Annotated in this window: 55 protein-coding genes and 2 tRNA genes (1 of these 57 running past the window's edge); 19 read left to right on the top strand and 38 right to left on the bottom strand. The window is 46.1% G+C overall.

Going from position 1 to position 57,671, the window contains the following annotated elements:
- Positions 1-1,813: the 3' portion of a HAMP domain-containing methyl-accepting chemotaxis protein gene (locus HCZ42_RS07150; protein ID WP_167420045.1), read on the top strand. It extends 128 nt beyond the left edge of the window; the window shows 1,813 of its 1,941 coding nt (coding positions 129-1,941); its start codon lies beyond the left edge, outside the window; it ends in the stop codon at positions 1,811-1,813.
- 124 nt (positions 1,814-1,937) lie between these two features.
- On the opposite strand, the gene HCZ42_RS07145 is transcribed toward HCZ42_RS07150, so the two are convergent.
- Positions 1,938-2,939 carry a LacI family DNA-binding transcriptional regulator gene (locus HCZ42_RS07145; protein WP_167420044.1) on the bottom strand — a complete coding sequence of 334 codons (1,002 nt, stop codon included), beginning with the start codon at positions 2,937-2,939 and terminating at the stop codon, positions 1,938-1,940.
- Positions 2,940-3,133: 194 nt separating this feature from the next.
- On the opposite strand from HCZ42_RS07145, the gene HCZ42_RS07140 reads away from it, so the two are divergent.
- The 3 genes from HCZ42_RS07140 (at position 3,134) to HCZ42_RS07130 (ending at position 6,992) form a co-directional block, all read left to right on the top strand.
- A complete protein-coding gene (locus tag HCZ42_RS07140) occupies positions 3,134-4,588 on the top strand; it encodes a glycoside hydrolase family 32 protein (RefSeq protein ID WP_167420043.1) in 1,455 nt (484 codons plus the stop codon).
- A gap of 15 nt (positions 4,589-4,603) precedes the next feature.
- The gene (locus HCZ42_RS07135; RefSeq protein ID WP_167420042.1) at positions 4,604-5,974 is read left to right on the top strand and encodes a PTS transporter subunit EIIC; all 1,371 of its coding nucleotides are present in this window, start codon (positions 4,604-4,606) and stop codon (positions 5,972-5,974) included.
- A gap of 100 nt (positions 5,975-6,074) precedes the next feature.
- Positions 6,075-6,992, top strand: a complete 918-nt coding sequence (locus tag HCZ42_RS07130) for an aminoimidazole riboside kinase (protein WP_167420162.1) — start codon at positions 6,075-6,077, stop codon at positions 6,990-6,992.
- A gap of 188 nt (positions 6,993-7,180) precedes the next feature.
- Here HCZ42_RS07130 and aceA read toward each other — a convergent pair whose 3' ends face one another.
- The 3 genes from aceA to HCZ42_RS07115 form a co-directional block, all read right to left on the bottom strand.
- Positions 7,181-8,494, bottom strand: a complete 1,314-nt coding sequence (aceA, locus tag HCZ42_RS07125) for an isocitrate lyase (protein WP_167420041.1) — start codon at positions 8,492-8,494, stop codon at positions 7,181-7,183.
- A 133-nt stretch (positions 8,495-8,627) separates the two neighbouring features.
- Positions 8,628-10,256: a malate synthase A gene (gene aceB / locus HCZ42_RS07120; RefSeq protein ID WP_167420040.1), complete on the bottom strand. Its 1,629-nt coding sequence runs from the start codon at positions 10,254-10,256 to the stop codon at positions 8,628-8,630.
- Positions 10,257-10,855: 599 nt separating this feature from the next.
- Positions 10,856-11,761 carry a hydrogen peroxide-inducible genes activator gene (locus HCZ42_RS07115; RefSeq protein WP_053409676.1) on the bottom strand — a complete coding sequence of 302 codons (906 nt, stop codon included), beginning with the start codon at positions 11,759-11,761 and terminating at the stop codon, positions 10,856-10,858.
- 198 nt (positions 11,762-11,959) lie between these two features.
- On the opposite strand from HCZ42_RS07115, the gene HCZ42_RS07110 reads away from it, so the two are divergent.
- On the top strand, positions 11,960-12,571 hold the full coding sequence (locus tag HCZ42_RS07110; RefSeq protein WP_053409677.1) for a peroxiredoxin C: 612 nt from the start codon (positions 11,960-11,962) through the stop codon (positions 12,569-12,571).
- A gap of 392 nt (positions 12,572-12,963) precedes the next feature.
- Entirely contained in the window at positions 12,964-13,995 is a 1,032-nt protein-coding gene (dapD, locus tag HCZ42_RS07105) for a 2,3,4,5-tetrahydropyridine-2,6-dicarboxylate N-succinyltransferase (protein WP_167420039.1), read from the top strand.
- 61 nt (positions 13,996-14,056) lie between these two features.
- On the opposite strand, the gene HCZ42_RS07100 is transcribed toward dapD, so the two are convergent.
- Positions 14,057-14,557: a DUF2867 domain-containing protein gene (locus HCZ42_RS07100; RefSeq protein ID WP_167420038.1), complete on the bottom strand. Its 501-nt coding sequence runs from the start codon at positions 14,555-14,557 to the stop codon at positions 14,057-14,059.
- Entirely contained in the window at positions 14,518-14,736 is a 219-nt protein-coding gene (locus tag HCZ42_RS07095) for a hypothetical protein (protein ID WP_167420037.1), read from the bottom strand. Before HCZ42_RS07095 ends, HCZ42_RS07100 begins: the two co-directional genes overlap by 40 nt.
- Before the next feature lie 120 nt (positions 14,737-14,856).
- Here HCZ42_RS07095 and HCZ42_RS07090 point away from each other — a divergent pair, with 120 nt between their 5' ends.
- From HCZ42_RS07090 to glpD, 5 genes are all read left to right on the top strand, one after another.
- Positions 14,857-15,378: a TetR/AcrR family transcriptional regulator gene (locus HCZ42_RS07090; RefSeq protein WP_167420036.1), complete on the top strand. Its 522-nt coding sequence runs from the start codon at positions 14,857-14,859 to the stop codon at positions 15,376-15,378.
- A gap of 446 nt (positions 15,379-15,824) precedes the next feature.
- Positions 15,825-16,676 (top strand): MIP/aquaporin family protein, encoded by an 852-nt coding sequence (locus tag HCZ42_RS07085; protein ID WP_167420035.1) that lies wholly within the window; start codon positions 15,825-15,827, stop codon positions 16,674-16,676.
- Between the two features lie 40 nt (positions 16,677-16,716).
- Complete coding sequence (gene glpK, locus HCZ42_RS07080) at positions 16,717-18,234, top strand: glycerol kinase GlpK (RefSeq protein WP_167420034.1); 1,518 nt, start codon at positions 16,717-16,719, stop codon at positions 18,232-18,234.
- Between the two features lie 191 nt (positions 18,235-18,425).
- A complete protein-coding gene (locus HCZ42_RS07075; RefSeq protein ID WP_167420033.1) occupies positions 18,426-19,196 on the top strand; it encodes a DeoR/GlpR family transcriptional regulator in 771 nt (256 codons plus the stop codon).
- A 179-nt stretch (positions 19,197-19,375) separates the two neighbouring features.
- Positions 19,376-20,920 (top strand): glycerol-3-phosphate dehydrogenase, encoded by a 1,545-nt coding sequence (gene glpD, locus HCZ42_RS07070; protein ID WP_167420032.1) that lies wholly within the window; start codon positions 19,376-19,378, stop codon positions 20,918-20,920.
- A gap of 57 nt (positions 20,921-20,977) precedes the next feature.
- On the opposite strand, the gene HCZ42_RS07065 is transcribed toward glpD, so the two are convergent.
- The gene (locus tag HCZ42_RS07065; protein ID WP_167420031.1) at positions 20,978-22,162 is read right to left on the bottom strand and encodes an NnrS family protein; all 1,185 of its coding nucleotides are present in this window, start codon (positions 22,160-22,162) and stop codon (positions 20,978-20,980) included.
- A 224-nt stretch (positions 22,163-22,386) separates the two neighbouring features.
- Here HCZ42_RS07065 and HCZ42_RS07060 point away from each other — a divergent pair, with 224 nt between their 5' ends.
- Positions 22,387-22,947: a gamma-glutamylcyclotransferase family protein gene (locus tag HCZ42_RS07060; protein ID WP_167420030.1), complete on the top strand. Its 561-nt coding sequence runs from the start codon at positions 22,387-22,389 to the stop codon at positions 22,945-22,947.
- 66 nt (positions 22,948-23,013) lie between these two features.
- Here the strand turns inward: HCZ42_RS07060 and HCZ42_RS07055 are convergent, their stop codons facing one another.
- On the bottom strand, positions 23,014-23,922 hold the full coding sequence (locus tag HCZ42_RS07055) for a LysR family transcriptional regulator (protein WP_167420029.1): 909 nt from the start codon (positions 23,920-23,922) through the stop codon (positions 23,014-23,016).
- Positions 23,923-24,032: 110 nt separating this feature from the next.
- On the opposite strand from HCZ42_RS07055, the gene chrA reads away from it, so the two are divergent.
- Together chrA and HCZ42_RS07045 are read left to right on the top strand one after the other, a co-directional pair.
- A complete protein-coding gene (gene chrA, locus HCZ42_RS07050; protein ID WP_167420028.1) occupies positions 24,033-25,172 on the top strand; it encodes a chromate efflux transporter in 1,140 nt (379 codons plus the stop codon).
- Positions 25,173-25,282: 110 nt separating this feature from the next.
- Complete coding sequence (locus HCZ42_RS07045; RefSeq protein WP_167420027.1) at positions 25,283-26,506, top strand: O-antigen ligase family protein; 1,224 nt, start codon at positions 25,283-25,285, stop codon at positions 26,504-26,506.
- Between the two features lie 50 nt (positions 26,507-26,556).
- Here HCZ42_RS07045 and HCZ42_RS07040 read toward each other — a convergent pair whose 3' ends face one another.
- The 14 genes from HCZ42_RS07040 to HCZ42_RS06975 form a co-directional block, all read right to left on the bottom strand.
- Complete coding sequence (locus HCZ42_RS07040; protein ID WP_167420026.1) at positions 26,557-27,570, bottom strand: tetratricopeptide repeat protein; 1,014 nt, start codon at positions 27,568-27,570, stop codon at positions 26,557-26,559.
- A gap of 19 nt (positions 27,571-27,589) precedes the next feature.
- Positions 27,590-28,534 (bottom strand): type II secretion system F family protein, encoded by a 945-nt coding sequence (locus HCZ42_RS07035; protein ID WP_167420025.1) that lies wholly within the window; start codon positions 28,532-28,534, stop codon positions 27,590-27,592.
- A 2-nt stretch (positions 28,535-28,536) separates the two neighbouring features.
- A complete protein-coding gene (locus tag HCZ42_RS07030) occupies positions 28,537-29,505 on the bottom strand; it encodes a type II secretion system F family protein (protein ID WP_167420024.1) in 969 nt (322 codons plus the stop codon).
- A gap of 8 nt (positions 29,506-29,513) precedes the next feature.
- Positions 29,514-30,875: a CpaF family protein gene (locus HCZ42_RS07025; RefSeq protein ID WP_439848988.1), complete on the bottom strand. Its 1,362-nt coding sequence runs from the start codon at positions 30,873-30,875 to the stop codon at positions 29,514-29,516.
- An 87-nt stretch (positions 30,876-30,962) separates the two neighbouring features.
- Positions 30,963-32,186, bottom strand: coding sequence for an AAA family ATPase (locus HCZ42_RS07020; RefSeq protein WP_167420022.1), 1,224 nt, complete (start codon positions 32,184-32,186; stop codon positions 30,963-30,965).
- 11 nt (positions 32,187-32,197) lie between these two features.
- A complete protein-coding gene (locus HCZ42_RS07015) occupies positions 32,198-32,710 on the bottom strand; it encodes a TadE family protein (RefSeq protein WP_167420021.1) in 513 nt (170 codons plus the stop codon).
- The gene (locus tag HCZ42_RS07010) at positions 32,707-33,171 is read right to left on the bottom strand and encodes a TadE/TadG family type IV pilus assembly protein (protein ID WP_167420020.1); all 465 of its coding nucleotides are present in this window, start codon (positions 33,169-33,171) and stop codon (positions 32,707-32,709) included. The genes HCZ42_RS07015 and HCZ42_RS07010 overlap by 4 nt, the downstream gene beginning before the upstream one ends.
- Before the next feature lies 1 nt (position 33,172).
- Positions 33,173-34,495, bottom strand: coding sequence for a pilus assembly protein TadG-related protein (locus tag HCZ42_RS07005; protein WP_167420019.1), 1,323 nt, complete (start codon positions 34,493-34,495; stop codon positions 33,173-33,175).
- A 26-nt stretch (positions 34,496-34,521) separates the two neighbouring features.
- Entirely contained in the window at positions 34,522-34,746 is a 225-nt protein-coding gene (locus tag HCZ42_RS07000) for a hypothetical protein (protein ID WP_053409697.1), read from the bottom strand.
- 11 nt (positions 34,747-34,757) lie between these two features.
- Entirely contained in the window at positions 34,758-36,230 is a 1,473-nt protein-coding gene (locus tag HCZ42_RS06995) for a type II and III secretion system protein family protein (protein ID WP_167420018.1), read from the bottom strand.
- Between the two features lie 7 nt (positions 36,231-36,237).
- Positions 36,238-36,975, bottom strand: a complete 738-nt coding sequence (cpaB, locus tag HCZ42_RS06990; protein ID WP_167420017.1) for a Flp pilus assembly protein CpaB — start codon at positions 36,973-36,975, stop codon at positions 36,238-36,240.
- Positions 36,976-36,990: 15 nt separating this feature from the next.
- Positions 36,991-38,301: an AAA family ATPase gene (locus tag HCZ42_RS06985; RefSeq protein ID WP_167420016.1), complete on the bottom strand. Its 1,311-nt coding sequence runs from the start codon at positions 38,299-38,301 to the stop codon at positions 36,991-36,993.
- Between the two features lie 58 nt (positions 38,302-38,359).
- Positions 38,360-38,854, bottom strand: a complete 495-nt coding sequence (locus tag HCZ42_RS06980; RefSeq protein WP_368484171.1) for a prepilin peptidase — start codon at positions 38,852-38,854, stop codon at positions 38,360-38,362.
- 58 nt (positions 38,855-38,912) lie between these two features.
- Positions 38,913-39,098 carry a Flp family type IVb pilin gene (locus tag HCZ42_RS06975; RefSeq protein ID WP_167420015.1) on the bottom strand — a complete coding sequence of 62 codons (186 nt, stop codon included), beginning with the start codon at positions 39,096-39,098 and terminating at the stop codon, positions 38,913-38,915.
- A 291-nt stretch (positions 39,099-39,389) separates the two neighbouring features.
- On the opposite strand from HCZ42_RS06975, the gene HCZ42_RS06970 reads away from it, so the two are divergent.
- The 3 genes from HCZ42_RS06970 to HCZ42_RS06960 all read left to right on the top strand — a co-directional run bounded on the left by HCZ42_RS06970 (position 39,390) and on the right by HCZ42_RS06960 (position 42,951).
- Positions 39,390-40,145 carry a helix-turn-helix domain-containing protein gene (locus tag HCZ42_RS06970; protein ID WP_167420014.1) on the top strand — a complete coding sequence of 252 codons (756 nt, stop codon included), beginning with the start codon at positions 39,390-39,392 and terminating at the stop codon, positions 40,143-40,145.
- Positions 40,146-40,263: 118 nt separating this feature from the next.
- Positions 40,264-41,949, top strand: coding sequence for an AMP-binding protein (locus HCZ42_RS06965; protein WP_167420013.1), 1,686 nt, complete (start codon positions 40,264-40,266; stop codon positions 41,947-41,949).
- 87 nt (positions 41,950-42,036) lie between these two features.
- Complete coding sequence (locus tag HCZ42_RS06960; RefSeq protein ID WP_167420012.1) at positions 42,037-42,951, top strand: LysR substrate-binding domain-containing protein; 915 nt, start codon at positions 42,037-42,039, stop codon at positions 42,949-42,951.
- A gap of 43 nt (positions 42,952-42,994) precedes the next feature.
- Here HCZ42_RS06960 and HCZ42_RS06955 read toward each other — a convergent pair whose 3' ends face one another.
- Positions 42,995-43,201: a DUF1127 domain-containing protein gene (locus HCZ42_RS06955; RefSeq protein WP_167420011.1), complete on the bottom strand. Its 207-nt coding sequence runs from the start codon at positions 43,199-43,201 to the stop codon at positions 42,995-42,997.
- A gap of 214 nt (positions 43,202-43,415) precedes the next feature.
- Here HCZ42_RS06955 and HCZ42_RS06950 point away from each other — a divergent pair, with 214 nt between their 5' ends.
- Positions 43,416-44,342 carry a LysR substrate-binding domain-containing protein gene (locus HCZ42_RS06950; RefSeq protein WP_167420010.1) on the top strand — a complete coding sequence of 309 codons (927 nt, stop codon included), beginning with the start codon at positions 43,416-43,418 and terminating at the stop codon, positions 44,340-44,342.
- 63 nt (positions 44,343-44,405) lie between these two features.
- On the opposite strand, the gene fusA is transcribed toward HCZ42_RS06950, so the two are convergent.
- The 12 genes from fusA to trmJ form a co-directional block, all read right to left on the bottom strand.
- Positions 44,406-46,496 carry an elongation factor G gene (gene fusA / locus HCZ42_RS06945; protein ID WP_167420009.1) on the bottom strand — a complete coding sequence of 697 codons (2,091 nt, stop codon included), beginning with the start codon at positions 46,494-46,496 and terminating at the stop codon, positions 44,406-44,408.
- A gap of 183 nt (positions 46,497-46,679) precedes the next feature.
- A complete protein-coding gene (ndk, locus tag HCZ42_RS06940) occupies positions 46,680-47,105 on the bottom strand; it encodes a nucleoside-diphosphate kinase (RefSeq protein WP_167420008.1) in 426 nt (141 codons plus the stop codon).
- Positions 47,106-47,164: 59 nt separating this feature from the next.
- On the bottom strand, positions 47,165-48,463 hold the full coding sequence (gene pepB / locus HCZ42_RS06935; protein WP_167420007.1) for an aminopeptidase PepB: 1,299 nt from the start codon (positions 48,461-48,463) through the stop codon (positions 47,165-47,167).
- Positions 48,464-48,625: 162 nt separating this feature from the next.
- Positions 48,626-48,820, bottom strand: a complete 195-nt coding sequence (gene iscX / locus HCZ42_RS06930; RefSeq protein WP_167420006.1) for a Fe-S cluster assembly protein IscX — start codon at positions 48,818-48,820, stop codon at positions 48,626-48,628.
- Between the two features lie 44 nt (positions 48,821-48,864).
- Positions 48,865-49,203, bottom strand: coding sequence for an ISC system 2Fe-2S type ferredoxin (gene fdx, locus HCZ42_RS06925; RefSeq protein ID WP_053409711.1), 339 nt, complete (start codon positions 49,201-49,203; stop codon positions 48,865-48,867).
- Positions 49,204-49,216: 13 nt separating this feature from the next.
- Positions 49,217-51,070: a Fe-S protein assembly chaperone HscA gene (gene hscA, locus HCZ42_RS06920; protein WP_167420005.1), complete on the bottom strand. Its 1,854-nt coding sequence runs from the start codon at positions 51,068-51,070 to the stop codon at positions 49,217-49,219.
- 19 nt (positions 51,071-51,089) lie between these two features.
- The gene (gene hscB, locus HCZ42_RS06915) at positions 51,090-51,605 is read right to left on the bottom strand and encodes a co-chaperone HscB (protein ID WP_167420004.1); all 516 of its coding nucleotides are present in this window, start codon (positions 51,603-51,605) and stop codon (positions 51,090-51,092) included.
- Positions 51,606-51,664: 59 nt separating this feature from the next.
- A complete protein-coding gene (iscA, locus tag HCZ42_RS06910) occupies positions 51,665-51,988 on the bottom strand; it encodes an iron-sulfur cluster assembly protein IscA (protein ID WP_053409714.1) in 324 nt (107 codons plus the stop codon).
- 69 nt (positions 51,989-52,057) lie between these two features.
- Complete coding sequence (gene iscU, locus HCZ42_RS06905; protein ID WP_053409715.1) at positions 52,058-52,441, bottom strand: Fe-S cluster assembly scaffold IscU; 384 nt, start codon at positions 52,439-52,441, stop codon at positions 52,058-52,060.
- Between the two features lie 51 nt (positions 52,442-52,492).
- Positions 52,493-53,707, bottom strand: coding sequence for an IscS subfamily cysteine desulfurase (locus HCZ42_RS06900; RefSeq protein ID WP_167420003.1), 1,215 nt, complete (start codon positions 53,705-53,707; stop codon positions 52,493-52,495).
- A gap of 29 nt (positions 53,708-53,736) precedes the next feature.
- The gene (gene iscR, locus HCZ42_RS06895; RefSeq protein ID WP_167420002.1) at positions 53,737-54,243 is read right to left on the bottom strand and encodes a Fe-S cluster assembly transcriptional regulator IscR; all 507 of its coding nucleotides are present in this window, start codon (positions 54,241-54,243) and stop codon (positions 53,737-53,739) included.
- A gap of 116 nt (positions 54,244-54,359) precedes the next feature.
- The gene (gene trmJ / locus HCZ42_RS06890; protein ID WP_167420001.1) at positions 54,360-55,088 is read right to left on the bottom strand and encodes a tRNA (cytosine(32)/uridine(32)-2'-O)-methyltransferase TrmJ; all 729 of its coding nucleotides are present in this window, start codon (positions 55,086-55,088) and stop codon (positions 54,360-54,362) included.
- A gap of 178 nt (positions 55,089-55,266) precedes the next feature.
- Between trmJ and suhB the strand changes: the two genes are divergently transcribed.
- Entirely contained in the window at positions 55,267-56,070 is an 804-nt protein-coding gene (suhB, locus tag HCZ42_RS06885; protein WP_167420000.1) for an inositol-1-monophosphatase, read from the top strand.
- Between the two features lie 53 nt (positions 56,071-56,123).
- Here the strand turns inward: suhB and HCZ42_RS06880 are convergent, their stop codons facing one another.
- From HCZ42_RS06880 to HCZ42_RS06870, 3 genes are all read right to left on the bottom strand, one after another.
- The gene (locus tag HCZ42_RS06880) at positions 56,124-57,020 is read right to left on the bottom strand and encodes an AraC family transcriptional regulator (protein WP_167419999.1); all 897 of its coding nucleotides are present in this window, start codon (positions 57,018-57,020) and stop codon (positions 56,124-56,126) included.
- A 389-nt stretch (positions 57,021-57,409) separates the two neighbouring features.
- Positions 57,410-57,486, bottom strand: a tRNA-Trp gene (locus HCZ42_RS06875).
- Between the two features lie 35 nt (positions 57,487-57,521).
- Positions 57,522-57,598, bottom strand: a tRNA-Asp gene (locus HCZ42_RS06870).
- Between the last annotated feature and the right edge of the window lie 73 nt (positions 57,599-57,671).

Here is a 57,671-nt window from a genome sequence, read left to right as displayed (position 1 = left end):
CTTAACTAGCGTTGCGATTGGGCGAGTACAGGCAAACATCCTCGAAGCACGATTGGCCGCACTGAAATACATTCGTACTAACCAGACGAGCGAAATTGAGAGATTTACTCAACGCACTTCTGCCTCTCAACAACTGATCGATGAAGCGAAAGGCAACCAACTGGATGACGCGCAGAAATCCGCACTAACTTCCGTTTCGGAGCAACTTCATCAATACCAGCAAGGTTTCAACAATGTGACCGGATTGGTCGACGAGAGAAATCGATTGGTCGATGAACTGCTCACCCCCTCAAGAGTGACGATGAACCAAGCGCTCACCAACATTGTCAATGACGCGATAGCAAATGATGATTTTGAAGCAGTCGTCGATACCAACCAGCTACAGCTCCACCTCTTATTTAGCCAACGCTACGTTTCGAGCTTTTTAACCACTAATGCTCAAGCTGACGCAGAAAAAGCCGCTAGCAAGTTTGAGTTGGCTCGACAGCAAGAGAAATTGATAAGCTCACAACTCACCGCGTCTAGCTACAGCGCAGACCTTAACGAGCTGTCTGTGGCGTTTGATACCTATCAAACCACTTTTAAACAAATTTTAGATACCATTAATCAACGCAACGAGATTATCTCGGGCACTCTAGACGTGTTGGGCGCTTCGATGGCGGTTTCCATTGAAGAACTAAAACTCGCGATTAAAACCAATCAGGACACGCTGGGTCCAATCATGATCGAGCGCTTTAACACCACGCAGTTTTTGCTGGTCTTTCTCGCCGCTTTCGTTGTGTTATCTGCGTTGGTGATTGCTTATCAGATCTACCGCAGCGTTATCAAAACCGTTGGTGGTGAGCCAAGCTCGATCCAGACGATCGTCGAACAGGTTTCATCCGGTGATCTCTCGAGTCAAATTGCCACCAATGGCAAGGAAACGGGGATTTACGCCAACATCCTCAACATGCGACAAGAGCTACGTCGAATCATAGATGGATTCCACCAAATCTCCGACAATGTTTCATCGGCATCGGTCGAGCTAACCGCCGTGATGAATGATACCGAGAGCAATGCGCGACAAGAGCTTAGTCAGATGGAGCAAATTGCTACTGCGATCAACGAACTATCGAGCACCGCTAGCGAAGTTAGCCAAAACGCCGCCAATGCGGAAAACGCCGCGGGTGACGCGACTTTGCAAGTGAAAGATGGCGCCAACGCGCTTGATTCAACCGACAAAATCACGCAAAAAGTCATCAGTTCAGTTGACGAAACATCGCGTATTGTCAATCAGTTACAAGAGTACTCGGTTGAAATTGGCACAGTGGTGGAAGTGATCAACTCTATCTCAGAGCAAACCAATTTACTGGCACTCAATGCGGCGATAGAAGCGGCGCGCGCTGGTGAGCAAGGACGCGGATTTGCGGTGGTTGCAGACGAAGTACGCTCACTTGCCGCCAAAACTCAGCAGTCTACGATCGATATTCAAGAGATCATTTCCAAACTGCAATCGCAAGCGAATGATGCAAGTGACTTTATGCAGTCGAACCTTGTGTTGACCGAAGAATCGAGCAACTACAGTAAGCAGCTCAGATCCGCGTTCTCTTCGATCACTAACTCAGTTCAGCTTATTTCAGATATGAACACACAAGTGGCGACTGCCTCAGAAGAGCAATCGGGCGTCACTCAAGATATCTCGCAAAATGTCTCGCTGACCTTCGATCTAGTTCATCAGAACGTTGCGGGCATACAACAAAGCCAAAAAGCGAGCGAAGAACTGGCGTCTTTAGCCGAAAGACAAAAAGAGCTGTTAGGTTTCTTTAAGCTATAGAGCCAAAAAACACGCTCTTGAATTGGCTTTCGAGGGTGTGCAAACAGAAAGTACGAAGTGGCGAGTATAAGGTTGAAACCTTAACTCGCCATCTCCGACCTCAAATGTACTGCTCTTTAATGGTCTATTCGCTGCGCAGAATTTCTGGTGCGCGCTCAAGGGCGGTTATCGCCGGAGCATGGCGAACGACTAATGTCGGCTCCAACAAAGTTGGCGATTGTTCCATTTCACCTTCTTGCAATGCGGAAATCATCTTATCAAACCCAAGTAGCGCGATTTGTTTCATCGGTTGACGAACACTGGAAAAGCCCAGCGACTGAGCGATAAAGGTGTCGTCAAACCCGACCACTTCAACCTGCTTTCTCCACTCTATCTCCATCGTTTTCATCGCGTTGTACAAGTGACTGGCACAGATATCATCCGAACAAAAGACGGCTTCCAGCTGAGCGTCTCGATCTGCAATCTCACGCGAAATAAATGCCTGTAAAGACTTAGAGGTATAAGGGGCGAGCACTCGTTGTTCTGGTAGATCCCGCCCTAACCTTTCTAGCTCACGCGTAAAGCCGATAAAGCGGTCAGACAGCTTGTCACTCGCGCCAATAAAACCAATCCGGTGATAACCCTGCTCAACAAAATACTTGGCCACCAGCTCACCGCCATGACGATGATTGGTACCGATACTCGCGGTTTGCTCGCTGGTTGCAGTGAGTAACACCACGGGAAAAGGAAGCGCGTCCAGCTCGGCTAAATGCTGAGGCTTTAAAGAGCGCGGAATCAAAAACACTCCGTCGACTTTGTGGTTAACGCACTCAGACAAGAAGGTCTTCTCCAGTTGCAAATTATTGCGACTGTTAAACAGCAAGATGCTGCGACCATGTTTGTAAGCCTCTTCTTCCAACACATCAACCAACTGGGCGAAAAATGGGTTAGTCATGTTACGCACAATCACAGCAAACAGCTTGGTCGGCTTACGCCGTTTGACGGCGGGCTTCTGATAGTTAAGCACCGTCATAGCCTGCTCAACCGCCTGTTTGGCTTCAGGAGAAACCTTATCACTGCCGTTCAAAACCCTTGAGACGGTGGCGATCGATACGCCCGCTTGCTTGGCTACATCTCTAATTGTCATACCGTTTACCGTCCCAGTTTTGGTTGAGACTAAATGGTATCGCAAATCATGTAACAAGATTTAGTGTTACATCACAGAGCGCTGCATATTTAACCGTTTTTATCGACAAATCGATAAATAAACTTGCCACGCGGTTTTCTCCGTTTTGCAGTCTCACTATGATTTTCACAGGCAACGAACTCAGGTGGCGTAACGTGGAAAATTTAAAATACAAAACGATCGACTTAGCGACAGAACGCGATGTGCGTAATTTTGAAAAGATCAAAACCAACTCAAAATACAGACCTAAATTTCATATTACACCGCCGCATGGGTTGCTCAATGATCCTAACGGTTTCTGCTATTACAACCATCAATACCATCTGTTTTATCAGTGGTTTCCATTCGATACTTTCCATGGCATGAAGCATTGGATGCACTTGACGTCATCCGATTTAATTCACTGGCAAGAGCATGGGGCGAAAATCACCCCAACAGAGAGCTATGAATCACACGGTGCCTACTCAGGAGCGGCAATCGTTGAAGATGACCAAGCGTACCTATTTTACACCGGTAACATAAAGCTCGAATCCGACCGAGATGCGAACCAATGTTTAGCGCTTCTCTCCTCCGACAACAGCGTGGTCAAATATGCAGGCAACCCGGTAATTCAGTCGGTGCCAAAAGGGTACACCGGGCACGTACGAGATCCTAAAGTGCTAAAAAACGGCGGTCGTTATTTCATGCTGCTTGGGGCGCAGCGCGAGGCGGACATGAAAGGCTGCATTATCGTGTACAAGTCGTTCGACCTAACAAAATGGGAGTTCCAAGGTGAGCTCAATATCGAGATTGACGCGCCGTTTTTTTCTGCCTACATGTTTGAGTGTCCAGACTTACTCAAGGTAGACGACCAAGACGTGCTGATCTTCTCACCGCAAGGCGTGGAGCCACAAGAATTCCGCTTCCATAACAAGTTTAACGTCGTCTACTGCTTAGGCACGGTCGACTTCGACAACTTAAGCTTCAAAGTTGAGCATTGGGATGAACTCGACCGCGGCTTTGACTTCTACGCGCCGCAAACTCTGGCGAACTCACCGGACAAGCCGACCTTAATCGCTTGGGCAGGCACAGATGAAGAACTACCAAGTATGGATTACGGCTGGATTCACTGTTTAACCTTACCGAGACGTTTATCGGTCAAACAACAGCGCTTACATCAGTATCCGGAAAAACTGTTCGAGAAAGTGCTCGCAGTACAAGGCGAGTCGCTGCATCTAAACGGTGAACAGTGTATTGACTTAGACAGCCTGTCTTTTGCACTTAACCTAAAGCTTGAACAAGGCAGCCGCAACTTCGAAGTTGCGCTGGTCAATGAAAACAACCGCTCGGTTAACTTGGTTGTGAATGACAATCACATCTCGTTATTCCGAACAAACTACGAGCACCATGCCGAAGACTGGTGCTTTGGTTCAACACGCGAATTAGAAACAGATTACGACATCAACACGGTTTCATTGATCTGCGATGAGAGCATCATCGAAATATACATCAATGACGGTCGAGACGTTTTCACCTGTTTGTTTTTCCCGGAAGACGTCGAACATCGACTCCACCTTTCTTCAACCGACAATACCGAACTCAACATCAACTTACAGTACCTAACAAAATAATAAGTGGTGAACAGAATGAACTATCAAGCAACCGTCAACGAGATACTCGACAGTATCGGAGGTGTAGACAATATCCGCAATGCTGAGCACTGCGCGACCCGTCTACGTTTGATTCTTAAAGACAACGACAAAGTAAACAGTGAAAAAGCCAAAAACATTGAGCAGATCAGTGGTTACTTTTATCAATCAGGCCAGCACCAATTTATCATCGGTACGGGTAAAGTCTCTCACGTGTACGAGATCCTGAAAAAAGCACTAGGCGGCGAGTTTGAGTCAAAAGACTTCAAACAAGATGCGTTTGCCGATATGACCCTTAGCCAGAAACTCGTGCGTACACTGGCGGATATCCTTATTCCGCTTATCCCGGCGCTGGTAACGACTGGTCTGTTGATGGGTCTACGCGGCATGCTGCTCCATTCAGGCGCACAGTTTTCCGCTGAAACCCTTGCACTGTTTAGCATGCTTACCGATACGGCCTTTGCCTTCTTACCCGTTTTAATCGCCTTCTCTGCGGCAAAGAAATTTGGTGGTAATACGATCATCGCAATCGTGGTCGGTTTGATGATGGTAGCACCGCAACTGCCTAACGCTTGGGCGGTCGCCAACGGAGCTGCCGAGCCGATGATGGTGAAACTGTTTGGTTTCGACTTCCCACTCGTCGGCTATCAAGGCACAGTACTGCCTGCAATTTTTGCTGGTTGGTTTGTCGCTTATCTAGAGCGCAATCTACGCCGCTTTATTCCTGCGAGCATGGATTTGGTGTTCACGCCGTTTCTGACCATCACTATCGCGGTGTTTGTCATCCTATTTGGCTTTGGTCCAATTTTGCAGACTATTGAACACGGCTGTACCTCACTGGTTCGCATGGCGTTAGAGCTACCGATGGGCATTGGTTACATTCTGTTTGGTGCGGTGCAGCAGATGATTGTTATTACCGGTCTGCACCACGCACTCGGTGTGATTGAAATCGGTCTATTGAACGAAACTGGCGTGAACCCAATTCAGCCACTGGCGACGGCTTCTATGGCTGGTCAGTTTGGTGCAGCGATTGCGGTTGCGACGCTACTGAAAGATAAGGTGAAAAAAGGTAACGCTTACGGCGCGTCTATGTCGACACTGTTTGGTATTACCGAGCCACTACTGTTCGGTGTAAACTTACAGTACGGCAAAGTGTTTATGTTCGGTATGGTTGGCGGTGCAGTCGGCGGATTCTTGACTTACGTACTTGGCATCAGCGCAACAGGCATGGGCATTACCTTCTTACCGGGCGTGCTACTCTATTCGCATTCTTTGACGGCAGTGTTCGGCTACTTGTGTGTCATTGCCAGTGCTTTCGCAACTTCGTTCTTATTAACTCGCTTTTACAACCCAATTAAGCGAGGTTAGAGAATAGCGCTGCGCGCCAGAGCACACTATCACTCTGGCGCCATTCATCCACCCGTGATGGGCATGTTCCGTCAAACAATACAATATAAGGATGCAGATGATGAGCAAAGTTTGGTTAACCGGAGACGCGGTCGTCGACCTTATCCCAGAGAGCTACAACACCTACTTAAAATGCCCTGGCGGCGCACCAGCCAATGTTGCGGTTGGGATTGCTCGCCTTGGTGGAGAATGTGGATTCTTTGGTCGTGTCGGCAACGACCCATTTGGTCGCTTTATGCAAAAAGTGCTCAACAAAGAAAATGTCGAAACTAGTTATTTGACACTAGATGACGATCACCGAACTTCAACTGTTTTGGTTGATTTGGACATGTTCGGCGAGCGTACTTTTACCTTTATGGTCAAACCCAGTGCCGATCAGTTCACCCAACCACAAGATGTTCCGACTTTTGCTAAGGGTGAGTGGCTACACTTTTGCTCGATTGCTCTGGCCAACGAACCAAGCCGAGGCACGACTCTAGCGGCGGCTGCAGCGATAAAAAATGCAGGTGGTTTTGTCAGCTTCGATCCAAACCTGCGGGAAGAAGTCTGGGCAGAGCCAGAGCAGATTCGAGAAGTGGTGATGCAAGCGGTCGCGCAAGCAGATGTTGTTAAGTTCTCCGAAGAAGAGCTACTTTTCCTTACCGAAACTGACACGTTGGAAACCGGCATTGCGGCGCTACGCTCGTTGGATATTCCCTTGGTGCTAATCACGCTTGGAAAACAAGGCTCGCTCGCGATCTTTAACGGCAAACAACATCAGGTTCGCGTAACAGAAGCAAACGTCGTCGATACGACCGGTGCTGGTGACGCGTTTGTGAGTGGACTATTGGCGAAGCTATCGCAACATCCAGAGTGGCAGCATCAGCCGACGATTCTACAAGCGGTCATTTGGGGGAATCATTGCGGCGCGTTAGCCACCACACAGAAAGGGGCGATGACGGCGTTACCGACTCGAGCGCAATTGATGGCGTCTTTGTAGAGCAGTAATCGAAACGTGTCGTGGATATTGCCAAATTAAAGTTGTTGGGAGAAAACGAAAAAAGAGCGGTCTGCACCGCTCAAAAGCATGTCAAAGCTTATGCCTAAAACAGAATACCAATACCAAAATAGCGGCGAGTTAGAGGCCTGCACTCCTTAACTCGCCTAACGTGGTACTAAGGCTAGGGATTAGAATTGGTCTTCTTCCGTTGAACCAGTCAATGCTGTTACTGAAGAGTTACCACCCTGAATCGTATTCGTCATCTTATCGAAGTAACCAGTACCTACCTCTTGCTGGTGCGCTACGAATGTGTAGCCTTTCTCAGCCGCCTGGAATTCTGGGCGCTGTACTTTCTCAACGTAGTGACGCATACCTTCACCTTTCGCGTAGTCATGCGCTAGCTCGAACATGTTGAACCACATGTTGTGGATGCCCGCTAGAGTGATGAACTGGTACTTGTAGCCCATGTCTGAAAGTTCTTGCTGGAACTTAGCAATCGTTTCAGCGTCTAGGTTTTTCTCCCAGTTGAACGATGGAGAACAGTTGTACGCGAGTAGTTGATCTGGGTATTCCGCGTGGATTGCTTCAGCAAACTTGCGCGCTTCTTCCAGACAAGGGGTTGCTGTTTCACACCAGATAAGGTCTGCGTATGGTGCGTAAGCTAGGCCACGAGCAATCGCTTGATCGATGCCAGCACGTACGCGGTAGAAACCTTCCTGAGTACGCTCACCTTCAATAAAGTCTTTATCGTATGGGTCACAATCTGAAGTCAGTAGGTCAGCTGCATTCGCATCGGTACGAGCAATTACTAGCGTTGTTGTACCAGAAACATCTGCTGCAAGGCGAGCTGCTACCAATTTTTGTACCGCTTCTTGAGTCGGAACCAGTACTTTACCGCCCATGTGTCCACATTTTTTCACTGACGCTAGCTGATCTTCAAAGTGTACACCCGCAGCACCCGCTTCAATCATCGACTTCATCAGTTCGTATGCGTTTAGTACGCCACCAAAACCCGCTTCAGCATCGGCTACGATTGGTAGGAAGTAATCAATACCACCTTCATCTTCTGGTGACTTACCACCAGACCATTGAATTTGGTCTGCACGACGGAACGAGTTGTTGATGCGTTTTACTACCGAAGGAACCGAATCCACTGGGTATAGCGATTGGTCTGGGTACATTGTTGAAGCAGTGTTGTTATCTGCCGCTACCTGCCAACCTGAAAGGTAAATCGCTTCAATGCCCGCTTTCGCTTGCTGTACCGCTTGTCCACCCGTCAGTGCGCCCAGACAGTTAACGTAGCCCTTTTTCGCGCTACCGTTGACCAGTGACCACAGCTTGTCTGCACCACGTTGTGCAATTGTGTTTGCAGGAACAATCGAACCGCGTAGCTCTACTACTTCTTCAGCAGTGTATGGACGCTTAACGTGTTTCCAGCGTGGGTTTGTTGCCCAGTCTTTTTCCAGAGCTTCAATTTGTTGGCGGCGAGTTAATGTAGTCATTGGTCTATCCCTCTTTAGATGAGCGCCTCTTGTTTATTAGAAATGGGCGCTGATTTTTCCTTTTCTTTGGCGGTACTTCCTGCTCCGCCGCGGAATGTTTACGTTATTGGTTGTGAAAATGTGTGTTTGCTTTTTAGTCCAGGTAGTCGTAACCCGGAACGGTTAAGAAATTCGTCAGCTCTTGACTGGTTGTTAGTTTTGCCATCAGGTCAGCGGCTTCTTCGAAGCGACCAGAGTTGTAGCGCTGCTCACCAACTTCGGCTTTCACCACGTTGATCTCTTCAGCGAGGTACTGCTCAAACAACTCGTTGGTCACCACTTGGCCGTTATCGAGCGCTTTACCGTGCTGAATCCATTGCCAGATTGAAGCGCGAGAGATTTCTGCGGTTGCTGCGTCTTCCATCAAACCGTAGATAGGTACACAGCCGTTGCCTGAAATCCAAGCTTCGATGTATTGCAATGCGACACGGATGTTGTGACGCATCCCTTGCTCGGTTCTTTCACCTTCGCAAGGTTCAAGCAGATCTTTTGCCGTGATTGGTGCGTCTTCTTCGCGAGATACATCCAATTGATTGCTGCGCTGACCGAGTACGCTGCCAAATACTTCCATTGCTGTATTTGCCAAGCCCGGGTGCGCAACCCAAGTGCCATCGTGTCCGTTATTAGCTTCAAGCGCTTTATCGTTCTGAATTTTATCCAGTACCTTTTGGTTCTCTTGCGGGTCTTTCGCTGGGATAAAGGCGGCCATACCTCCCATTGCGAACGCGCCACGCTTGTGACAAGTACGAATAAGCAGTCGCGAGTAGGCGTTAAGGAACGGCTTATCCATAGTCACCACTTGGCGATCCGGAAGAACGCGGTCTGGGTGTTTTTTAAGAGTTTTGATGTAACTGAAGATGTAGTCCCAACGGCCGCAGTTAAGGCCGACGATGTGCTCTTTCAGAGAGAACAAAATCTCGTCCATCTCGAATACCGCTGGCAAGGTTTCGATCAACACGGTTGCTTTGATCGTGCCAGTGTCTAAGCCAAAGTAGTCTTCGGTAAAGTGGAACACGTCGCTCCACCACTGCGCCTCTTTGTAGGACTGCAACTTAGGAATATAAAAGTAAGGGCCGCTGCCTTTTTTCAACAACGCTCTGTAGTTGTTGTAGAAGTAAAGCGCGAAATCAAACAGCGCCCCAGGGATAATTTGACCGTTAAACGTTACGTGTTTTTCTTTTAGGTGTAAGCCACGAACGCGACAGATCAGCACGGCTGGATCATTTTCCAACTGGTATTGCTTGCCGTTAACCGGGTTGGTGTAGCTAATGTCACCATTGACTGCATCACGCAGGTTAATTTGACCGTCAAGCACCTTATCCCAAGCTGGGGACATCGAGTCTTCAAAGTCCGCCATGAACACTTTTACGTTTGCGTTCAATGCGTTGATTACCATCTTACGATCCGTAGGACCGGTAATCTCTACACGGCGGTCTTGAAGGTCTTGAGGAATCCCCAGGATCTTCCAGCTACCTTCTCTGATATCTTGCGTATCTTGGAGAAAGTCCGGCAGTTCGCCCGCATCGATAGCGGCTTGCTTTTCTTCACGAGCAGCTAACAAGCTGTCAATGCGTCCAGCGAACTTTGCACACAGAGTAGACAAAAAGTTTTGGGCTTCAACAGGGAAAACGGCTTGATGCTCTGGGGAAAGGGTACCCGTCACTTCAAGCTTGCCTTCTTGGGCTTCTGTTGTTTTTTCTCTATCTGGTGTTTGAGCAAGCATAATCTTTTCCTTACTAGAGTAATTGACGCCGGATTACATTTGTAAGTATCAAACAACAATTAACATCCAACTCAATTGTAATTCGTTTCCGGCTTATCTTCTGTCTGTGGCTTTACTTTCGCTAACCTTGGTTCGCTTTGCAATCTAGACATAAGTCTTAAAAAGCTTGCATTTAAGCTATACCAGACCGGCGTATTTAGAAACCCCAAACGTAAACAAAAAGTTAAATTCGAAGTTTTATTCCGAAAGGTCAAAAGCTCTGTTTTTGAGGGGCAATCTGTAAGTAATTACGTAATTTAATTACAGTTAAATTCAACATGTATAAAGAATTCAAACAAGCGTTTGAGTTAAGAAGAGAGAAAGAGAGACCTTTACTTGTATGGCTTAAGCAGGAATTTCTAAGGATGTATTAAACACGTCGATTTTGCGTCGCTGTAAAATTGACACTGTGAAATTTCACAATTTAATGAAATCTTCATCAAAATATCTTTGTAAAATTTTACAAGTTAAAGTTAACCAACAGCATAAAATGCTAAAAAGCACACTAAAACTAGTGTGCTTTTTAAGTGTATTGGGCAGAATAGGTCTAATACTATTCGCTAAAGCAGTCCTGACACGACATCCGCTAATTGATTAAAAGTACTGACTCGTGACGAACTTGGACGCCAAACCAAGCCAATATGACGATGTGCTTGCTTGCCTGGTGGGTCTACCACGACCAAATTTTGGTTCTCGATCAGACCATGGTCGATGGCCATTTGCGGAATAAAGGTGGTCCCCAAACCATTAGCCACCATTTGTACCAGGGTATGTAGACTGGTCGCAGAGAAAGGATTGATCTTCTCTTTATCGGTGAGTTTGCACGCCGATACTGCGTGCTCGGTCAGGCAATGCTCGCGTTCAAGTAAGAACACGGATTCATCCGGTAGATCAGCATAGCGAATCGGCACTTTGATCGAGTCGGCTTGATTGCGGCTGATGATCATACGAAACGGGTCAGATCCGACAATGCGGCTTTCCATGCCGTCGATATCGACTGGTAACGCTAAGATCAACACATCCAACTCCCCTTGTCGCAGCGCGGCAAGCAAGTTCGTTGTGGTGTCTTCTCTTAATAGCATGTTCAGTTGTGGGAAACGTTGGTTTACTTCTTGGACTAAATCGCACAATAAGAAAGGCGCAATGGTTGGGATACAGCCAACTTTCAACTGACCTTGCATCTCCCCACCTTGACAGAGACGACCAAGCTCGACCAAATCTTGCCCTTTTGCTAGCAGTTCTCGCCCTTGAAGGACGACCATCTCACCGGCATGGGTAAACACCAGCGGGCTTTTTTTGTCTTTCTTCTCATATAGAGGACACCCAATCAGTTCCTCTAGGTTTTGTATGCCTTTACTTAAGGTCGACTGGCTAACAAAGCAGCGTTCGGCGGCTTCACTAAAATGACGGGTTTCATGCAAAGTCACAAGGTAATGTAACTGTTTGAGGCTGGGCCACTTATTCATAGTTTGCTTTCTAAGTCACAACAGATGTTGACCAAGTTAAAAGTTTTACGTTTATCGCTTTTTTCGATTAACTTAATCTATTTAATTCGCTTTTTTCCATACTACAATCTGTACTATAGTTTGTCTCGTACAAACACGGACCAAACCAATGACAATCAATTTGGTTTGGAACTAACCATACTTTTTAGGAGCAAAAAAATGGTACTAGTAGGTCGTCAAGCCCCAGATTTTACTGCTGCAGCTGTTCTAGGTAACGGCGAAATCGTTGATAACTTCAACTTTGCAGAGTTCACTAAAGGTAAGAAAGCAGTTGTTTTCTTCTACCCACTAGACTTCACTTTCGTTTGCCCATCTGAGCTAATCGCATTCGACAACCGTCTAGCTGATTTCCAAGCTAAAGGTGTTGAAGTAATCGGTGTTTCTATCGATTCTCAGTTCTCTCACAACGCATGGCGTAACACTGCTATCGAAGATGGCGGCATCGGTCAAGTTAAGTACCCACTAGTTGCTGACGTTAAGCACGAAATCTGTAAAGCATACGACGTTGAGCACCCAGAAGCAGGTGTTGCTTTCCGTGGTTCTTTCCTAATCGACGAAGACGGTCTAGTTCGTCACCAAGTAGTGAACGATCTACCTCTAGGTCGTAACATCGACGAAATGCTACGCATGGTTGACGCACTAAACTTCCACCAGAAGCACGGTGAAGTTTGCCCAGCACAATGGGAAGAAGGTAAAGCAGGTATGGACGCATCTCCAAAAGGTGTTGCAGCGTTCCTATCTGAGCACGCATCAGACCTAGGCAAGAAGTAATTCTGCTTACACACCCTCGCTCATCGGGTGTGATGGTTGGACAATATAAAGCTAATTAAATAAAAGCACAGCGCCAATCAGTTCTAAGTAAAGTCCTATAAAAGCCCGAAGCACTGCTTCGGGCTTTTTTATTCACCTCTATCCTCGATTAGAACTGCTGATGACATGGATAAAGCCATCACTGACTTTATCTCAGCCCTACAAACAAGGTATCGATTGAAAACGGGATGATATATCCCAAAAGACACAATATCGCCAAAGAGACAATACGTATCGTCTTACGGACTTTATCTTGTTCGGCTCTTTAAAGTCGAAAAAGCACTCTTTATGATGAAAGACAGACGAGAAGCTCAATAGCTCTCTTTACAGATAAAACTACATGGAGACTCAACATGGCTTACTTTTCACTAGCCTTTGGTACGGCAACTAAAAACCGTGATGGAAAAATTATCGAAGCGTTTTTCCCAAACCCAGTTCTTAACCCTACAGATGCTGTTGTAGAAGCAGTAGCAAAAATCGCTGGTTACGAGCAAGGCAACCAAGCTATCGAGATCTCTGCGGCACAAAGCGCTGAGCTAGCGGCGGCATTTGAAGCAAACGGCGATGTGGCAAACGCAGCATTTGCTCAAAAAGCAGCACAATCAGCACAGCCTCTTGTATTGGTTATCCTAGCGACTGACGAGCAGCCTCAATCGGTTGCTGAAGGCTTCCTAAAACTACAATTGATTTCTAACCGTTTAGTTCAGCCACACGGCACAGTACTAGACGGCATCTTCGGTCTGCTGCACAACATTGCGTGGACAAACGAAGGCCCTATCGACCTACCAGAGCTAGCGGATCGTCAAATCGAAGCTCGCCTTGCAGGCCGTACCTTGTCTGTAGACTGTGTCGACAAATTTCCGAAAATGGTCGACTACGTTGTTCCAGCTGGCGTTCGTATCGCTGATACTTCTCGCGTACGTCTAGGCGCGCATGTTGGCGAAGGCACGACTGTGATGCACGAAGGCTTCATCAACTTCAACGCAGGTACGACAGGCGTGAGCATGGTTGAAGGCCGTATCTCTGCTGGCGTTATGGTCGGCAACGGCTCTGACATCGGTGGCGGCGCGTCTATCATGGGTACACTCTCTGGTGGCGGTAAAGTAGTAGTTTCTATCGGTGAAAACTCACTACTGGGTGCTAACGCAGGTCTTGGTTTCCCGCTAGGTGACCGTTGTACGGTTGAGTCTGGTCTATACGTTACTGCGGGCTCTAAAGTACGTATGCTGGATTCTGATGGTAACGAAGTTGAAATCGTTAAAGCTCGTGACCTTGCTGGTGTTTCTGACCTACTATTCCGTCGCAACTCAGTAACGGGTCAAATCGAGTGCCTAGCGAACAAAACAGCCGTTGAACTCAACAGCATGCTACACAGCAACAACTAAATGATCGATTCAGTTTGAATCATCGAGAATAGAAAGAAGCCGAGCATAACGCTCGGCTTTTTTATTGCGTTTCGAGCCGCTTCAGCATTGATCGGATACTCGCGACCGCCACCAACTTATGGAATGGGATAATCGCCATTAGATAACCTTTGCCGATGCTCGAATGTGTTTGTACCATCGTACTTATCGTAAATTGGCAAGCCGTGCGTTTGTACACAGATAACCAAACCCGCATATGCTTCTCGCTCGTGCTGCAGACAATTTCCTGCTCATCCAAGTATTCGACCCGATGCAGCCCTTCTCCCTTGCCGACTTGTAACGCCTCTGCTGACGGGACGACTTGGATATCTTGCACCTGAAAACCCAACGGTTTAACGAGCTTGTTTCGCACCGACATCAACTGTTGCACAAACATTGGCAACTGACCAAAAATGGCGTGATAAACCTGTGCCGGAGTTTGCCCTTGCTTCGCGACTAAAAACGTAAACGCATCATGAAAATCGCTTTGTTTCGCAATTGGGGTTAACTGACTCTGTTGCGGGAGTTTGTCGGGTTGAACCATAGCTGCTCCTTAATCATATGAACCATTTCCGTACGAACTTCTTTCCCCCCTATCAACGCTAATAAAACCAGCCCACCAGGAATGAGAATAACCTTCAGTATCGGCCTGAGCAGATACGAAAAACAAAAAATCGTCGGTAAAAAAATCAGCAGTTGAGCCAATCTCTCAATATATTTCATCTCCATCACCTTTATTATAGAAATTGAGCGCGCTCATTTTTTTTATAATTGAGCATGCTCAATTTGTCAAATAAACGATCGATAGGTATGATCATCGACGAATCATTGACAGGATTAACGATGAGCAAACGACAAATCACCCGAGCGCGAATTCTATCCTCTGCTTGGCATTTATTCGCAGAGCAAGGCTATGACGAAACTACTACTCGTCAGATCGCTCGCCATGCAGAAGTCGCCGATGGCACCGTGTTCAGCCATTTTCCGACAAAATTAGAAATGCTACGTGAAGGCATGTTGGCGCAACTGTCAGAATTGAGCGCCAAAGTACTCTCTTCAATCGGTGCAGTAAGCGATATTGAACTAGGGATGACATTAGTAGAAGAGTACTACCGCTTCTACTTCGCCAATGTGGCACTGAGCAAGGCGCTACTAAAAGAAGTGATCTGGGATCTCGATTACTATCAAAGCTTCAACCAAGAATTGTTTGATTCCGTTTGCCTCACGCCCGAGTTAAAAACCAAAACGCCATTGATCATCGATTGCTATTTCATGACGTTGATTACCCACCTTAGCAAGCCAACCCCTTGCGTTGAGCAAGCTCTGGCTGAACTTAAAGATAAATTTCAGCAACTTATCAACTAGTGACAACGTTCATTTAATGAGCGTTATCACTCATAACCTTCATATTTGCTCAATAAACTTCCATTCGGTATGACCAGTTAATAGACACATTGGTCAACCAATCTCCGCCCGTACAGCATTCCTGTAACCAACATCACAACCAAGCAACAGACTTCATATCTTAAGGTTATAAAAATGTAATATATACATAGGGTTATATTTACACCTCCTAACCTCTCTTTGAACAAAACACTTGCCACCGTACGACCTAAGGCAACTCTCCTCATCATGTGAAAAATGATCAAAAACGATGACTGCATTAACAAAAAAGCCACTTTTCGTTATCAAAACAATGCTCGAACGCTCATTTTTTGCGTTTGTTTGTTTTCGAATTAATTTGAATGTGCAGAATGTGCGATGTGCCATTACTAATAACGCACACAAATGGAACAAAAAGGACTCTCACTATGAACAATAAACAACCCTCTCTTTTCGGAGAGTGCCTGGCCGAGTTCATCGGTACAGGATTACTGATATTTTTTGGCGTTGGCTGTGTCGCTGCACTGGTACTGACTGGAGCTCAGTTCGGGCAATGGGAAATCAGTATTGTATGGGGCTTTGGTGTCACCATCGCGATCTACTGCACCGCAGGTGTGTCCGGTGCTCATATCAACCCAGCGGTTACTATCGCGCTTGCAGCATTCCATGGCTTTGATAAAGCGAAAGTTATTCCTTACATTCTTTCTCAACTTTTAGGTGCTTTCTGCTCTGCTGCATTGGTCTACAGCTTGTATGCAAACCTATTTACGGAATACGAAGTCGCACATGATATGCTCCGCTCAAGCCCTGAAGCGTTAGCAACTGCGGGGATCTTCTCAACTTACCCGAATGCAGCGCTGTCATTCTTCGGTGCGTTTGCGGTGGAGTTTGTGATTACCGCGGTACTAATGTTTGCGATTCTAGCGCTAGGCGATGAGCACAACGGTGCATCACGCGGCGCGATGAACCCACTGCTGATCGGTATTCTTATCGCAGTAATCGGTGGCTCTTTAGGTCCACTGACTGGTTTTGCTATGAACCCTGCTCGTGACTTTGGTCCTAAGTTGTTCGCTTACTTTGCGGGTTGGGATTACGCTCTGACTGGCGCGAAAGATATTCCTTACTTTATCGTACCAATTTTGGCACCGATTGCTGGTGCATGCTTTGGCGGCTGGTTATACCCTAAAGCGATTGCGGCTCACCTACCAACCACAGGTCAAGGCTGCACGATTCCAAACCAATGTGACGACGCGGAAGACACAAAAGAAGTTCGCGCTTAATTAACTAAAATATAAAGAACGAGATTAAAAGGATCTGACCATGACCGACCCTAAATACATTGTTGCTCTTGACCAAGGTACTACAAGCTCACGCGCTGTCGTTTTAGATCATGATGCGAACATCGTCGCCGTGTCACAACGTGAATTTACCCAAATCTACCCTGAAGCTGGCTGGGTTGAACACGACCCAATGGAAATTTGGGCAACGCAAAGCTCTACACTGGTTGAAGTACTGGGTAAATCAGGCATCAGCAGTGATGAGATTGCTGCGATTGGTATCACCAACCAACGTGAAACCACGATTGTTTGGAACAAAGAAACTGGTAAACCGGTTTACAACGCTATCGTTTGGCAGTGTCGTCGTACCGCCGATACCTGTGAAGATTTAAAAGCGCGCGGGCTAGAAGATTACGTCCGTGAGAACACGGGTCTGGTACTCGACCCGTACTTCTCTGGTACCAAAGTAAAATGGATTCTCGACAACGTTGAAGGTGCACGCGAAGACGCAGAAGCAGGCAAACTGTTGTTTGGTACCGTGGATACCTGGCTAGTTTGGAAGATGACCCAAGGCCGCGTGCACGTAACCGACTACACCAACGCATCGCGTACTATGCTGTTTAACATCAACGACCTATGTTGGGATGAGAAACTACTGAAAGAGCTCGATATTCCTGCATCAATGATGCCTGAAGTAAGACGCTCATCGGAAGTGTACGGCAAAACCAACATTGGTGGTAAAGGCGGCACGCGTATTCCAATCGCGGGGATTGCTGGTGACCAACAAGCGGCGCTTTACGGTCAAATGTGTGTCGAAGCGGGCCAAGCGAAAAACACCTACGGCACGGGTTGTTTCTTGCTGATGAACACAGGTCAGGAAAAAGTAACCTCTCGTAACGGCCTACTGACCACACTAGCGTGTGGCCCGGCGGGTGAGCCTGCGTACGCACTGGAAGGTGCGGTATTTATGGGTGGCGCGTCAATCCAGTGGCTACGTGATGAAATGAAACTGCTAGCGGACGCAAAAGACTCTGAGTACTTTGCAACAAAAGTGGACTCATCAAACGGCGTCTACGTCGTTCCAGCTTTCACCGGTCTTGGCGCACCTTACTGGGATGCCTATGCTCGCGGTACTATCGTTGGTTTAACTCGTGGCGTGAGCTCAAACCACATTATCCGCGCGACACTGGAAGGCATTGCTTACCAAACTCGTGACGTATTAGATGCGATGCAAGCGGATTCAGAGATCAAACTGGCGAACCTGCGTGTAGATGGCGGCGCGGTAGCGAACAATTTCCTGATGCAGTTCCAATCTGACGTACTTGATACCGAAGTATTACGACCAAAAGTGACTGAGGTAACCGCACTGGGTGCTGCTTACCTTGCGGGTCTGGCTGTCGACTTCTGGCACAGTATTGATGAACTGAAAGGCAAGGCTGAAATTGACCGTACTTTCATTCCTCATCATGATGAAGAAAAACGCGCTCGCCGCTACAAAGGCTGGAAGCGCGCAGTGAAATGTGCACAGACTTGGGCCGAGCTGCGTGACTCAGACGATTAACAACTAGACGACTGACGCACTATTCGGTTAATTATGAGCAAAAGAGCATTCCTTGAATGCTCTTTTTTGCGTTTGACCCGTGATTCCCGTGGATTGCCGCTTCTCTGTGCCCATGAATTGTCGCACAATATCGCAAGTGAGCATTTTCGAAGATTCCATTTGAATCTTCCGTACACACTAGGGAGTGATGTGTGAAACAAATTCCAAGACACCAGCAGATTATCGAACTGGTGAAAAAGCAAGGCTATGTCAGTACCGAAGAACTCGTAGAACGATTTGATGTAAGCCCGCAGACCATCCGCCGTGACCTAAACGAACTCGCCGACAAAAACCAAATTCGCCGCTACCACGGTGGTGCAACCGTACCGTTAAGCTCCGAAAACACTTCGTACTCAACTCGTAAATCACAGAACTTTAACGAGAAAGATTTAATAGCTGAAGAGTTGGTCAAACATATCCCTGACGGTGCTACCTTGTTTATCGATATCGGTACCACGCCAGAAGCCGTCGCCAGATCGCTCAGTGAAAATCACAAGCAGCTACGCGTTGTGACCAACAACCTCAACGTTGCCAGTATTCTATTACCAAACCCAGAGATATCGGTGATTCTCGCTGGTGGTGAAGTTCGCAATCGCGACGGCGGCATTGTCGGCGAAGCCACGCTCGACTTCATTCAACAGTTCCGACTCGATTTCGGCATTCTCGGGATCAGTGGTATCGATTATGACGGCTCACTGCTCGACTTTGATTACCATGAAGTGCGCGTCAAACAAGCGATTATCGAAAACAGCCGTAGCGTCTTCCTCGCAGTTGACCATTCTAAATTTGGCCGTAACGCGATGGTCAAACTAGGGAATATCACTCAAATCCATACTCTGTTCACCGATCAAGCGCCACCTACTGAGATCCAAGACATCTTAAAAGAACACCAAATACCAGTGGAAGTCGCTTCTCCTATCTAAAACGCGCGTTCGTTTAGTGAATAAAATGCTTGACCTCTCCCTATGGAGAGGTTTTTTTATGCATAAATCACATAAACGCTCATTATCGAAAATAAAAGATGACCATAAACGAAACTTAAGTTACAGTTCCTTTATGTTCTTAAATGTTCGTTCGCTCAAAAATAGCTAGGTCAGTGACTATGGATACAAACAAACAAAACAACGACTCAAAAGTACTGGATGTACTGGTCATCGGTGGTGGGATCAATGGTGCAGGTATTGCTGCTGATGCAGCAGGACGTGGTTTGTCTGTTGCTCTTTTCGAAGCTAATGACTTTGCTTCCGCGACTTCATCAGCCAGCTCGAAACTGATCCATGGCGGCTTGCGTTATCTTGAACATTACGAGTTTCGTTTGGTTTCGGAAGCTCTTGCTGAGCGCGAAGTGATCCTCAAGAAAGCACCACACGTGGCACAGCCGATGCGTTTTCGTCTGCCACACCGCCCTTACCTTCGCCCAGCTTGGATGATTCGTTGCGGTCTGTTCCTCTACGATAACTTAGGTAAACGTACTACTTTACCATCAAGCCATATGGTTAATCTGGCAAAATCTGGTCTGCTTAAAGAAGAGATGAAAGTCGGCTTCGAGTACTCGGATTGCTGGGTGGATGATGCTCGTTTAGTGGTATTGAACATCATGGCTGCGCAAGAAAACGGCGCGGAAGTCGCGAACTACTGCAAAGTTGAATCAGCAGTGCGTGAGCAAGGCATTTGGAAAGTCACCATCAGCAACCAGCTAACGGGTGAACAATTCGAACGTAAAGCGAAAGCGCTGGTCAATGCTGCTGGTCCTTGGGTAAAACAGTTCTTTGATGATAGTCTGAGCACGCCATCGCCACGCAACATTCGTTTGATCAAAGGCTCTCACATCGTGGTGCCTAAAGTACACGACGAAGAACAAGCGTACATCCTGCAGAACAAAGACAATCGCATTGTGTTTGTGATCCCGTATATGGATGACTTTTCGATCATCGGTACCACAGACGTTGAATACAAAGGCGATCCGCGTAAAGTGGCGATCGAAGAAGATGAAATCGAATACTTGGTTGATATCGTCAATCAACACTTTGTGAAACAAATTTCTGCGGATGACGTTGTGTGGACTTACAGTGGCGTGCGTCCATTGTGTGATGATGAATCAGACTCACCACAAGCGATCACGCGTGATTACACGCTCGAGCTCGAACAAGAGTTGGATCAAGCACCGCTACTATCGATCTTTGGTGGCAAACTCACGACCTACCGCAAGCTAGGTGAAGCGGCGATGAAGAAACTTGAACCATTCTTTGCGGCTATGGGGAAACCTTGGACAAAAGACCAAGTGCTGCCGGGTGGTAACTTCAGTTGTAGCCGTGACCAGTTGGCAACATCGCTCACTCAGCAACATCCGTGGTTAACGGATAAGCTTGCGATGCGTTATGTGCGTCAGTTTGGTACTTACACTCATAAATTATTGGCGAATATCGCTGGTGAACAAGACATGGGCGAAAAGTTTGCAGACGGTATTTACCAACGCGAGCTGGATTACTTGATTGGACACGAGTACGTCAAAAACGCCGAAGACTTATTGTGGCGCCGTACCAAGCTTGGCCTCTACTTAGACGCGCAAGCTCAAGCTAAGGTTGCTGAATACATCGAAGCAAAGCACTCCCAGAAAAAGGTGGTGAGCCTATCTAAAGTGAGCTAACCCAAAATGGTAAAAATCCCTCGTCTAGCGAGGGATTTTTTTATCGGTTCAATAGGCTTAACCAGGGTGTCCGTCGGCTCTCGGCGTCAGTAACATAAAACCTAAGCGCCACAAATACATGCCAAAGGCAACAATCCATAGTCCAGCACTAAGGTTGACCCACATCATCATCTGCTCTGGCATAAACGCTACTCCAACCGCACGCACAAGCGCCGCCAGTATAATTGCCGCAAAGGCGACAGCCATATTCGGACCTTGGTATATGGCTCGTCCTGTATGCCCCATGGTCACACGCGTAACCATCGCCAGAATCAACCCGCCTAATGCGCCAATCGCAAACAGGTGAATCATATTGTGACTCGCAAAAGGACTTTGCAGCAATCCGCGCAGCAACAAACTAACCGGAATACACAAATAAGCGGCGTGCAATGACCAAACTAACGGCTCACTCAAGGTGCGCCAAGGTTGCCAGCGTAATTGGCGAACCAAATGAGCAAGACCAGAGATGATCATTAGTGGTTGCCCCAACTGAGCAAACGTCATCGGGAAAAAACTCAATACAAACAATCCCACCAGCGGTAGGTTTGCAAGCCAGTCCAATAGTACCGAGGGCTGAGCTTTATCAAAATTAAAGCGGCGTGCGGTGAAGAATGGGATCACGCGGCTGCCCATTACCGACAACAGCAAGGTAAACCACCAAAGCATCGCTTGCCAAACTGCTGACGCAGGAAACGGCGGCATCCCTTTAATCGTGGCGTAGCTGGCAAAGTTAGCGACAATCGCCAACCCAAATAGCGGCACAAAGAACAGGTTGCGCCAGCCTTTAGCTTTGACGACGCGAAGACCAACTTCAAACGCAGCAAAAGCCATAAACAAGGCTTCGATGCTCGATATCAACCACAAGGGTGTTGGCGTCCAAAATAACACCCGAGGCAGCAGCCACAACAGCGCTAGTATCGCCAAACGCGTTTGTTTAGTACCGTTTATCCCCGTCCAGTTTTGTACCGCAGTTAGCACAAAGCCAACCACAATCGCCATTGCAAAACCAAACAACATTTCGTGCACATGCCACCAGAGTGCTGGAACTTTCAGTATGCTAGGCTGCCCCGTTTGGAACATCCAAACCCACAAGCCAATCGCGATAATGGCGTAAATCGCCCCAAATAAGAAGAATGGACGAAACCCTAAACGTAGTAGAGGTGGAATCGCTTCTTCGGCTTTTTTATCGGTAATATTGAGCACTCTATGCCCCCTAACGAAAGATATACTGCATAGGTAACTGCAAAATTCACTCCAAGTTATTAATCCTTTATTTTTCAGGCTAATATTACTCTTAACCGACAATAAAAAGAGTCATTTAGACTCAACAAAAGAAGTCAAATTGACACAAAAGAGTAAATCAATTACTACTTCTCTTTTGCTGTCGAAATAGGTAGCTTAGAAATGTCAGCGCAAAGGAGAGAATAATGACGACGTATATATTTGGTTATGGCAGTTTAATGAATTCGGCGTCACGACAACTAACCGGACAAACCTCGACCGCAATCCCGACCATAGTGACAGGTTTTAAGCGCTACTGGGGGAAAATAGACAGTAGCTACACGATTTCACCGTTGGTCGTCGATAAAGGTGAAGGCTTAGTCAATGGCGTGCTATTGCAAGTCGATGATGCTGAGCTGGCAGAGTTTGATATTCGCGAACGCGGCTACCATCGAGTATTGATTCCAGCGCTGCAAATCGACTGTGAGCATGAGCTAGAGAAAAACGCTCAAGTCTGGGTGTACATTAAAAATAGCCCAGAACCACCATGTCATTTAAGCCCAATCGTGCAGACCTACGTTGATACGGTTTTGGCGGGTTGCCTAGAGATCTCCGAACAGTTTGCTAAACAGTTCGTTGAACATACTTTCGGCTGGCATTTCCCTCTAGAAAATGATCGCCATGCCCCAAAATATGGCAACCTTGCCGGTGTGACACCTGAGCATCATGAGCAAATTGACGCACTGTTGAGCTCAGCTCGCGCTTAACTGTCCTCATGTACCAAGATGAACTGGGTTCAATTCCTAGTTCATCGAACCTTGCCTTGCTCGTTTCTATTTGACGATTTGAACCACTAGTTTTCTGATCCAGATATTATTTTCTTCATACTGGTTTGCTTTTAGAAACAGTAATCGAATATCAAAATCAGGCACTTCTACCGGCGGTGCAACAGCGGCGAGTGTGTGATTGTACATTTCCATTTCAGCAAAGCGCTTTGGCACAATACACACCAACTCACGGCCAATCAGTAGTCGTCTTACTGTCAGGAAGTGCCGCGACGCAACACCGACCCTGCGCTCTAACCCTCTTTTCGCAAGCAGTTTATCAACCTGAGTTTGCAAACTGCCATCTGGGCTGACCAACGCGTGTTCAATCTGGACAAAGCGTTCGAGCGTCAGCGGTGAATCAAGCGACACACTCTGTGGGTCAAACAGACATAAGTGCTGCTCGGTATATAGATGCTCACAAAGAAAGCGGCGGTTCAGATTTTCGATACTACCGATAATTACATCCAGCTTTTCTTTGTCGGCAATTTCGAGGTAGTTGCTGCGGTTAACGTTATAGAAGCTGACCTGAGACTGGGGAGAACGTTGTTTAATCGCATCATACAAATGGGGAGCGAACAGCTGCTCGGCGTAGTCGGTCAGACCAATTCGCCACACACCCGTGTAGTTGTCTGGAGAAAAGTGCTTTTTACTCAACAAGTCATTTTTGATGCTACCGAGTAATTGATCGATGACAGGGGCTATCTCGTGTGCACGTTGAGTCGGCTCCATTTTGCTACCGACGCGTTCAAACAATGGATCTTCAAACAAAGTACGCATTCGTTGCAGAGTGTGGCTCATTGCTGACTGGCTCACGTAACACTGCTCAGCAGCCAAACTGACGCTCTTGGCGCGATACAATGCTTGAAATGCCACCAGCAGGTTTAAATCGATACCTTTCCAGTTGAACTCTTTCATTACACACTCTCATCCTATTTCATTCATAAATACTATCGAATTTATCAATTTGAGTCATTTAGAGTTTTTACGTACATTGTGCTCATATTGATTGATAAGAGTAGTACGCCGTGTTTTCGATTTTTAAGACATTTTTCTGGCTTGGCTGGATTAGCTTTGGCGGGCCAGCTGCCCATATTGGTTACTTTCGTCAGACGTTTGTTGAGAAACTAAAATGGCTGGATGACAGTGAGTACGCGCAAATAGTCGCGCTTAGCCAATTTTTACCAGGCCCGGGATCGAGTCAGGTCGGCTTCGCTTTGGGCTACAAACGTGGCGGTTTGGCAGGTGCATGTGCCGCGTTTTTGGGCTTCACGCTACCTTCCGTCTTGATTATGTTGGCGTTGGCTGCCGCCAGTAGCCATATTACCGACACCAGCGTATTCCAAAACATTGTTCATGGGCTCAAATTACTTGCGGTCGTGGTTGTCGCTGATGCTACTTGGGGAATGTATAAAAACTTCTGCCGTGATAAGTTGACCGCTGGACTGTGTGTTGCCACCGCTATCGCTTTACTTGTCGCCCCCGGTATCGCTACACAGATGCTCGTCTTGTTAGCCGCAGGACTGATCGGCACGCAAACGCTTAAGAGCTCAACTCAAAGTGACAATACGCCGTTTAAACCAAGTATTGCCCCGTTAGCAGTATTTGCGCTGCTGTTGTTTGCGTTGCCAATGTTTACGCATGTCACGCCAATACTCGGCCTGTTTAGTGACTTTTTCCAAGCAGGTAGCTTAGTCTTTGGTGGTGGTCACGTCGTTCTGCCATTACTGCAAAACATCGTTGGAGACCAGTTAAGCCAAGACGCTTTCTTAACTGGCTATGCCGCAGCTCAGGCAGTTCCGGGACCGATGTTCACCTTTGCTACCTTTATCGGTTATGAGATGTCAGATATGCCAGTGCTCGGTGCATTAGTCGCGACTATCGCCGTTTTTCTACCTGGCTTCCTATTGCTGCTTGGCGTATTGAAAAACTGGCAATCACTTGCGGCTAAACCACGCGTATCGGGTGCAATCAGTGGCGTTAACGCGTCTGTCGTTGGTCTGCTGCTTGCTGCGCTTTATCAACCGGTATTTAGCAGCGCGGTGGCTTCTCCTACCGACATCGCGCTAATCATTGCCGGAGTTTATCTACACAAAAAACTCAACCTATCCATTCTATGGATGATCGGCTTCTTTGTGGTAAGTGGCTTGGTGGTCGGTAGTTTATAACCTCCCTCCAGTGTTATTGAACTCTCACTTTTTTCGCTTAATTGCTAACAAAGCAATCACTTAAACACCGCTAGGCTATCCTTTAAAGATAGCCTAGACGAGTGGTTAGCATGGAAAGAACCTTTAGCGATATTCACACTGTCGATTCGATTGAAAAGCGAATCTATCTCCTTTTGCTCTGCTCCGCCTTTTATCACTTCTACAACCCCATTTTTGGCAGTGTGATCGTTATGCTCTTGGAGCTATCGGTTGTCTGGCTTATCGCTAGTGGCCCTCTTCAACACAGCTATAAATATGATGACAAATTCCGGCTGTTAGTTGTCGTCGGCTTGTTGTTGTCTGTGTCGAGCGCGATGTTTATCTATCGCTACCACACCGAATTCAAAGTTGTGTTTTCCTTACTCAGACAACTCACCAATATCAGCCATCTGTTTTTCTTTTATTTTGTCTTCCGCTATATAACTCGCACTCACTACGTACCAGATTTCTCTCCATTGGCCTATTCCTGTGTGTTTGCCGTTGGATTGGTGTTTATCGACGCTAATCTCAACCTGTCTGGTGTTGACTACGATAACGGTGAGCATCGATTAGTCGTTTCGAGCAACATCCGACACTTTGGCCATATCATCATGTTGGGATGCCTCTATTCATCCGTTAAGTTACTCACTGAAAAGCGCCAACTCAGCTTGATAGTCCTGACAGGCATCACGTTTGCCACCTTGGTTTGGCTAGGTGGACGAGGAGCACTGCTTTCCTACGCTATAACGTTGCTATTGGCGATAGGTATACTTAAACGTACCTATCGCTTAGTACGCCAACGAGTCATATTGTTATTCTCTATCCTTGCATTATCACTGTTTGTGTCAGCTCCTTTGAATATCTATTCATGGAATGGACTTAACCGTTGGGTATACAGTGATGCTCAAGAGATGAGCTTAAATTCTCTATCCTCAGGAAGAATTGAGTTATGGAAGAAAAGTTGGGCGTTGATTCAGGATAGACCAGTTCTGGGCCATGGTACTGAATCGTATTTTTTTGAAGCTAAAGCCAAATATCGTCATCCACATAACTTCATCCTTCAGTTTCTGGTGGAGTACGGCGTTGTTGGACTGGCTATGGCACTGGCTGGGCTGGCGTATCTCTGCTACCTCGGCTTAGCCAATACATTGCGAGAGTGCAATGGCATTAACCTATTCTGCTTAGCCAGTGTAGTATCATTGATTATTCATGGGCTGGTATCTGGTACTTTGTTTTACTCACCACCACTATTGGTGTTGTGTATTGCCGCAGCTTATATTTGTGCAGAACGTTCTAGGCAGTCCCGTATAAAGTAAAATCCCCACCAGCTCCTAGCTAGATGGGGATTTGAGTTTATTACGTTGGCTTACAAGGTCACTTTAGAGGTATCACGCTCTTTTCTGATCATTTCTAATGCCCTTTCTAGGTTTTCATTCGCTTTCGCGTAATAAGCAGGACTCTTGTTGATCGCTTGTTGTAAGTAAGGAATGGCCTCATCCGGCTCTCCTTTTAAGATAAGAAAGTAACCCACGCTATTGAGTGCTTCAGGCTCTGTCATATGGCGATTGAAAATGCTCAGTGCTTGTCGTGGCTCACCGTACGCAATCGCGATCAAAGCCAGATTGTTGATCGCTTTTTCATCATTAGGCTTCTGCTTCAAAGCCAAGTTCGTGTAGTAACGAGCGCGCTCGTAGTCTTCAGACATGTAATACGAGTAACCAATACTGATGAGCGCGTTGACATCGAAGGTTTTGATATCCAACGCTCGATTCAACAAGGTTTGCGCCAGTTGGTGTTGTCCCTCAATGTCCAATAACACCCCTAACCCTATGTAGGCATGGATTGGAGAGTTCTCGTCAAACAGTAGATTCTGCACGTTTTCTGCGTTGATATTGTTGCTCTTCATATTCGGCGTACCGCCAAGACGAATTTGATCTGCATTCATTGCGCGTAAATAGTAGCTTTCGCCAATGTCGCTTCGACCTTGTTTAGTGTTGAGTTTACCGAGCTCTTCTAAAGAACCGGTATGATTGGGATTCTGTTCCAGTGCGGCTCGGAAGGCACGATCCGCAAGCTGATAGTCATTTTTCGCCAAATGAATTCGTCCGACGGTATACAAGGTTTTGTCTTTATGCTTGGCATCCGAAAAAGTCATCGAACGCAGGTACTCGTATAAGGCCAAATCGACATTATTGTTGGTCAGTGCAGCATCACCCCGAGAGATCGCCTCTTCCTCGGTCTTCGGCGGCTCGTCGTTAGTTAACGCTTCAATTGGTTTGCCCGAATAGAGACTTTTATCAAACTCGGCTTGCTGGTTATCACTTGAAGCACATCCTGATACAACGAGAACAGATATCATGAGTAGGTAACTTTTCCACATAATAACCCCTATTATTTTTCTACTTAGAAAATGCTTCGGACAAGGTGATTAACGCAGGTCCTATTGCGACAATAAAAAAGCACGGCCAGATGAACAGCACCATAGGAAACATCATCTTGACGGGTATTTTAGCGGCGATTTCTTCCGCGGCTTGCTGTCTTTTATCTCGGTAATCTTCGGTATACTCTCGTAACGAATCGACTAAGCTGCCACCAACTCGCGACGCATGGCTCAGCATGCTCACTAATCCCATAAACTCTTCGAGTCCAGTTCGGTAGATGAACTCGCGCAACGCTTCGGGCATCGGTTTACCCGCTTGGATCTTCACGCACACCGTATCCAACTCATCGGCAAGATCGGGGTGAGAAATCACCATTTCGTCAGCCACTCTTCGCAGCGCAGCATTAAAGCCTAAGCCTGATTCAGTACACACAACGAGCAAATCCAACATGTCGGCCATCCCGTTGCGAATCGCGTTTTGGCGTTTTTTGACTTTTCTCTTGAGCAAGATATCGGGCAGGATCAGGCCACCGAAAATACAGCCCGCCATGTAGACATAGAGCTTATTGTTATCCGGCAATACGACATACATTGCTAGCGCAATCATCACACCAACAATGGTGGTGAGAGACTTAATTGAATAGAACAATGAGAGCGCGTTGCTCTGGTGGTAACCCGCGTGCATTAATAGCGTTTTAACTGATTCACGCTCTTTGGTGTTTTTCGACGAAGTCAGTGGCGCCAGCGACTCCAAAGTGTTGAGCATTTTGGCGTTCTTAGCGGGCGTCGCGACTTTTTCCCCCGTGGTGATCTGCGCGAGTTTGCGCTTTAGTGGCGAGTTAACGCCGATAACGACGTAGCCAATGGTCATCACCAAAAGAACGGTGGTGATCATCACGAACGCAATAAACAGCATCTCCTGATTTAGCTGAAAGCTGGATAACCAATTAGCAATACTGTCCATAACTACACCTCGAAGTTAACAATCTTGCGTATCCACAACGTGCCGAGCAATAAAGACACCATCCCCCCAATGATCATCTTCACTCCAGTAGGATGGTTATGGAGGATCGAAATGTAATCGGGTTTGATTAACGCAATGATGATGTACATACCAAACGGTGCCAGAACCAAAATCCAAGCCGACATGCGTGATTCCGCAGAGATGGTTTTGATTTTCCGCGCCAGTTTGAAACGAGCACGTAATACTCGAGATAGCTTCTCTACGTTCTCGATCAGGTTGCCCCCGGTTTCTTTTTGCAACATCACGGCACTAGAAAAGGCCAGCATTGAGACTGTCGGTACACGTTCAGACATTTGCATAATCGCCAAACGCATATCGTAACCATAGTTAAGTAAGCTGAAGGTACTCTTAAACTCCGGACCGATAGGCGCAGGCATCTCCTTACCGACTTCGCCAAATGCTTGACTGATAGGTTGCCCCGCTTGGAGTACGCGTTTAATGATATCGAGCGCCTCAGGTAACTGCTCTTCAAAGCGCATTAAACGATCGGCGGTTTTCTTTTGAATGTAAAAGTACTCGCAAACGAAGATGGTCACGACGCTCCCCACACAGATATACCAACGCTGCTCAAGTAGAAGTAGAACTAAGACAGTGATAAGAGCTGCAAAAAAAGACAGCAATAAGAACTTACCAAAGGTCACCTCAATCCCAGCAAGTTCCAATTTCTTTTTCAATGTTTCAAAGAAAGTAAATCGCACCAAAACACGTTCTAATGATGACAGGTTCCTGAGCGAATTTTCACGCAGTAGTGAGACACTCTCTTGGTCGATGTGTTTGTGGCTGTCTTTGATTCGTTGAATTAAGTGTTTATGTTTAACCTTTTTCCCTGCAGACGGCATGATCAGCGCTTGGCTGATAAAGAATACCGAAAGAAAAAGTAACAACAAAAATAGGGGAAGTTGGCCGTCCATAAAGCCTCCTAACGAATTTTTTCGTTAAATATGTCAAACGGAAGGTCTAGTCCACGTTTGATCAACTGGTCATGGCAACTCGGCACGATCCCAGTCGCGACATACTCGCCCAACACGTTGCCGTCATGATCGACCCCTTGACGCTGGAACTTGAAGATCTCAGACATGGTGATCACTTCCCCTTCCATGCCATTGATCTCCTGTATGCTGACCATACGGCGTTTACCATCTTCTTGTCTGTCCATTTGCACGACCAAGTGGATAGCCGAAGCGATCTGCGAGCGCAGGTTTTTAGTCGATACATTCCAACCCGCCATAGAAAACATGTTTTCTACTCGGCTTAATGCGTCGCGTGGCGTATTGGCGTGAATTGTCGCCAATGAGCCATCGTGACCAGTATTCATCGCAGACAACATATCCACCGCTTCACTGCCCCGCACCTCACCCACCACAATACGGTCAGGTCGCATACGTAAAGAGTTTTTCACCAACTCACGCTGGGAGATCTCACCTTTGCCCTCAATGTTGGCGGGTCGAGTTTCCAGTCTTACGACGTGTGGCTGTTGCATTTGCAACTCAGCCGAGTCTTCTATCGTGACGATACGTTGATTGGCCGGAATAAAGCCGGAAAGAATGTTCAGCGTTGTGGTTTTACCCGAGCCCGTACCACCAGAAATAAGGATATTTAACTCACCGATCACCGCGGCATTTAAGAACTTGGCCATCTCTGGTGATAGCGAGTTCAATTCAAGCAGGTTGCCCATGTTGAGGCGTTCAACAGAGAAACGTCGAATGGATACAGACGGACCATCAATCGCTAACGGCGGAATAATCGCGTTGAAACGTGAGCCGTCTTTTAAGCGAGCATCTACCATCGGTGAGGACTCATCAATGCGTCGACCTACTTGGCTCACAATCCGGTCGATAATGTTTCTCAAATGTCGGTCATCCAAAAATGTGTGCGGTGTTTTTTCCAACTTACCAAAACGCTCCACATAGATACTTTTAGGACCATTAACCAGAATATCGGACACGGTTGAGTCGGCGAGCAGTGGTTCAAGCGGACCTAAGCCAAACACCTCGTCCTCAATCTGCCGAATCATTCTATTCCTAGCTTCAGAGCTAAGGGGGTGAGTTTGATCTTCAGTAATAAGCTGGGTTACCGCTTCACGCAGCTCTTCTTTAGCTCGGTCTTCTTCTAGATGCGACAACAAACCTAAGTCGAGCGTATCCAGTAACTTCTTGTGATAGTAATGCTTAATTGCCAGATCATGTTCGAGCTGCTTTCTTTGTTCGTCGATCGCCTGAAGTTTGGACTCGATAGCAGCAGAGCGAGTCACATTCTCTCCGCTCGGCGAGTTGACAGACATCGATTCAGGCATTGTCTGTGTTTCTTGTGAAGAGTTTGGAAAAGCACTCCCTACATTCTTTCTTTTAAAAAACATAGCAACTCCCTGCTAAGAAAATAATCGACCAATCCAGCTCTTTTGTACTCGCTCCTTCGGGGTTTCGAGTAGGTGCGATAAATCGATCAATGCTGACTTGATGGCGGTATTCTTTCTCGCTTTAACAATTGGCGTGCCTAAGTTTGAACACTCCATTGCAACGGCAAAATCATTGGGCACTAAATGGATATCTTTATTTGGAAAAGTACCTTCGATATCTTTCAGAGAAATCGAGACTTTTTTGTCGAATCGGTTAACGATTAATTTGATTTGTTCACTACTTAAACCATAGTCCAGTTGCAACGACTTCACATAGTTTGCCGCGTGTTTAATCGAGGTAACGTTTTGTTGCATAACCAAATATACCAATGCATCTGAAGTTACCGCTTTTTGGAATACGTGCTCAACACCGTGAGACATATCAATGATAATGTGCGAATAGAACTGGCGAAGAATAGGAATGAGGTTTACAACTTCCGTCGCGCGCTTATAGTTGTCCTGAATATTATCCTGGCTGAATCCGAGATAATTGAGCCCAGATTCGTGCTGAAAAACTAAACCATCAAGCGACATTTCATCTAGGTCATTAAGATTATCTACCACGTCATTGATACTGTATTTGGGTTTACTGTTGATGTAATCCGCCGCATCGTTGAACTGCATATCCAAATCCACCAGCAAGACGTTTCCCGCCGTGTAACTAGATAATGAAATCGCCGTGTTCAAAGCGAGTGTGGTTGCACCGGAACCACCTTTGGTATTAATGAATAGCGATAGCTCTCCGAGTGTTTTAGTGGCGATTTTTTCATGCGCCAAATCTTGCAAGAACGGATAAAGCTCACCGATTTCAGCGTTGCGTGATAAGTAATCGGAGGCCCCCAGTTTGAGCGCCATTTTCAACGACGTCGCGTCATGTTCATCACCAAATACCACCAAAGACGTTTGGTTGTGCTGTAAGCTGCCCTCTGATGAGTAGACATGGGCGATTTTCTGTACCCAATTATCTCCTGACTCAATATAAATCAGGTCCGGAGTACGTTTATTGGCAATCGTCTCCATCGTCACCGTACTCAAGTCGAGCCATTCGATACTGATGCTGATGCACTTTGTAAGCTCGGTTTCGATATGGTTTTTGAACATTTGCGTCGCATAAACCACCCAAACGGTTAAGTTTGTTCTTAGGGACTTATGTTCGATCTCTGATTTATCTATATTTAGTTCTACTGGTTTCAACATATTCAGCTCCCCTAACAATCTTCAATATCTTCATTGCCACTCTCTGGCCTTCTTACACCCAAACTTTCCGCGGGCAAAATCGTAATAAACTCTGGAGTTGTCCCAACGGCGTTAATCAACAGAGACAACACAAAAAACCTAAACGTGTAATCCGCTTCCGCGCGGACAAACTTGATTTGACCAAACGTATCATTCAACTCACTATCACTCGCTGGCGGGGTCGATAAAAAACCTGACACATCAACTTCATCACCATTGATGTCGAGATAGCTAATCGTAAGGTCTTCTGGCTCAAAGCCTGGCGGATAGATATTAGTCAAAGAAGGTAAGCTTGGAATATCATCACGGTCTGCGATATAACACACGGTTGCCAACCTCGCAGCTCTGCGCGTCACCTCGTTGGTCATCTGTGCGGAGAAGAAATACAACGCGAACTCGATGATGGCGAAAATCACCAACAGCACAGCCAGCGCAATCATCAAAAACTCAACCTGAGTCACCCCTTTACTCACTGCTCTTTTCATGGCGCAGTCCTCATTTTGGTCGATGCTCCAAAAGTAAATTCCAACGACGTGTCAGTAAAAGGAAGCCGAGTAAACAAAGGCTCATAGGAGAAACTGGCAGAAAGCGTCACTTCTTTGGTCGCGGCGGTAGGTTGAGTTACTACTACATCAATAGGGTCTAAATATTTGATCACTTTACTGTCGGCATCAGTGGGGAAAGCCTTGCCATAGACGACGACATTCTGGATTTCGCTATCTTCGGCAATAGCAGTAAAATCAAGTGTGCCGTAGGTATTGACTACCGCATATCTCGCACCGTTTTGTAGTGCTTTATTAATTTCTGTGTATTGGATTAACGCTCTGCCGACATCAATGAGTAGCACCGCCATAATCAGCAATACGGGTAGGCAAATGATAAATTCAACCGCGGCTAAGCCGGATTGTTGGTGCCTGTATTTAATATTCTGGGTGTAATGGTTCATATTACGATGCTCCATTACCTAAAGGGTCTTTATAAAGCTGAATCCTAAAAAGACCGTTATCACTCGGGTCGATGCCTGTAGAACCGTTATTGATCCCGCAGTCATGGAGAAATTGACCGATCACTTCAGACTCATTGCCTTTTTGCTTTACTTTTTGCGTTAAGAAGAAGCAGCCAAAACCAAGCACAGGCATTGCTTGATTACCCCCAGTTGAGGCCGAGCAGTCAATGATTGGAATTTGCAATAAGCGTCGGCCTTCCAAGCCATCAGCGTCATAGTATTGAGAGTCACAACTGTTACCTTCAATACAACTATTTAGCTTTTGGTAGTAATCGGCGTAGTAAAACGCGCCCGGTTTATTGTTCTGGTAGATATCCTCGTAGTTACTTTCCGTAACGTTTGACTCTTCGATATACTTATCCGACTTAACTGTTTCCCCTTCTTCGGTTGGTCCGGTAAAGTCACCAAAGCGAGTATTGATTCCTTGAGCCACTGGCCCCGTCCCTTTACCCGTTTCCGTATCGACGTTTTGTCCCACAGTAATGCAGTTTTCTGTTGCACCGGCAAAAGCATCTCGCACGCCATCTTTACCATTCAAGCCCAGATCCAATAAATGAAAATTACCCGGACCTAACTCTCCAGTTTTATGGCTGGAAGGCTTAATTGCGTAGATGGTTTCCGGTATTTTGTCTCGAGTAGAATCGTAGTTAGGGTAACTAGAAGGTACGTAACCCCAAGCGGTTTCATCGGTTAATGCCGGATTACCACACATCGCAACAGGCGCTATGTTACACGTGGTCTGAATACTGGCACTACGACCCGCAACGGCGCTGGCAGACACATCTTTATCACCACCAAATATAAAGCTGAGGTACTGAGTCAGCGGTACACTGTCGACCACAACACGGGTGTATATGTCGTATCTTGTACCGGTTGGTGCGACAAACGCATCCGCTGTGACAAAGGTCTGTAAATCAGTAGAAAACGTGATGTTAGCATTGACCGTATCAAAGCTATTACCGGATGCATCAACGCCAAGCAAATCAACTAACTCTGCGTTGCCCGACTCCGATACATAGCTGTTAAGCGTATCTATCGCAGCCGATCTCGATGCATACACATTGCTGGTTTTGTCTGCGACTACTGCCGAAGCCAGTGCTGCTGCATCAACCGCGTTTTGCAGCCGTGTCTTGTTCAACACTTGGTGATTTAAATCAATCACAAAAGCCGCCATGCCGATCAGGATCAGCATCAATAGGCTGACCAAAACCAGTGTGATCCCTTGCTGGGATTTCATGGTCAATGTTTGCTTTGCGTGCATCATCATCGTTCCTTAAGTGACTAAATCACTTACTTCTTCTTAGATGACCCATTGTTGTTATATATGGTCAAACTAGTTTCAGAACGCTCACCACTACCTTCAGGCAGATAGCCGAGATTTTCTCTCCAGGCATTTGGGTTTTGCGTCTGCTCTGCTCGCAACTGACTAAGGGATACACCAAGCTCGGGATCATTTGCACAACCGCTCAAACTCAGTGAAGCGCAACAAATAGCGAATATCATTGTATTTTTCATATCAGCCCCACCTATAAACTGTGCCCAAACGAACCATCTGTACCACCTTCTGACCCGCCGTATCGATACGCATCATTCTCATCATTGGTATTGGCGTTGTTGTCGAGTTGGTATTTGTCGAAATCTAGTCTTGCCCCTTTACCCAAGAGATAAAACTCTATGTCATTTGGACTGACATATCCGTCTGTCGGTAACGTGATATTGCGGCGGTCGATAGGTTTGGCTAGCTTCGGCGTAACCAAAATGACGAGCTCGGTTTCACCAGAGGTGTATTCTTCACTCTTAAATAGGCGGCCGAGTATTGGTACGTCCGAAATACCGGGTAACCCTTTGTCAACATTACGAGAGTTCTCGCTGAGCAAACCTGCAATCCCCATGGTTTGACCATCGGCAAGTTCCAGCGTGGTTCCGGCACTTCGCTTGGTAATAGGAGGTACAAAATAAGCCGCGTTAGTGTCGCCTGGGTTGTATGTCAGCACCCCTGAGGTCGCGATTTCACTGACGTTAACGCCCAGTTTCAGGTTGATTTTCTTGTCACTTAAAATGTAGGGAATAAAGTTGAGTGACACACCGTACTCTTTGTACGCGATAGTAATACCGTTCTCATTAGGTACGGGTATTGGGAACTCACCACCAGCCACAAACTCGGCTTTAGTGCCGCTTAGCGCCGTTAGACTTGGCTCTGCCAACACTTTAGCGACGCCGTTTTGCTTCGCGATATCAAGCGCAAAGGTAAATAAAGTATTGCTATCGATAAACGAACCTAAGAAGCCAAATTCGTTCACACCCGGCGCGTTTAACACTGGAGCTATTGCATTACCCACTCCTTCTAAAGAACCACCTACGGTTGTACCACCCCAAGTGATATCACCACTTTGTTGGAAGAAGTGAAAGTTGGTATCAAAACGTCTTACTAAGGAACGCTGCACTTCGGCAACCGTCACTTCCAATGTCACCTGTTGCGCACCACCAATTGAAAGCAAATTAATTACAGAACCACCTTTATCATCGTCATCACTTTCATCGGCAGAGTTACCCGCCGCAAAGGTTTCAGCAATTTTCAGTGCCATATCCATGTTCTGCTGATTACTAATCAAACCTTTAAGAACAATTTTGTCTTGGGTACTGTGAACCTCAATACTTTCATTAGGTAAAAACTGATTGAGCTTCGCTTTTAATGTATTGAGGTCATGGGTGACCTCGACGTTAAAGGACTCGATGATTCGTCCTCGTCTGTCCCAAACCGATACATTAGTTGTACCCAGTCGTTTACCGATCAGGAACAACTCATTCGATCTTAGAACCAATATATCCAGTACAGCTGGATCGCCTAAGGTTACTTTCTTCGCGTTTCCCGAAATCATCAATTGGGTAGACTGGTGATGCGGTACAGAAACCACTCGCCCAGACTGAGCCGCTGCGTATACGGTGAAACTCGAACCCACCAATAGTAACTGGCATAAAATTAGTATTATTCTTTTCATAATCCACCTAATTACTTACTCGGACTTTCGAAGCCTGAGAACCTTTGATGACAGTCACACTAGGAGCGGGAACGTAACGTTTTACTTGAGCAGGTTTATCGACGGTATGAGGGTTACGTAACGCAAGTTGGATCTGACCTTTGCTATTTTCAGTGAGCAGTTTTTCTGCTTCTTTAGGCGTCACTTCCAGCGTGACGGCGCGCACGATAACGGGCTTGTTGTCATCCGTTCTTGCTGTCTGGTCAACCGCCAATACTTTGAGGTTTTTCAGTACTGTATCCGTTCTTGAACCCTTAGTATTGAGCACGTCAACCTTGTTACCCGGAAGCAGAAAGCCCGCAACACCAATAACGTCATTGACACGGATAGTCAGCGCGCGCTTGTCTTCTGGAATCAACGCCGCCAAGGTGACCCCCTCACCCGGAACCGCAATACGATTAGGATTAATCAGTTCACCTTTAAAAATCGAAGTGGTGACGACTTTGCCAACGGCTTGCTCAGGTAACTTAAGAGTTTCTTCAGTAATCCAATCCACTTCCATCATTTTGGTCGTCAGATGTTTATCTTCCAGAATGATCCCTGGCTCTAATTCAGTCGTTGCGACTAGTACAGGATGACGCTCAACCTCTTCCATTTGCACGGTCGGTAAGGTTCGGCTATCCAGCCATTGCTTTGCAATCAATACTGCCCCTAAGCCAAAGGCGATAGATAACAGTAAGAGCATGGTGATTTGTGTCTTACTCATGGCATCCTTTCTCCTCTACTCGTCAACCGTGAAATATAAATTCCAGGCGCGATTAAGAATTTCGCTGGAGACACTGTTATTACTGGCTTCAAATAGCAATATGTCTCGACTAATCCCCAAAATGTCTTTGGGTAAACACGGGAAATACCCAGTGCCGCTAACGCTATGTAGCTGTTTCAGTTGTTCAAAAAAACCCACGTCTAAATTGAGCTGATATTCTTTGGCTAAATCCGTCCACAGTTGGACATAATCCATCAGCTCTAGTGGTTCAAACTCAATCTTGTAACCAAGTCGTCTTAAGAATGCAGGGTCAGCAATTGCGCTTGGCGGAAGGTTAGAAGAGAAAGCTAAGGTCAATAGAAACGGAACTGATATTTGCTGACCATTGGGTAAACCTAGGTGGTCCACCAAATATTCCATCGGCACAATCCAACGGTTAAGCAGCGCCGCAACTGGCATCGACTGGCGACCTAAATCATCGATCACTAAGATGCCGTTGTTCGCCATCATCTGTAGTGGCGCAATCCAAACTCGATTGTGTTCGCTGTGGTTAACTTCAAGCATATCCATCGTCAGTTCCCCACCGACTTGAATATTTGGACGCTCACATAAGATCCAGCGCTTGTCATAGTGATGATCGAGTTTGACGTAAATTTCCGAATGTGTGTTATCTAAGCGGCGATGGTGATGCTCAGAAAACACTTTGATGATGTTCCCATCGGCATACACCGCGTAAGGGATAAATACTGAAGTGTTTAAAGCATTTAACACTCGAGCCGCGACGAAACTCTTACCCGTACCAGCATGACCGTAGAGCAGCAGCGCGCGACCAGAGTTAATCGCAGGTCCAAGCACTGGAATAATTCGTTCTGCACCATAGACATCGGATAGTGCTCTTTCTACATCCGGTCTGGTAATGGGTTGATTGCGAAGATCTTGCTGTTTCACGATGTCCCAGTATTGCTCTAGGGAAACAGGGACAGGACCGATATACGCATCCTTACGAAATGCGAGCTCAGCTTCGGCGAGACCTAACTCGGTTAATCCATAGCGAATTTTATTGTAGGCGCTGCCAGAACCAGACATCGGTTGATAGACTTCAACCCAACTTTTGTTTCTCAAATGCGCCAAAGCTGTCTCGACAATATGAGAAACAACACACATCCGGTGGGTTAGTTCAACCAAATCTGACTTTGGATATGCAGAGAGATGCTTGAGAAGTAAGTTTTCTGTGACAACTGGAGGGACGCCCAAACTGTCTTCATCAGAAGGAACCACTGGCGGAGAGATTTGAGGTATTAGATCGTCCTTAAATACCGTTCCCATAAATTGTGCCCTCCCATGATTGGCACTCGGGTCAGTCTCCAGCTAATCAAAAGAGACACTAGTGAATGTAGAAAAAGTAAGCCAAGCCAATAACAACGGCTGGAGCAAAAGGAATCACTAAAGGTTGACTGGATTTCCACCCCGGCGTCACTTTCTGCACTGCGTAACTGCGCATCTGTTCTGTCATCGTTACCGGCGATGAGGCTACATGTCTTGCTAAGTAAAGAGTCGCAATTACACCACCAGCGATAACGATGTATGGTGTTACTAACCACATTTGCTCTGAGCCAAGCCACAAACCAATCGCCGCCAACAGTTTTACGTCTCCACCTGCCATCGCTTTCATAAAGTAGAAAACAAAACACAAGGTTGTCGTATAGAAAAAACCACTCAAATGAATACGCCAGCCTAAATTACTGCCAAAGCTCAACTCTGTTAGTACAGCGGCGATAAGCAGCAAAATCACTTTGTTCGGAATACGGTGCCTCATCACGTCAGAGACACCAATCACGATAAGTAAGGACCAGATTACTAAATGAAGTGTCATGTTCATTAATCAGCTCCTCCACTTATTAAATAACTAATCCCTAGCTTCATCGTTGCCAGAAGCGTTAGCTACCACCACCAATGCCCTCAATATCGCCCGATACATCAGAAAATACGTCCGCCAATGTGTCCCAGAAGCCAAGGTTTAGCATTGCCGCAACGATCAAAGCAGCACCTAGGATGTACTCCAGAAGTGTGAGACCTTCTTCGTCATTCCAAAACTCTTTCATTAAGTGAGTGAATTTGTCCATTTTCCTTCCCCTATGTCCTATTCGAAGGTTGATTCGAATTTTGCGCTCATCAATCTTTAGGTCGATATCACATTTTAAAAAGTAGGTTAGTGTTTAAGTTGTTAGTTAGGACTTTTTTGTTTTTAGGTGGGACTTTCTTGTCCTATTCATCTGAGTGCTATTAAACCGTGACTTCACCAGCATTACAGATAGTTAGGTGGCTTTTATTTTTGATTTTTTCTTCTACGCTTAACTTTAGTAATACCCGCATTTTCTTGAGTTAACCCTTGAAATTGAGGATATAAAATAAGAATGAAGTCCAGAATCCACTGGCTAGGTAAAAGTATTAACGAGCTTCCAGCATCATGTATGAATGCGTTAAGAGAAGAGTTTAATGTCAACGAATACGCAGATGATATTTCGGTGTTAAGTGAGCCTAATGTCCATTTTTGCGTGGTTTACCTAAGCGGATCAGAGACTCTGCCCATCTCTTGCGTCAGCACATTATGTAAAAATTTAAACAAACGACTATTTGTCTTGCTAGAGAAAGGCTGCGCTGTCGATCTCCCCGATCGTTCAGTGGTATGTGAGCAACACGAACTGGACGTCAAATCATTTCCTAAGTGGCTAAAATATCTGGATAAAAAATATTATTCGACCTACAGCGATCCCCATAACAAGCACGCTACTTTGAACGGTGAACTACCTCCCAGGACAAAGGAAATCAATAAAGTATTACGCTATGTTGAACAAAACCTCCATAAAGAAGTACGAGAGGAAGACGTCGCCGCACTTTGCCACTACTCAGCCTCATACTTCTCTAAGTATTTTCGTAAACACCTTGGCGTCTGCTTTCGCGATTACTTGATCGAAAAACGCCTGACACTAGCGAAAGAGCTTCTAAAAAACCAACCGAATGTAAAAATCGCCTATATCGCTTATCAATGTGGCTACCAAGACATTTCTTATTTCGCTCGCATTTTTAAAAAACGCATCGGTGTTTCTCCTGCCACGTATCGACAGCAATACCTCAAAGCGAAAACCTCCAACCATCACAAGTCTGTATAGAACTTGCTGAAGAAATATTCACCGCCATTCCCTTGCCAGTACAAATCATGCTAAATTTAACAATGCGTTAACAACTATAAATATAAATACCGATAATAAAGACATGGAGTCACCTAACATGAATCAGCCAAACTCGAGAATGATAGCTGGTTGCGCTCTCCCTCCACCAAACGAGATGATCCTCAAATGGGTCGAAGAGCGTCCAAACGACGTATATCTAAAACAAATCATCAACCGACAATTTGTAGAATTCACGTATAAGGAAGTCGCAGACCAAGCGCTCAGACTTGTCTCTGCCCTAAGAAATCTCGGGGTAAAACCCGGAGACAAAGTCGCACTGATTTCCAAAAACTGTGCCGAATGGTTTATCACCGACTTGGCGTTGATGCTTGGCGACTATGTCAGCGTACCCATTTTCCCTACCGCAGGTGCCGAGACTATCGAGTACTGTATTAAGCATAGTGAGAGTAAAGCGCTGATTGCCGGCAAGCTGGATAACGCACAAGCGACGCAGCAAATCATTGATGCCCAGAGCGAGCTAATCAGTATTGCATTACCCTACGACTCCGCGCCGCGCTGCCAACATCAGTTCAAGCAACTAATTGAAAACGTAGAACCTAGCAAAGAAAGACCCGAGCATTATGACGACAAGCTGATGTCTTTAGTGTACACCTCCGGGACGTCTGGGTTACCCAAAGGGGCGATGCTGACTTACGGCGCGTTCAGTTGGTCTGCTCAGCAGTTGATCAATCACATTGGTATCGAAGAAAACGACCGCTTGTTCTCTTACCTTCCTCTGGCACACATTACTGAGCGTGTCTACATTTTTGGTTCTTCAATTATGGGGGGCGTGCCGACTGCGTTTCCTGAATCGCTCGACACGTTTATCGAAGACGTTAAAATGCAGCGCCCTACTCTGTTTATCTCGGTTCCGCGCTTATGGACACTTTTCCAACAACGCATCCAAGATAAATTGCCGCAGAAGAAACTCAACATCTTACTGAAGATCCCTTTAGTTAATACGTTACTGAAAAAGAAACTGGCACAAGGCTTAGGCTTGGATCAGGCGCGAGTGCTCGGTTGCGGCTCAGCCCCCGTATCTCCTGCACTACTAGAGTGGTATCACAGCTTAGGGCTCAATATTACTGAAGCATGGGGCATGACAGAATCTTTCGCCTACAGCACACTTAACTATCCGTTCCGCGCCGACAAGATAGGTAGTGTCGGTAACGCAGGCCCAGGTATCGAGCTAAAGATAGCGCAAGACGATGAGATCATGGTGCGCAGCAAAGGACTCTTCTCGGGCTACTACAAAAACGATATCGCAACGCAGGAATCGTTCGACGTTGAAGGCTGGTTGCACACCGGTGATATCGGTGCAATTGATGCTGACGGTTATTTAACGATCCAAGGCAGAAAGAAAGACTCTTTCAAAACTGCGAAAGGTAAGTTTGTTGCCCCAGTCCCGATTGAGAAAAAGCTGTTTGAGTACAGCCGCGTTGAGATGATGTGTTTAATTGGTTTGGGGCTACCCGCACCTATTTTGCTGGTTGTTCCACATGATTTCCCAAATTTTGACCGAGCTCGCTATGAACGCACAACGAAAAAGGTCATCGACAAAATGAACGCCCAATTGGAATCTCACGAAAAGATTAAAGGAGTTCTAATGATCAAAGAACCTTGGTCTATCGAGAATGGCATCTTGACGCCAACACTGAAAATCAAACGTCACGTACTGGAACAGAAGTACCATGATGTTGGACATAACTGGCCAAAAGATAAATTGATCGTATGGGAAGAATAAAGATAAGGAGAGCTACGGCTCTCTTTTTTTTTACGCGGCTAGCCATTATCATGCTTAGCCCAAGGATGAGAAATTAGGACTGCTTGAATGGACGCAAGGCTACACCACTTACCCGGACTTCGTTATTTCGAAGTTGCAGCACGACTCAATAGCTACAGCCGTGCGGCAGATGAGTTGTTTGTAAGCCAAGCGGCAGTCAGCCAAAAGATACGTCAGTTAGAAGATGGATTAGCGTGCAAACTGTTTGTTCGCGACGGTCGTGAAATGCGCCTCACCGAACAGGGAAAAATTCTCTATAAACATGTTTCGCAAGGACTAGAACAAATTGTTACCGGTCTGAATCAAATCCAAAGCGAACCCGTTGAAGGGCTACTGTGTGTCAGTTCAACACCTTCGTTTGCTTCTCGTTGGTTACTACCCCGTCTTTGGAAATTTTCCACTCAGCATCCTAATATCCCAATTCGCATTCTGACCAGTTGCGACGCACCAAACTTAAAACAAGGTGCCGCGGACCTCGCCATTTGGCAAGGTGAAGAACTGGAGTTAACCACAGAAAACAAACTGCTAAAACGCTTCCTGTTTGAAGAAACGATTTATCCGTTTTGCTCTCCCCATTTAGCAAACGCGATCAACCTGACTAAACCTGAACAGCTACTTAATTGTTGGCTAATTCACTATGAGTCTGGCGGTTACCCTTGGCAAAGTTGGTTTGCACAGGCGGGGGTAACGATGAACAAAGAATCCGTTCAATGGATGGATGTCAGTACGTTCGATCACGCAATGAATGCGGTGATGGCTGGTCATGGCGCGTGCTTAGCTTCTGATTCATTAGCTAGCGATTATGTAGAGCGAGGGCTGCTCATCAAACCATTTGATATTGGTATGACACCGGGTATCCAATTTAACTTGTTCTATGATGAGAGTTCCCCTCGCAGAGATAGAATCGCTGCATTTGCTAACTGGCTCCACAGCGAGATTGCGTCATCTTCATCATTAGATTAATCCCTCGTCCTTATATGGCAGTGTGTTTAGCGAATACTCCATGTTAATCCTGCCAAAATGGTTTTCGCAGCTCTTTTTCAATCTTTGTCCTGTCTAAACCTAGATCGTCAAAGAGGTATTCTGGTAGTTCAGCTAGTTGGCGACGAGTCCGATAATTTCTTTTCCAAATAACTAATTTAGAAAAGATATACTGAAGCCAATTTTGATTGCACTCAAACATACCGTATTTATCGTGCTTGTTAGCTTTCATTACGTTGACCATAAGCCCTTCTCCATTCCGTCTATTGATCACTAACTTAATATCGAGTTTAAATCACTGCTCGCCAATCACTCGCCGTTTCCGGAACTCCATTTATTTGGCTAATCAGAGAAACTCATCTACAGTAAAAACCTCATACAATCATCAGTGACTATCTGGATATTCACAAACGATACTCCCTGACACTCGGTTAAGGAAAACTAATGTGAAAGATCGAATGCCACCACTGCAGGGTTTGTACTACTTCTTTATTGCCGCTAAAGAAGGAAGCTTTAAAGCTGCGGCACGGCATCTTTTCGTTACGCCAGCCGCCATCAGCCAGCAGATACGTCAGTTGGAAGAATTTTTGGGAACGGATTTATTTGTCCGCCAACACAGAAAAGTCACTCTGACTGCCGAAGGAATCCTTTTGTTCTCTAAAGCAGAACGTGGATTTACTCATCTGCAACAAGGTGTGAATTTAATCAATCAAGATCCAAACCCAACCCATCTCTCTATCTCTACGTTACCTTCTTTTGCACACCATTGGTTGGTGCCCAAAATAACCGCTTTCAGACAACGTCATCCCGACATTTCAATTCTGTTAGATCCAACTAATGAGTTAGTTTCATTTCAAGACAGCCAAATCGATTTGTGCATTCGTTACGGTAAAGGCGACTACCGTCATTTAGAATCCCAGTGGCTAATGGATGAATTATTTTATCCGGCTTGCCACCCTATCTATCAGAAAGAACACAACATTTATCAGCTTGAGGATTTAAAAAACGCAGAGTTGATTGAAGACGTATGGCCCGATGTGGATTGGAATTCGTGGCTAGAAACGTTGGGAATGACGGCGGAAAAACCTGCTCTAAGATACAGCGGTTCTCATTTAACACTGGAGGCCGCATTATCTTTACAAGGTGTTGCATTGGTTAAGCATAGCTTAGCATATCAATATATACGCTCTGGAAATCTAGTCTGTATCGGTAACGTTGCGATAAAACCTAAGTTCGCCTATTACTTATGCGCCCCTTATGGGTACTTAAAGCGCCCAAAAGCTCAACTGTTTACTCAATGGTTAAAAGAGGAGATTGCCTGCTTTGAGAGCTCCGTCGATTATGAATTTCAGACAATTAACCTTCGTGATTGACGTAAACAAATAAAAAGCCTCGCACTAGGCGAGGCTTTCGAGCTATTGAGTTAACTTAAAGAATTACTTCTTCTCGTTACGCTCTTTAACTTCTGCGATTACTTGCTCAGCAACGTTTGCTGGACATGGTGCGTAGTGAGAGAACTCCATAGAGAACTGACCACGACCAGAAGTCATTGTACGTAGAGAGCCGATGTAACCGAACATTTCTGATAGAGGTACATCACCCTTGATACGTACGCCAGTAGTACCAGCTTGTTGGTCTTTGATCATACCACGACGACGGTTAAGGTCACCGATTACGTCACCAACGTGATCTTCTGGAGTGAATACGTCAACTTTCATGATTGGCTCTAGAAGCTGTGGACCAGCTTTAGGCATAGATTGACGGAATGCACCTTTCGCTGCGATTTCGAACGCGATTGCTGAAGAGTCAACTGCGTGGAAGCCACCGTCGAATAGTTCAACTTCAACGTCTAGCGTAGGGAAGCCAGCTAGTACGCCGTTTTCCATCATGCTTGCGAAGCCTTTCTCAACTGCAGGCCAGAATTCTTTAGGTACGTTACCACCAACAACTGATGATGTGAACTTGAAGCCAGAGTTTTGCTCGCCTGGCTTGATGCGGTAATCGATCTTACCGAACTGACCAGAACCACCAGACTGCTTCTTGTGAGTGTAGCTATCTTCAACTGGTTGAGTGATAGTTTCACGGTAAGCTACCTGTGGAGCACCTACTTCTAGCTCAACGCCGTAAGTACGCTTCAGGATGTCTACTTTGATGTCTAGGTGAAGTTCACCCATACCTTTCAGGATTGTTTCACCTGAATCTTCATCAGTTTCAACCTGGAATGATGGATCTTCTGCAACCATTTTACCGATCGCGATACCCATTTTCTCAGAACCGCCTTTATCTTTAGGCTTAACAGCGATAGAGATAACTGGATCTGGGAAGATCATTGGTTCTAGAGTACATTCGTGCTTAGGATCACATAGAGTGTGACCAGTTTGAACGTTCTTCATACCAACAACAGCGATGATGTCACCAGCTTGTGCTGAATCGATCTCGTTACGCTCGTCTGCGTGCATTTCAACCATACGGCCAATACGCTCTGTTTTACCAGTTGCAGAGTTAAGGATTGTGTCACCTTTCTTCATCTTACCAGAGTAGATACGGATGAATGTTAGGGCACCGAAACGGTCGTCCATGATCTTGAACGCAAGCGCTTTTAGAGGCTCATCTGCAGATACAGTCGCAACTTCACCAGTCGCTTCACCTGTGTCTGGGTTAGTTAGAGGCTGAGGATCTACTTCTGTTGGCGCTGGTAGGTAATCTACTACCGCGTCAAGAATAAGTTGGATACCTTTGTTCTTGTACGCTGAACCACAGTAAGTTGGGAAGAATGCTAGATCACGAGTACCTTTACGGATACAACGTTTGATGTCTTCTACAGATGGCTCTTCGCCTTCTTCTAGGTAAGCCATCATTAGATCTTCGTCTTGCTCAAGAGCAGTTTCGATTAGCATTTCACGGTATTCCGCTGCTTTCTCTACCATGTCTGCTGGAATGTCTTGAACTTCGTAGTTCTCTGGCTGGCCTGAATCGTCCCATACGTAAGCTTTTTGGCTTAGTACGTCAACAACACCAGTAAAGTCGTCTTCGATACCGATAGGTAGAGTCATTACTAGAGGAGTTGCTGCTAGAACGTTTTGTACTTGGTCTACAACTTTGTAGAAGTCAGCGCCCATACGGTCTAGTTTGTTAACGAAAATCAGACGTGATACGTGAGATTCGTCAGCGTAACGCCAGTTAGTTTCTGACTGAGGTTCAACACCACCAGAACCACAGAATACACCGATACCACCGTCAAGTACTTTCAGAGAACGGTAAACTTCGATTGTGAAGTCAACGTGTCCAGGAGTATCGATGATGTTTAGACGGTGATCGTTCCAGAAACAAGTAGTTGCCGCAGACTGGATTGTAATACCACGTTCAGCTTCCTGCTCCATGAAGTCAGTTGTAGTTGAACCGTCGTGAGTATCACCGATCTTGTGGATCTTACCAGTTAGCTTAAGGATACGCTCTGTAGAGGTAGTTTTACCCGCGTCTACGTGAGCAAAAATACCAATGTTTCTGTATTTTGATAAATCAGTCATTGTCTTACTCTGTTAATAAGGTATAAAGTGCGCGCAGAGTATATCACATTCTGTCAATACTGATACCCTTGCGTGCGGCTGTGATAAAAAAAATCTGCCAAGCAATAATGGTACGTAAAACCGTTATTTTCCAATAAAGAAAAGGCTATTCACTTGGAATAGCCTTTTACGTAGCAATCCAAGTTATCGTGGGCAGATTTCTGACTCTGGGAAAAAGAACTCGATCTCGCGAGCGGCTGACTCTGGACTATCAGAACCGTGAACCGAGTTTTGACGCATGCTCAGCGCATAATCTGCACGTAGTGTACCGCATGCCGCTTGCTCTGGATTGGTTTTACCCATCAGCTCACGGTAGCGTGCAATCGCATTCTCGCCTTCTAACACCTGAACCATAATTGGACCAGAAGTCATGAACTCTTTCAGTGGCTGGAAGAATTCTTTACCTTCATGCTCTGCGTAAAAGCCGCTTACTTGTTGTTCATTTAGATGAACCATTTTAGCGGCAACAATGCGTAGACCTGCTTTCTCAATGCGATGATAGATTTCACCAATCAAGTTACGTTCAACGGCATCGGGCTTAATGATAGAAAAGGTTCTCTCTAGAGCCATAGGGTTTCCTTTCGTCTTCTCTGTATTAATTATTAGAATGAGGCCTATCGGCCTCGAAGTTATTTTTCAGCTTGGTCCAACAGTACACGAGCAATAGTACGAACACCAACACCTGTCGCGCCCGCTGCCCATTTATCTGCCGCAGTTTTGCGGTAGGTCGCAGCACAGTCAAAGTGTAGCCAGCCTTTTTTGTAGTCTTCTACAAAGTAAGACAGGAACGCCGCAGCGGTACTCGCACCTGGTGTGTAGTCACCGCTACTGATGTTGGCGAGATCGGCAAAGCTTGATGGCAGCATACCGCGGTGGAAGTCAGCCAAAGGCAGCGGCCAAAGTCCTTCTTTCTCTTCGCGAGCTGAGTTCAGTGCTTGGTGTGCTAGCTCGTCATCAAAGCTCATGAGTGCGTGGTAGTCATTACCAAGCGCGTTCTTCGCTGCGCCGGTCAGTGTCGCACAGTCGATGATCAGCTCTGGGTTTTGCTCACTTGCGTAGATCAAACCATCCGCCAGTACCAAACGACCTTCAGCATCGGTGTTTAAGATCTCAACCGTCTTACCGTTTTTGTAAGTAATGATATCGCCCAGCTTCAGTGCACGACCTGAAACCATGTTCTCCGCACAGCATAGGATCAGCTTCACGCGTTTGTTCAAGCCACGCATGATCGCAAGACCTAGACCACCAGTGATCGTGCCCGAACCACCCATGTCTGCTTTCATCGATGCCATAAAACCAGACGGTTTGATGCTGTAACCACCTGAATCAAATGTGATGCCTTTACCCACTAAGCACGCATATACTGGCGCGTTTTCATCACCCGTTGGGTTGAAGTCCAGTTGAAGCATCGCTGACGTGCGTTCTGAACCACGACCAACGGCGTAGATACCTTCCCAACCTTCTGCAAGCAGGTCTTTGTCTTTAACGATGCGCGCGGTGACTGTACCTTCAGGGGCAACAGACTTAATGAACTCAGCGGCCATGGTTGCTAGCTGACGCGGTGCCACTTCTTCAGCGGTTTTGTTGATGATATCGCGAGTAAACTCTGTTGCTTTGATTCGCGCTTCTAGCTCAGCTTGATCGGCTTCAGCCAGTGGTTGCCAAACAACTTGGTTGGACTTCTTCGCGTCACGATAACCTTGATGAAATGCCCAGATGCTTTCAAGATCCCAAGCACCGCCTTCTAGAGAAGCAAAACGTACTCCTTGCGCTTCTAGTTTGCGAGATGCGCGTTGAATTGCACCTAGATCATGACCTTCACCTAAGTGAACAGTCGCACCTTGATCAGAAAAAGAAAGGATTGCTTTTTCGCCCCACTGTGGAGCTGCGGATTCTTGGCTAAGAAATACTGACATCTGTGTAGACATGGTTTCTCCTTGTCTTAATCGGCGTTGCCTACGCCCTACTCTGTTAACCCTCGGATGTTAGCATTTTGTAGAACAAAATTGTCAAGTTGATAAAAAAACGGACCCTAAGGTCCGTTATTTTTAGTAAATTTTGTTAACTGCGCTAGTTTTTAGCAGTCAAACCTAATCCATCTCATCCATCCAGCATAAAATTACTGCTTCTAGGATTTTTTCATTCGATCGGTTTGGCTCGTCATCAAAATCTTCCAGCTCCAGAATCCACTGGTGCAGATCGGTAAAACGCACGGTTTTAGGGTCGATCTCTGGAAACTTATCACATAGCTCAATTGCGATATCACGAGAGTCAGTCCATTTCATTGCTCAACTTCCTTCTATTTCTACTTTGCTCAGTCAGAGAAGTATTAGTGATCTTCAGATGCGTGGTTAAGCGTGTACTTTGGAATCTCAACCACTAAGTCTTCATCAGCGACTTTCGCTTGGCAGCCTAGACGAGATTCAGGCTCAAGACCCCATGCTTTATCTAACATGTCATCTTCTAGCTCATCGCTCTCATCAAGAGAATCAAAACCTTCACGAATCACTACGTGGCACGTCGTACAAGCGCACGACTTTTCACAAGCGTGCTCAATGCCAATACCGTTTTTCAGCGCCACATCAAGAACAGTTTCACCCGCTTTAGCTTCAAGTACAGCACCTTCAGGACACAGATCTTCGTGCGGTAATACAATAATCTTAGGCATAGCTTTTTATCTCTTAAATATCATCAACTGATTGACCTGACAGCGCAGCTCGAATCGATTTATCCATACGACGCGATGCAAACTCTTGGCTCGCTTTATCGGTATCTTTGATACCTTGCTCTATCGCGTCCGCATCGTCACCGTTACGTAATTCAATTAAAGACTCAATCGCTTTGATCAAATCTTGCTTCTCTTGCTCAGACAACAAATCGTCGCCGTCCGCTTGCATCGCTGCGATCAAGCCTTCGATCACTCGATCCGCTTCTACTTTTTGCTCTGCTAAGGCACGAGCAAGCATGTCGTCTTTCGCGTGTGTCATCGAGTCACGGAGCATATTTGCCACTTCGTCGTCACTTAAACCGTAAGAAGGCTTCACTTGGATCTCTGACTGAATACCCGTGCTCTTCTCCATCGCCGTCACAGACAACAAACCATCTGCGTCTACTTGATAGGTCACACGGACATGCGCCGCACCCGCTGCCATCGGTGGAATACCTTTCAGCGAGAAGCGCGCCAATGAACGACAATCGTCAACCAACTCACGTTCACCTTGCACTACGTGTACGCTCATTGCTGTTTGACCATCTTTAAATGTGGTGAACTCTTGTGCACGAGCAACAGGAATCGTGGTGTTACGAGGGATGATTTTTTCAACCAAACCGCCCATGGTTTCAATGCCCAAGGACAGAGGAATAACGTCGAGTAACAACATTTCAGAATCAGGTTTATTGCCAACCAGAATATCCGCTTGGATACCTGCGCCAATCGCCACAACTTCATCTGGGTTAATGCTTGTCAGTGGCTGACGACCAAAGAATTCACCAACCATTTCGCGAACAAGGCGTGTACGCGTTGAACCACCTACCATGACGACTTCAAGCACATCATCACTGTCAACTTCTGCGTCTTTAAGCGCACGACGACAAGAGAGTAATGTCTTCTTCACAAGAGGGCGAATCAGTTCTTCAAACTCTTCACGAGTGACGGTGCCTTGCCAGCCAAGCGCACTTACTTCTACGCTGTCTTTCTCAGAGAACGCGATCTTGGTTTCTGTTGCAACGTTAAGCAATGTACGATGCTGCTCTGCGGTCAGTGGCGTTGCTAGACCGGCTTTTTCAATCAAGTGGTCGGCAAATAGGTGGTCAAAGTCATCGCCGCCTAGTGCTGAGTCACCGCCTGTCGCTAGGACTTCAAACACACCTTTTGATAGACGTAAGATAGAGATATCAAATGTACCGCCACCTAAATCATAAACCGCAATCACACCTTCTTGACCAGAGTCTAAACCATAGGCAATCGCGGCGGCTGTTGGCTCATTGAGTAAACGCAATACGTGCAGACCAGCCAATTTCGCTGCGTCTTTAGTTCCGGCACGCTGAGCGTCGTCGAAGTAAGCTGGAACGGTAATAACCACACCAGATAAATCGCCGCCAAGTGACTCTTCTGCACGCTGGCTTAGTGATTTCAGAATATCAGCAGACACTTCGATTGGGTTTTTATCACCCGCCTGAGTTTGCAAAACCGGCAAGCCGTTTTCACTCGCTTTAAACTGGTATGGCAGGCTTGGGTATCGAGTTTGAATATCTTGTAGTGAACGGCCAATCAGACGTTTTACCGAAATGATGGTGTTTTTCGGATCAAGTTCTGCTTTCGCTTTCGCATCATAACCGACCTCAGGTACTTCGCCCGAGTAGTTAACAATCGAAGGTAAGATGCTGCGACCTTGTTCATCTTGCAAAGTTTTTGCACTGCCGCTACGAACAGAAGCAACCAACGAGTTAGTCGTACCTAAATCGATACCTGCTGCCAATTTATGCTCATGTGGTGCCGAGCTTTGACCCGGTTCTGCAATTTGAAGTAGTGCCATGATTGGTCCTTGTTATTTGCTAGCCGAGAAGTTTGTCTTCGACTTGCTCGATTTCATTTTTTAACTTGGCAATAAACTTAAGCTTGCGCACGCTATCTGCGGCTTGCAGCCAAAGTTCGCCATTGAGCTCATCTTCTACTGTACGCAAATGGTGTTTGTACATTTTGCTGACTTTGCTTTCAAAGTCGAACAGAGCGTCTTCGGGATCGGTTTTATCTGCGATCTCTTCTAGTTCTTCACGCAATTCCATCTGTTCCATTAGGAACATTGGGTCTTGCATGGTTTGCTGCTCTGCACGGATATCAACGCCGTTTTCAGACAACATGTATTCAGCGCGAGAAATCGGATTTTTCAGTATTTGATATGCATCATTGATTTGCGACGCTTTCTGCACCGCAAGTAGGCGATCACGCTCTGACGCGCTAGCAAAGTTATCCGGATGAAAACGCTTTTGAAGTTCACGGAATTGTGAAGAAAGAAGGCTACCATCCAGAGTAAACTGACTTGGTAGCCCAAATAATTCGAAGTAATTCATGGAGAATTCGGCCCTTGGTAATCTACCTGTAGGCGATGTTCACCCACAGGTGCTATCAATTAAACGTTGAAGCTCTCACCGCAACCACATTCACTTTTCGCATTTGGGTTGTTGAATTCAAAGCCTTCATTCAACCCTTGCTTAACATAGTCCAGCTCGGTGCCGTCCAAGTACACTAGGCTTTTCTTATCGATGATAATTTTCACGCCTGAGAACTCAAACACCTCGTCTTCTTCGTTAAGCTCGTCAACGAACTCAAGGACGTAAGCCATGCCAGAACAACCAGTCGTTTTCACACCCAAGCGTAAACCGATACCTTTACCACGGCTTTCTAAGAATGTTCTTACGCGACTCGCCGCGTTATCTGTCATTGTGATGGCCATACTGCACCTTAGTTTGTTTAATTTGACGATTAGAATGGGAGAACGAGCCTCCCATTATATACAGATTACTTATTCTTGGTGTTTTTTCTTGTAGTCCGCAACTGCAGCTTTGATTGCGTCTTCAGCAAGAATCGAGCAGTGAACTTTTACTGGTGGCAGTTCTAATTCTTCAGCAATTTCAGCATTCTTAATTGCTGCCGCTTCATCAATGCTCTTACCTTTAACCCATTCAGTTACCAGTGAGCTTGACGCGATTGCACTACCACAACCGTAAGTTTTGAATTTCGCATCTTCGATAATACCTTCTGGTGTTACCTTGATTTGAAGCTTCATTACATCGCCACATGCTGGCGCACCAACCATGCCGCTACCTACTGATGGGTCTTCTTTGTCAAATGAACCAACGTTACGCGGGTTCTCGTAGTGATCAATTACTTTTTCGCTGTATGCCATGATATTTTACCTCGAATCCTCTATTAAATTCCTTAGAAACAACCGCTCAGATTAGTGGTGTGCCCACTCAACTGTGCTCAAGTCGATTCCTTCCTTGTACATATCCCATAGAGGAGACATGTCACGTAGTTTGTTAACCGCTACGCGAACTTGTTCAATGACGAAATCAATTTCTTCTTCAGTTGTAAAACGACCGAATGAGAAACGAATCGAGCTGTGTGCTAATTCGTCGTCCAGACCTAGTGCGCGCAGTACGTATGACGGCTCTAGGCTCGCTGATGTACATGCACTACCAGACGATACTGCTAGGTCTTTCAGTGACATCAGTAGAGATTCACCCTCTACAAATGCAAAACTGATGTTTAGGTTTTGTGGTACGCGCTGCTCTAAGTCACCGTTGATCGTTACCGCTTCTAGGTCTTTCACGCCATCTAGTAGACGATTACGTAGTGCCAATGCGTGGTCGTAGTCTTTCTGCATCTCTTCTTTTGCGATGCGGAACGCTTCACCCATACCAACGATTTGGTGAGTTGCTAGTGTACCTGAACGGAAGCCACGTTCATGACCACCACCGTGCATTTGCGCTTCCAGACGGATGCGAGGCTTACGACGAACGTAAAGTGCGCCGATACCTTTAGGACCGTAAATTTTGTGCGCCGACAGTGAAATCAAGTCAACTTTCATTTCTTGCACGTCGATTGGCAATTTGCCCGCTGATTGAGCAGCGTCTACGTGGAAGATGATTTTACGTTCGCGGCAAAGCTCACCAATTGATGCGATATCTTGGATGACACCAATCTCGTTGTTTACGTGCATGATAGACACAAGCACAGTGTCTTCGCGCATCGCAGCTTCAAGCTTCTTCAGATCGATGATGCCATTTGCTTCAGGCTCTAGGTAAGTAACTTCGAAACCTTCACGTTCAAGCTGACGACATGGGTCAAGAACCGCTTTGTGTTCTGTTTTACAAGTGATGACGTGCTTGCCTTTCTTTGAGTAAAAATGCGCAGCGCCTTTGATCGCTAGGTTATCAGATTCCGTTGCACCTGAAGTGAAGACGATTTCACGTGGGTCTGCGTTTAGTAAGTCAGCGATTTGCTCGCGCGCAGTATCCACGGCTTCTTCTGCCTGCCATCCGTAACGATGTGAACGTGATGCTGGGTTACCAAACGTGCCGTCCATAGTCATGTACTGAACCATCTTTTCAGCTACACGAGGATCAACAGGACAGGTCGCTGAATAATCTAAATAAATAGGCAGTTTCATTATCTACTCCAATGTAACAGGCAGACCGCTTAAGAGCGGACGTTTACACCGATGGGTGCGGTGTTTGAGTTCTTGTTAGTAAACCCATGGTTTACCGCAAGATCAATATCTTGGCGGCCTGAAGTTTCTAGTACTTCATTATTTGTCATCAACTCTCCAAGAGTGATGTTGTTTAGGAAGTCACTAATACGCGAGCTTAGGTCACGCCACAATGTGTGTGTTAGGCAACGAGAGCCACCTTGACAATCGCCTTTGCCGTTGCACTTGGTTGCATCTACTGATTCATCAACCGCAGCAATGACGGTACCGATTGCAATTGTGTCAGCATCAGCACCAAGACGATAACCACCACCAGGACCACGTACACTTGCTACCAAGCCTGCTTTACGCAATTTAGAGAAAAGCTGCTCTAGATAAGACAAAGAGATACCTTGGCGTTCAGAAATATCCGCCAGTGGTACTGGATTTTGCTGTGAGTGCAGAGCCACATCTAACATGGCTGTCACTGCGTATCTTCCTTTAGATGTAAGTCTCATATAACACCATATCCACATCGTTTATGTGGTATGAAGTTTTTCATACTTGAGTAAAATGGTCAAGTATTTAATTGACTGTTTTACTCAAGTATTTACCCTTATGAGAACCAAGGGCATTATTTGTTAGAGATTTTCTTCTCTATCGCACTCAAAACTCCGCGTAAGATATTGAGTTCCTGAGCCTCTGGGCGAGCGCGGTTAAACAAACGACGTAGCTTGTTCATCACTTTTCCCGGTTGGTCTTGGCTAATGAACTGCGTATCAACAGCGATTTTGTTTAAGTGCTCAAAAAACAGATCTAGTTCTTTATGTCTTGGGTACTCTGGTTGTGGCTCTTCAGTATACTGACTTTGTTCACGGTCGAGATAGGCCATGCGGATCTCATAGCTGAGCGTTTGCACCGCCATCGCTAAATTCAGCGAACTGTATTCTGGGTTAGCAGGAATACACACATGGTAATGACAGATTTGCAGTTCATCATTAGTCAAGCCAGTACGTTCACGACCAAACACCAAAGCGACAGGAGAAGTTTGCCCTTCTTGAACAAATTTCTGACCACACTCTCTTGGTTCTAGCATTGGCCATTCCAAGGTTCGCGAACGAGCGCTTGAGCCTACCACCAAGCTACAGTCAGCCACAGCTTCGTTCAGCGTGTTAACTATCGTGGCGTTTTCAGCAATATCGGCCGCACCAGCTGCCAACGCTAAAGCTTGTTCATCCACTTCACAATTAGGGTCAACCAGTACTAAGTTGTGCAGTCCCATCACCTTCATCGCTCGTGCTGCAGAGCCAATATTTCCGGAGTGAGAGGTACCAACCAGTACAACCTTTACGTTGTTAAGCATTAATGAAATTCCAAGACAAAAAATGAGCTGCAAGATATTACCATATACCTGAGTAAAATGGTCAGGTCCTTTGTACTAATAAAATTAAAAGTTCAAAAAATCACCACTTCCTTTTAACGATTATTCTGTTATACTGCCCGCCGTTTTTCTGTTCTTTAACATCCGTTGGGAAATTAGTATGCATCCTATGCTTAATATCGCTATTCGTGCTGCACGAAAAGCTGGCAATCATATTGCTAAATCTTTAGAAAATGCTGAGAAGATCGAATCGACTCAAAAAGGCGCGAACGACTTTGTTACTAACGTAGACAAAGAAGCAGAAGCTATCATCATCGATACTATTCAAGCTTCATACCCTGAGCACTGTATTGTGGCTGAGGAAAATGGCGTTATCGAAGGTAAAGACAAAGAAGTACAATGGATCATCGACCCACTGGATGGCACAACAAACTTTGTAAAAGGTTTGCCTCACTTTTCTGTATCTATCGCTGTACGCTTCAAAGGCAAAACTGAAGTGGCGTGTGTTTACGACCCAATGCAAAACGAACTGTTCACAGCACAACGTGGTTCAGGTGCTCAGTTGAACAACGCTCGTATCCGCGTTAAGCAACTGAAAGACCTTCAAGGTACTGTGCTAGCGACAGGTTTCCCATTCAAACAGAAGCAACATTCTGAATCTTACTTCAAGATCATGTCTTCACTATTCGTAGATTGTTCAGACTTCCGTCGTACTGGCTCTGCGGCTCTAGACTTATGTTACGTTGCTGCTGGACGTGTGGATGGTTTCTTCGAATTAGGCCTTAAGCCTTGGGATATTGCAGCAGGTGAACTGATTGCTCGTGAAGCTGGCGCGATCGTGACTGACTTTGCAGGTGGCACTGACTACATGAAGTCTGGCAACGTTGTCGCTTCAAGCGCACGCGGTGTTAAAGGCATGCTTAAGCACATCCGTGAAAACGGCAACGAAGCAATGCTTAAATAATCCAGCTCCGTCACAGCTGAATAGCCCACTCATTGAGTGGGCTTTTTTTGTATCTAGATTTTGATAGCTTCGCAGAAACTGACATCAGCACGACCTGTTTGCTGATCATAAGAGTGGTAAAGTTCAAAACAAGGACGTTCATCTAACTCAATACCTTGCGCCACCGTTTCCTCAATCAACTGATTCCAGAACTGACCATACTGCTGCTTCTCTTCTACTGTCTTACGCAGCACCGCATAGGCCCCCGCCGGGACGGTAGTAACTTCGATACCACTACTAGGTTCTATGTCATCTGGAACGACAAGCGCGATATCAGTGCGGCACTTATCCGCTGGTGTGATATCTGGGTTATCACGATAGATAAATAAACATTCTCCAGTCACGCCTTTGGCACCTGCCCATAAGTAGAGTTTTTGTACCGCTGGCTCATAATTTTCACCGTATGGTCCAACAACACGTACATAGGCGATTGTTCTTTGCGGGTGGTTTTCTGTTTTCATCTCAACTTTCCCTGATTGGTTTAACTTGAACTCAGAGTAACTAAGTCCATCAGGTAGTTCGTATCGATTCTTGCGCAATATGGATCCGATCTTGCTGTTTCTCATCAGAGCTGAATAAGACTCGACTGTCTGGCACTCTTTTATTTGTGAAGGCGTAACCCCAAGATAAGTTTTGAAGCTCCGGGCCATCGCTTGAGAACTCGAAAAGCCAAACTCAAACGCTACGGTTGTAACACTCTTATCCTGAAACATCAGATTTTGTGCGGCTTTCTCATGGCGCATTCGGCGAATAAACTCCGCCACCGTTTCTCCAACAATAGCTTTAAAAACGCGATGAAAATGAAATGGGGATAAGTTCGCAATTTGAGCGGCTTTTTCTAAGTTGACTGGTTCACAGCAATGTAGCTCAAGATAACGTACAACTTCCTTTATCTGCACTTCTCGGACCATCACTTTTCCTTTGACGACAACAAATAGAGATTTACAAAAACTAAACTGACTATATGAGCCGGCACTAAATATGGCTAGTAAAACTTATCAGGCTCGTGAAGTGGACACTTAGCTTGAAAACATAGGTACGCTTTACTTTGCGTTGAATCGGCAATCTAGGTTGTAGAGAAAGGCGCCATAAATCTAGGAAAACGAAAAAAGTTCCTGTCTTTCGACTGAAGCCTTAAATATGGCGGGGGTGGACCGGGCTGGCGTTCCAGAGATTCGGAAGCTTCGCCCCAACACGCGCTATTTTTGGTAATTCGGGGAATCCGCTGCTCTATCAAGTAGAAGCTTAACATTCTAACCCAACGAAAAAGGCTCCAGTCTTTCGACTGGAGCCTTAAATATGGCAGGGGTGGAGAGATTCGAACTCCCAACACGCGGATTTGGAATCCGCTGCTCTGCCAATTGGAGCTACACCCCTGTAGTTCGTGTTTAATGAGACGACTCTCAAATAAATGGCGGAGTGGACGGGACTCGAACCCGCGACCCCCGGCGTGACAGGCCGGTATTCTAACCAACTGAACTACCACTCCGCACTGGTTAGACCTAAGTCTAAATTTAAAGCCTGGCGATGTCCTACTCTCACATGGGGAAGCCCCACACTAC

Origin of the sequence: Vibrio hepatarius (genome assembly GCF_011806575.1) — a bacterium.
GTDB lineage: Bacteria > Pseudomonadota > Gammaproteobacteria > Enterobacterales > Vibrionaceae > Vibrio > Vibrio hepatarius_A.
The sequence above is the reverse complement of the archived record's forward strand: the minus strand, read 5'-3'. Positions and strand labels throughout refer to the sequence as shown.

Bases quoted from the DNA above. Each gene is read 5' to 3' on its own strand.
- HCZ42_RS07145 (WP_167420044.1), bottom strand. From the start codon at position 2,939: ATGACAATTAGAGATGTAGCCAAGCAAGCGGGCGTATCGATCGCCACC.
- HCZ42_RS07135 (WP_167420042.1), top strand. From the start codon at position 4,604: ATGAACTATCAAGCAACCGTCAACGAGATACTCGACAGTATCGGAGGT.
- HCZ42_RS07130 (WP_167420162.1), top strand. From the start codon at position 6,075: ATGAGCAAAGTTTGGTTAACCGGAGACGCGGTCGTCGACCTTATCCCA.
- aceA (WP_167420041.1), bottom strand. From the start codon at position 8,494: ATGACTACATTAACTCGCCGCCAACAAATTGAAGCTCTGGAAAAAGAC.
- aceB (WP_167420040.1), bottom strand. From the start codon at position 10,256: ATGCTTGCTCAAACACCAGATAGAGAAAAAACAACAGAAGCCCAAGAA.
- HCZ42_RS07115 (WP_053409676.1), bottom strand. From the start codon at position 11,761: ATGAATAAGTGGCCCAGCCTCAAACAGTTACATTACCTTGTGACTTTG.
- HCZ42_RS07110 (WP_053409677.1), top strand. From the start codon at position 11,960: ATGGTACTAGTAGGTCGTCAAGCCCCAGATTTTACTGCTGCAGCTGTT.
- dapD (WP_167420039.1), top strand. From the start codon at position 12,964: ATGGCTTACTTTTCACTAGCCTTTGGTACGGCAACTAAAAACCGTGAT.
- HCZ42_RS07100 (WP_167420038.1), bottom strand. From the start codon at position 14,557: ATGGTTCAACCCGACAAACTCCCGCAACAGAGTCAGTTAACCCCAATT.
- HCZ42_RS07095 (WP_167420037.1), bottom strand. From the start codon at position 14,736: ATGAAATATATTGAGAGATTGGCTCAACTGCTGATTTTTTTACCGACG.
- HCZ42_RS07090 (WP_167420036.1), top strand. From the start codon at position 14,857: ATGAGCAAACGACAAATCACCCGAGCGCGAATTCTATCCTCTGCTTGG.
- HCZ42_RS07085 (WP_167420035.1), top strand. From the start codon at position 15,825: ATGAACAATAAACAACCCTCTCTTTTCGGAGAGTGCCTGGCCGAGTTC.
- glpK (WP_167420034.1), top strand. From the start codon at position 16,717: ATGACCGACCCTAAATACATTGTTGCTCTTGACCAAGGTACTACAAGC.
- glpD (WP_167420032.1), top strand. From the start codon at position 19,376: ATGGATACAAACAAACAAAACAACGACTCAAAAGTACTGGATGTACTG.
- HCZ42_RS07060 (WP_167420030.1), top strand. From the start codon at position 22,387: ATGACGACGTATATATTTGGTTATGGCAGTTTAATGAATTCGGCGTCA.
- HCZ42_RS07055 (WP_167420029.1), bottom strand. From the start codon at position 23,922: ATGAAAGAGTTCAACTGGAAAGGTATCGATTTAAACCTGCTGGTGGCA.
- HCZ42_RS07045 (WP_167420027.1), top strand. From the start codon at position 25,283: ATGGAAAGAACCTTTAGCGATATTCACACTGTCGATTCGATTGAAAAG.
- HCZ42_RS07040 (WP_167420026.1), bottom strand. From the start codon at position 27,570: ATGTGGAAAAGTTACCTACTCATGATATCTGTTCTCGTTGTATCAGGA.
- HCZ42_RS07035 (WP_167420025.1), bottom strand. From the start codon at position 28,534: ATGGACAGTATTGCTAATTGGTTATCCAGCTTTCAGCTAAATCAGGAG.
- HCZ42_RS07030 (WP_167420024.1), bottom strand. From the start codon at position 29,505: ATGGACGGCCAACTTCCCCTATTTTTGTTGTTACTTTTTCTTTCGGTA.
- HCZ42_RS07025 (WP_439848988.1), bottom strand. From the start codon at position 30,875: ATGTCTGTCAACTCGCCGAGCGGAGAGAATGTGACTCGCTCTGCTGCT.
- HCZ42_RS07020 (WP_167420022.1), bottom strand. From the start codon at position 32,186: ATGTTGAAACCAGTAGAACTAAATATAGATAAATCAGAGATCGAACAT.
- HCZ42_RS07015 (WP_167420021.1), bottom strand. From the start codon at position 32,710: ATGAAAAGAGCAGTGAGTAAAGGGGTGACTCAGGTTGAGTTTTTGATG.
- HCZ42_RS07010 (WP_167420020.1), bottom strand. From the start codon at position 33,171: ATGAACCATTACACCCAGAATATTAAATACAGGCACCAACAATCCGGC.
- HCZ42_RS07005 (WP_167420019.1), bottom strand. From the start codon at position 34,495: ATGATGCACGCAAAGCAAACATTGACCATGAAATCCCAGCAAGGGATC.
- HCZ42_RS07000 (WP_053409697.1), bottom strand. From the start codon at position 34,746: ATGAAAAATACAATGATATTCGCTATTTGTTGCGCTTCACTGAGTTTG.
- HCZ42_RS06995 (WP_167420018.1), bottom strand. From the start codon at position 36,230: ATGAAAAGAATAATACTAATTTTATGCCAGTTACTATTGGTGGGTTCG.
- cpaB (WP_167420017.1), bottom strand. From the start codon at position 36,975: ATGAGTAAGACACAAATCACCATGCTCTTACTGTTATCTATCGCCTTT.
- HCZ42_RS06985 (WP_167420016.1), bottom strand. From the start codon at position 38,301: ATGGGAACGGTATTTAAGGACGATCTAATACCTCAAATCTCTCCGCCA.
- HCZ42_RS06980 (WP_368484171.1), bottom strand. From the start codon at position 38,854: ATGAACATGACACTTCATTTAGTAATCTGGTCCTTACTTATCGTGATT.
- HCZ42_RS06975 (WP_167420015.1), bottom strand. From the start codon at position 39,098: ATGGACAAATTCACTCACTTAATGAAAGAGTTTTGGAATGACGAAGAA.
- HCZ42_RS06970 (WP_167420014.1), top strand. From the start codon at position 39,390: ATGAAGTCCAGAATCCACTGGCTAGGTAAAAGTATTAACGAGCTTCCA.
- HCZ42_RS06965 (WP_167420013.1), top strand. From the start codon at position 40,264: ATGAATCAGCCAAACTCGAGAATGATAGCTGGTTGCGCTCTCCCTCCA.
- HCZ42_RS06960 (WP_167420012.1), top strand. From the start codon at position 42,037: ATGGACGCAAGGCTACACCACTTACCCGGACTTCGTTATTTCGAAGTT.
- HCZ42_RS06955 (WP_167420011.1), bottom strand. From the start codon at position 43,201: ATGAAAGCTAACAAGCACGATAAATACGGTATGTTTGAGTGCAATCAA.
- fusA (WP_167420009.1), bottom strand. From the start codon at position 46,496: ATGACTGATTTATCAAAATACAGAAACATTGGTATTTTTGCTCACGTA.
- ndk (WP_167420008.1), bottom strand. From the start codon at position 47,105: ATGGCTCTAGAGAGAACCTTTTCTATCATTAAGCCCGATGCCGTTGAA.
- pepB (WP_167420007.1), bottom strand. From the start codon at position 48,463: ATGTCTACACAGATGTCAGTATTTCTTAGCCAAGAATCCGCAGCTCCA.
- iscX (WP_167420006.1), bottom strand. From the start codon at position 48,820: ATGAAATGGACTGACTCTCGTGATATCGCAATTGAGCTATGTGATAAG.
- fdx (WP_053409711.1), bottom strand. From the start codon at position 49,203: ATGCCTAAGATTATTGTATTACCGCACGAAGATCTGTGTCCTGAAGGT.
- hscA (WP_167420005.1), bottom strand. From the start codon at position 51,070: ATGGCACTACTTCAAATTGCAGAACCGGGTCAAAGCTCGGCACCACAT.
- hscB (WP_167420004.1), bottom strand. From the start codon at position 51,605: ATGAATTACTTCGAATTATTTGGGCTACCAAGTCAGTTTACTCTGGAT.
- iscA (WP_053409714.1), bottom strand. From the start codon at position 51,988: ATGGCCATCACAATGACAGATAACGCGGCGAGTCGCGTAAGAACATTC.
- iscU (WP_053409715.1), bottom strand. From the start codon at position 52,441: ATGGCATACAGCGAAAAAGTAATTGATCACTACGAGAACCCGCGTAAC.
- HCZ42_RS06900 (WP_167420003.1), bottom strand. From the start codon at position 53,707: ATGAAACTGCCTATTTATTTAGATTATTCAGCGACCTGTCCTGTTGAT.
- iscR (WP_167420002.1), bottom strand. From the start codon at position 54,243: ATGAGACTTACATCTAAAGGAAGATACGCAGTGACAGCCATGTTAGAT.
- trmJ (WP_167420001.1), bottom strand. From the start codon at position 55,088: ATGCTTAACAACGTAAAGGTTGTACTGGTTGGTACCTCTCACTCCGGA.
- suhB (WP_167420000.1), top strand. From the start codon at position 55,267: ATGCATCCTATGCTTAATATCGCTATTCGTGCTGCACGAAAAGCTGGC.
- HCZ42_RS06880 (WP_167419999.1), bottom strand. From the start codon at position 57,020: ATGGTCCGAGAAGTGCAGATAAAGGAAGTTGTACGTTATCTTGAGCTA.